At 72.5% G+C, this 56,414-nt stretch carries 51 protein-coding genes (2 of these 51 cut by a window edge); 35 read left to right on the forward strand and 16 right to left on the reverse strand.

The genetic code is table 11. The features are described 5' to 3' along the window. From ABT354_RS09755 to ABT354_RS09805, 11 genes are all read left to right on the forward strand, one after another. On the forward strand, window positions 1–37 hold the end of the coding sequence (locus ABT354_RS09755; protein WP_351491321.1) for an ATP-binding cassette domain-containing protein. 806 nt of this gene lie to the left of the window's left edge; 37 of the gene's 843 nt are visible here — the last part of the coding sequence; its start codon lies beyond the left edge, outside the window; the stop codon is at window positions 35–37. 282 nt (window positions 38–319) lie between these two features. Beyond that, on the forward strand, window positions 320–1,480 hold the full coding sequence (locus tag ABT354_RS09760; RefSeq protein WP_351492023.1) for an ROK family glucokinase: 1,161 nt from the start codon (window positions 320–322) through the stop codon (window positions 1,478–1,480). Window positions 1,481–1,702: 222 nt separating this feature from the next. Beyond that, a complete protein-coding gene (locus ABT354_RS09765; protein WP_351491323.1) occupies window positions 1,703–2,278 on the forward strand; it encodes a hypothetical protein in 576 nt (191 codons plus the stop codon). 107 nt (window positions 2,279–2,385) lie between these two features. Beyond that, entirely contained in the window at window positions 2,386–3,669 is a 1,284-nt protein-coding gene (pcaDC, locus tag ABT354_RS09770) for a bifunctional 3-oxoadipate enol-lactonase/4-carboxymuconolactone decarboxylase PcaDC (protein WP_351491325.1), read from the forward strand. A gap of 13 nt (window positions 3,670–3,682) precedes the next feature. Beyond that, window positions 3,683–4,309, forward strand: coding sequence for an MBL fold metallo-hydrolase (locus ABT354_RS09775; protein WP_351491327.1), 627 nt, complete (start codon window positions 3,683–3,685; stop codon window positions 4,307–4,309). A 54-nt stretch (window positions 4,310–4,363) separates the two neighbouring features. Next, window positions 4,364–5,143, forward strand: coding sequence for an exodeoxyribonuclease III (locus tag ABT354_RS09780; RefSeq protein ID WP_351491330.1), 780 nt, complete (start codon window positions 4,364–4,366; stop codon window positions 5,141–5,143). A 69-nt stretch (window positions 5,144–5,212) separates the two neighbouring features. Then, complete coding sequence (locus ABT354_RS09785; protein ID WP_351491333.1) at window positions 5,213–5,659, forward strand: DUF6278 family protein; 447 nt, start codon at window positions 5,213–5,215, stop codon at window positions 5,657–5,659. A gap of 183 nt (window positions 5,660–5,842) precedes the next feature. Next, window positions 5,843–6,589 carry an amino acid ABC transporter ATP-binding protein gene (locus ABT354_RS09790; RefSeq protein ID WP_351491336.1) on the forward strand — a complete coding sequence of 249 codons (747 nt, stop codon included), beginning with the start codon at window positions 5,843–5,845 and terminating at the stop codon, window positions 6,587–6,589. Window positions 6,590–6,606: 17 nt separating this feature from the next. Next, window positions 6,607–7,530, forward strand: coding sequence for a glutamate ABC transporter substrate-binding protein (locus tag ABT354_RS09795; protein ID WP_351491338.1), 924 nt, complete (start codon window positions 6,607–6,609; stop codon window positions 7,528–7,530). An 8-nt stretch (window positions 7,531–7,538) separates the two neighbouring features. Further along, a complete protein-coding gene (locus ABT354_RS09800; RefSeq protein WP_351491341.1) occupies window positions 7,539–8,183 on the forward strand; it encodes an amino acid ABC transporter permease in 645 nt (214 codons plus the stop codon). Further along, window positions 8,180–9,055, forward strand: coding sequence for an amino acid ABC transporter permease (locus tag ABT354_RS09805; protein WP_351491343.1), 876 nt, complete (start codon window positions 8,180–8,182; stop codon window positions 9,053–9,055). Before ABT354_RS09800 ends, ABT354_RS09805 begins: the two co-directional genes overlap by 4 nt. A gap of 52 nt (window positions 9,056–9,107) precedes the next feature. Here the strand turns inward: ABT354_RS09805 and ABT354_RS09810 are convergent, their stop codons facing one another. Further along, on the reverse strand, window positions 9,108–10,700 hold the full coding sequence (locus ABT354_RS09810; protein ID WP_351491346.1) for a CocE/NonD family hydrolase: 1,593 nt from the start codon (window positions 10,698–10,700) through the stop codon (window positions 9,108–9,110). Window positions 10,701–10,947: 247 nt separating this feature from the next. Here ABT354_RS09810 and ggt point away from each other — a divergent pair, with 247 nt between their 5' ends. After that, complete coding sequence (gene ggt / locus ABT354_RS09815) at window positions 10,948–12,774, forward strand: gamma-glutamyltransferase (RefSeq protein ID WP_351491348.1); 1,827 nt, start codon at window positions 10,948–10,950, stop codon at window positions 12,772–12,774. Window positions 12,775–12,957: 183 nt separating this feature from the next. Beyond that, on the forward strand, window positions 12,958–13,692 hold the full coding sequence (locus ABT354_RS09820) for a glycoside hydrolase family 75 protein (RefSeq protein ID WP_351491350.1): 735 nt from the start codon (window positions 12,958–12,960) through the stop codon (window positions 13,690–13,692). A 70-nt stretch (window positions 13,693–13,762) separates the two neighbouring features. On the opposite strand, the gene map is transcribed toward ABT354_RS09820, so the two are convergent. Beyond that, window positions 13,763–14,530, reverse strand: a complete 768-nt coding sequence (map, locus tag ABT354_RS09825; protein WP_351491353.1) for a type I methionyl aminopeptidase — start codon at window positions 14,528–14,530, stop codon at window positions 13,763–13,765. 64 nt (window positions 14,531–14,594) lie between these two features. Here map and ABT354_RS09830 point away from each other — a divergent pair, with 64 nt between their 5' ends. From ABT354_RS09830 to ABT354_RS09855, 6 genes are all read left to right on the forward strand, one after another. After that, window positions 14,595–14,849: a helix-turn-helix domain-containing protein gene (locus ABT354_RS09830; RefSeq protein WP_351491355.1), complete on the forward strand. Its 255-nt coding sequence runs from the start codon at window positions 14,595–14,597 to the stop codon at window positions 14,847–14,849. 136 nt (window positions 14,850–14,985) lie between these two features. Next, a complete protein-coding gene (locus ABT354_RS09835; RefSeq protein WP_351491357.1) occupies window positions 14,986–15,375 on the forward strand; it encodes a PPOX class F420-dependent oxidoreductase in 390 nt (129 codons plus the stop codon). Between the two features lie 128 nt (window positions 15,376–15,503). Beyond that, a complete protein-coding gene (locus ABT354_RS09840; RefSeq protein ID WP_351491360.1) occupies window positions 15,504–16,346 on the forward strand; it encodes a nitrilase-related carbon-nitrogen hydrolase in 843 nt (280 codons plus the stop codon). After that, window positions 16,343–17,620, forward strand: a complete 1,278-nt coding sequence (locus ABT354_RS09845; RefSeq protein WP_351491363.1) for an aspartate aminotransferase family protein — start codon at window positions 16,343–16,345, stop codon at window positions 17,618–17,620. The genes ABT354_RS09840 and ABT354_RS09845 overlap by 4 nt, the downstream gene beginning before the upstream one ends. 99 nt (window positions 17,621–17,719) lie before the next feature. After that, a complete protein-coding gene (hydA, locus tag ABT354_RS09850) occupies window positions 17,720–19,129 on the forward strand; it encodes a dihydropyrimidinase (protein ID WP_351491365.1) in 1,410 nt (469 codons plus the stop codon). 22 nt (window positions 19,130–19,151) lie between these two features. Further along, a complete protein-coding gene (locus ABT354_RS09855) occupies window positions 19,152–20,150 on the forward strand; it encodes a TIGR03842 family LLM class F420-dependent oxidoreductase (protein ID WP_351491367.1) in 999 nt (332 codons plus the stop codon). Between the two features lie 75 nt (window positions 20,151–20,225). On the opposite strand, the gene lplAB is transcribed toward ABT354_RS09855, so the two are convergent. Next, window positions 20,226–21,308 (reverse strand): lipoate-protein ligase LplAB, encoded by a 1,083-nt coding sequence (gene lplAB, locus ABT354_RS09860; protein ID WP_351491369.1) that lies wholly within the window; start codon window positions 21,306–21,308, stop codon window positions 20,226–20,228. Between the two features lie 207 nt (window positions 21,309–21,515). Between lplAB and ABT354_RS09865 the strand changes: the two genes are divergently transcribed. The 5 genes from ABT354_RS09865 to ABT354_RS09885 all read left to right on the forward strand — a co-directional run bounded on the left by ABT354_RS09865 (window position 21,516) and on the right by ABT354_RS09885 (window position 26,566). Continuing rightward, complete coding sequence (locus ABT354_RS09865; protein ID WP_351491371.1) at window positions 21,516–22,340, forward strand: inositol monophosphatase family protein; 825 nt, start codon at window positions 21,516–21,518, stop codon at window positions 22,338–22,340. 156 nt (window positions 22,341–22,496) lie between these two features. Next, on the forward strand, window positions 22,497–23,921 hold the full coding sequence (locus ABT354_RS09870; RefSeq protein ID WP_351491373.1) for a phytoene desaturase family protein: 1,425 nt from the start codon (window positions 22,497–22,499) through the stop codon (window positions 23,919–23,921). Continuing rightward, complete coding sequence (locus ABT354_RS09875) at window positions 23,918–24,433, forward strand: O-acetyl-ADP-ribose deacetylase (protein ID WP_351491376.1); 516 nt, start codon at window positions 23,918–23,920, stop codon at window positions 24,431–24,433. Before ABT354_RS09870 ends, ABT354_RS09875 begins: the two co-directional genes overlap by 4 nt. Window positions 24,434–24,557: 124 nt before the next feature. Further along, window positions 24,558–26,033 carry a DNA-3-methyladenine glycosylase 2 family protein gene (locus ABT354_RS09880; RefSeq protein ID WP_351491378.1) on the forward strand — a complete coding sequence of 492 codons (1,476 nt, stop codon included), beginning with the start codon at window positions 24,558–24,560 and terminating at the stop codon, window positions 26,031–26,033. A gap of 11 nt (window positions 26,034–26,044) precedes the next feature. Then, window positions 26,045–26,566 (forward strand): methylated-DNA--[protein]-cysteine S-methyltransferase, encoded by a 522-nt coding sequence (locus tag ABT354_RS09885; protein ID WP_351491381.1) that lies wholly within the window; start codon window positions 26,045–26,047, stop codon window positions 26,564–26,566. Between the two features lie 37 nt (window positions 26,567–26,603). On the opposite strand, the gene ABT354_RS09890 is transcribed toward ABT354_RS09885, so the two are convergent. The 9 genes from ABT354_RS09890 to ABT354_RS09930 all read right to left on the reverse strand — a co-directional run bounded on the left by ABT354_RS09890 (window position 26,604) and on the right by ABT354_RS09930 (window position 38,350). Continuing rightward, entirely contained in the window at window positions 26,604–27,098 is a 495-nt protein-coding gene (locus ABT354_RS09890; protein WP_351491383.1) for an NUDIX domain-containing protein, read from the reverse strand. A 129-nt stretch (window positions 27,099–27,227) separates the two neighbouring features. Continuing rightward, window positions 27,228–28,082, reverse strand: coding sequence for a CDP-diacylglycerol--serine O-phosphatidyltransferase (gene pssA, locus ABT354_RS09895; RefSeq protein ID WP_351492026.1), 855 nt, complete (start codon window positions 28,080–28,082; stop codon window positions 27,228–27,230). Then, window positions 28,075–28,731 carry a phosphatidylserine decarboxylase gene (locus tag ABT354_RS09900; protein WP_351491386.1) on the reverse strand — a complete coding sequence of 219 codons (657 nt, stop codon included), beginning with the start codon at window positions 28,729–28,731 and terminating at the stop codon, window positions 28,075–28,077. Before ABT354_RS09900 ends, pssA begins: the two co-directional genes overlap by 8 nt. Before the next feature lie 170 nt (window positions 28,732–28,901). Then, on the reverse strand, window positions 28,902–30,107 hold the full coding sequence (locus tag ABT354_RS09905) for an acyl-CoA dehydrogenase family protein (RefSeq protein WP_351491388.1): 1,206 nt from the start codon (window positions 30,105–30,107) through the stop codon (window positions 28,902–28,904). Between the two features lie 3 nt (window positions 30,108–30,110). Continuing rightward, window positions 30,111–30,755, reverse strand: coding sequence for a MaoC family dehydratase (locus ABT354_RS09910; protein ID WP_351491390.1), 645 nt, complete (start codon window positions 30,753–30,755; stop codon window positions 30,111–30,113). Window positions 30,756–30,761: 6 nt separating this feature from the next. After that, window positions 30,762–31,760: an HpcH/HpaI aldolase/citrate lyase family protein gene (locus tag ABT354_RS09915; RefSeq protein ID WP_351491393.1), complete on the reverse strand. Its 999-nt coding sequence runs from the start codon at window positions 31,758–31,760 to the stop codon at window positions 30,762–30,764. Next, window positions 31,757–33,769 (reverse strand): methylmalonyl-CoA mutase family protein, encoded by a 2,013-nt coding sequence (locus tag ABT354_RS09920; RefSeq protein WP_351491395.1) that lies wholly within the window; start codon window positions 33,767–33,769, stop codon window positions 31,757–31,759. Before ABT354_RS09920 ends, ABT354_RS09915 begins: the two co-directional genes overlap by 4 nt. Window positions 33,770–33,778: 9 nt before the next feature. Beyond that, window positions 33,779–35,119, reverse strand: a complete 1,341-nt coding sequence (gene ccrA, locus ABT354_RS09925; RefSeq protein ID WP_351491398.1) for a crotonyl-CoA carboxylase/reductase — start codon at window positions 35,117–35,119, stop codon at window positions 33,779–33,781. Between the two features lie 468 nt (window positions 35,120–35,587). Beyond that, window positions 35,588–38,350: a glycosyl hydrolase family 95 catalytic domain-containing protein gene (locus ABT354_RS09930; protein WP_351492028.1), complete on the reverse strand. Its 2,763-nt coding sequence runs from the start codon at window positions 38,348–38,350 to the stop codon at window positions 35,588–35,590. A 431-nt stretch (window positions 38,351–38,781) separates the two neighbouring features. On the opposite strand from ABT354_RS09930, the gene ABT354_RS09935 reads away from it, so the two are divergent. Further along, the gene (locus ABT354_RS09935; RefSeq protein ID WP_351491400.1) at window positions 38,782–40,455 is read left to right on the forward strand and encodes a PLP-dependent aminotransferase family protein; all 1,674 of its coding nucleotides are present in this window, start codon (window positions 38,782–38,784) and stop codon (window positions 40,453–40,455) included. Window positions 40,456–40,479: 24 nt separating this feature from the next. Here the strand turns inward: ABT354_RS09935 and ABT354_RS09940 are convergent, their stop codons facing one another. Together ABT354_RS09940 and ABT354_RS09945 are read right to left on the reverse strand one after the other, a co-directional pair. Then, window positions 40,480–41,406: a TetR family transcriptional regulator gene (locus tag ABT354_RS09940; RefSeq protein WP_351491402.1), complete on the reverse strand. Its 927-nt coding sequence runs from the start codon at window positions 41,404–41,406 to the stop codon at window positions 40,480–40,482. 251 nt (window positions 41,407–41,657) lie between these two features. Beyond that, window positions 41,658–43,439 carry a 3-hydroxyacyl-CoA dehydrogenase family protein gene (locus tag ABT354_RS09945; RefSeq protein ID WP_351491404.1) on the reverse strand — a complete coding sequence of 594 codons (1,782 nt, stop codon included), beginning with the start codon at window positions 43,437–43,439 and terminating at the stop codon, window positions 41,658–41,660. 491 nt (window positions 43,440–43,930) lie between these two features. On the opposite strand from ABT354_RS09945, the gene ABT354_RS09950 reads away from it, so the two are divergent. Continuing rightward, window positions 43,931–44,497 carry an adenylosuccinate lyase gene (locus tag ABT354_RS09950; RefSeq protein WP_351491407.1) on the forward strand — a complete coding sequence of 189 codons (567 nt, stop codon included), beginning with the start codon at window positions 43,931–43,933 and terminating at the stop codon, window positions 44,495–44,497. 35 nt (window positions 44,498–44,532) lie between these two features. Here the strand turns inward: ABT354_RS09950 and ABT354_RS09955 are convergent, their stop codons facing one another. Continuing rightward, window positions 44,533–45,135 carry a hypothetical protein gene (locus tag ABT354_RS09955; protein ID WP_351491410.1) on the reverse strand — a complete coding sequence of 201 codons (603 nt, stop codon included), beginning with the start codon at window positions 45,133–45,135 and terminating at the stop codon, window positions 44,533–44,535. 180 nt (window positions 45,136–45,315) lie between these two features. Here ABT354_RS09955 and ABT354_RS09960 point away from each other — a divergent pair, with 180 nt between their 5' ends. Next, window positions 45,316–46,911, forward strand: coding sequence for a transcriptional regulator (locus ABT354_RS09960; protein WP_351491412.1), 1,596 nt, complete (start codon window positions 45,316–45,318; stop codon window positions 46,909–46,911). 22 nt (window positions 46,912–46,933) lie between these two features. Here the strand turns inward: ABT354_RS09960 and ABT354_RS09965 are convergent, their stop codons facing one another. Then, on the reverse strand, window positions 46,934–48,001 hold the full coding sequence (locus ABT354_RS09965) for an Rv2578c family radical SAM protein (protein WP_351491414.1): 1,068 nt from the start codon (window positions 47,999–48,001) through the stop codon (window positions 46,934–46,936). Window positions 48,002–48,227: 226 nt separating this feature from the next. On the opposite strand from ABT354_RS09965, the gene ABT354_RS09970 reads away from it, so the two are divergent. From ABT354_RS09970 to ABT354_RS10005, 8 genes are all read left to right on the forward strand, one after another. Continuing rightward, window positions 48,228–48,683, forward strand: coding sequence for an SRPBCC family protein (locus tag ABT354_RS09970; RefSeq protein ID WP_351491417.1), 456 nt, complete (start codon window positions 48,228–48,230; stop codon window positions 48,681–48,683). Window positions 48,684–48,837: 154 nt separating this feature from the next. Further along, window positions 48,838–49,578 (forward strand): nitrogen regulation protein NR(II), encoded by a 741-nt coding sequence (locus tag ABT354_RS09975; RefSeq protein ID WP_351491420.1) that lies wholly within the window; start codon window positions 48,838–48,840, stop codon window positions 49,576–49,578. 83 nt (window positions 49,579–49,661) lie between these two features. Beyond that, entirely contained in the window at window positions 49,662–50,393 is a 732-nt protein-coding gene (locus ABT354_RS09980; RefSeq protein ID WP_351491423.1) for a class I SAM-dependent methyltransferase, read from the forward strand. A gap of 239 nt (window positions 50,394–50,632) precedes the next feature. After that, window positions 50,633–50,977: a hypothetical protein gene (locus ABT354_RS09985; RefSeq protein WP_351491426.1), complete on the forward strand. Its 345-nt coding sequence runs from the start codon at window positions 50,633–50,635 to the stop codon at window positions 50,975–50,977. Further along, complete coding sequence (locus ABT354_RS09990; RefSeq protein ID WP_351491429.1) at window positions 50,970–52,076, forward strand: response regulator; 1,107 nt, start codon at window positions 50,970–50,972, stop codon at window positions 52,074–52,076. Before ABT354_RS09985 ends, ABT354_RS09990 begins: the two co-directional genes overlap by 8 nt. Before the next feature lie 107 nt (window positions 52,077–52,183). Then, window positions 52,184–53,017: a M55 family metallopeptidase gene (locus ABT354_RS09995; RefSeq protein ID WP_351491432.1), complete on the forward strand. Its 834-nt coding sequence runs from the start codon at window positions 52,184–52,186 to the stop codon at window positions 53,015–53,017. Continuing rightward, on the forward strand, window positions 53,010–54,431 hold the full coding sequence (locus tag ABT354_RS10000) for a M20/M25/M40 family metallo-hydrolase (RefSeq protein WP_351491435.1): 1,422 nt from the start codon (window positions 53,010–53,012) through the stop codon (window positions 54,429–54,431). Before ABT354_RS09995 ends, ABT354_RS10000 begins: the two co-directional genes overlap by 8 nt. A gap of 13 nt (window positions 54,432–54,444) precedes the next feature. Continuing rightward, window positions 54,445–56,414 carry the 5' portion of a S9 family peptidase gene (locus tag ABT354_RS10005; protein WP_351491437.1) on the forward strand. The gene runs 58 nt beyond the window's last position, so the window shows 1,970 of its 2,028 coding nt (coding positions 1–1,970); it begins with the start codon at window positions 54,445–54,447; its stop codon lies off the right edge, out of view.

A 56,414-nucleotide genomic window follows, 5' to 3' on the forward strand; every position in this document is an offset into this window, starting at 1 on the left:
GCTGGAGCGCGCCACCCCCGAGCCGCCCGCCGGCTGAGCCGCCCCGGCGCGCCTCCTCGCCGCGCCCCGGCGCGTGTCCGCCCGTACCCCGGCGTGGGTCCGATGCCGTCACACCGCACCGGACCCGCGCCGGGGCCCGTACCGCCGCCCACGCCCGCCGGGTGCGCAAGTGGCAGAATCGTCCGCGGCGGGCGCCGCCCGCCGCCGGACCCCGTACGGAAAGCCGCCGCACGGCCCCGGCCCCGACGACACCAGGGACGACGCGACCCGTGCGAGCAGCACCCGCCCTCCTCACCTCCGCAGCCCGGGACCTCACCCGGTGAGCGGCTACCGCGAACTCGCCCACCGCGGCTCCGCCCGCGGCACCGTCCTGCGTACCTCCGGCCCCCGGGAGCGCCGCTCCCATCTGACCGCGCCCCGCGTCCCCACCGTGGGCATCGACATCGGCGGCACCAAGGTGATGGCGGGCGTGGTCGACGCCGACGGCGTCATCCTGGAGAAGGTCCGTACCGAGACCCCCGACAAGTCCAAGAGCCCCAAGGTCGTCGAGGACACCATCTGCGAGCTGGTCCTCGACCTCTCCGACCGGCACGATGTGCACGCGGTGGGCATCGGGGCGGCGGGCTGGGTGGACGCCGACCGCTCCAAGGTCCTCTTCGCCCCCCATCTGGCCTGGCGGAACGAGCCCCTGAGGGACGCCCTCTCCGCCCGGCTCGCCGTCCCGGTCCTGGTCGACAACGACGCCAACACCGCCGCCTGGGCGGAGTGGCGCTTCGGCGCCGGCCGGGGCGAGGATCATCTGGTGATGATCACCCTCGGGACCGGTATCGGTGGCGCGATCCTGGAGGACGGCCAGGTCAAGCGGGGCAAGTACGGGGTCGCCGGCGAGTTCGGCCATATGCAGGTCGTCCCCGGTGGCCATCGCTGCCCCTGTGGCAACCGGGGCTGCTGGGAGCAGTACAGCTCCGGCAACGCCCTGGTGCGGGAGGCCCGTGAGCTGGCCGCCGCCGAGTCCCCGGTCGCCCACACCCTCATCGACCGCGTCGGCGGCAATGTCGGGGACATCACCGGACCGCTCATCACCGAGCTGGCCCGTGAGGGCGACCCGATGTGTGTGGAGCTGCTCCAGGACATCGGCCAGTGGCTCGGGGTCGGCATCGCCAATCTCGCCGCCGCGCTCGACCCCTCCTGCTTTGTCATCGGCGGCGGGGTCAGCGCCGCCGACGATCTGCTCATCGGCCCGGCCCGGGACGCCTTCCGGCGCCATCTCACCGGCCGCGGCTACCGCCCGGAGGCCCGGATCGCCCGCGCCGAGCTGGGCCCCGAGGCGGGCATGGTCGGCGCCGCGGACCTCGCCCGGCTGGTCGCCCGCCGCTTCCGCCGGGCCAACCGCCGCCGGGTGGAGCGCCATGAGCGGTACGAGCGGTACGCGCAGGCGCTGCGGAACTCCACCTCCGTCCGCTCCGCCCCGGAGCAGTAACCGTCCCGGAGCAGTAACCGTCCCGGAGCGGTAACCGGCCCGGAGCGGCAGCCGCCCCCGAGCGGGAGCCACCCCGGAACAGGAGTCGACCGGGGGCGGGCCGGTACGGGGGCAAGCGTCCCCGTCCGCCGGATTCCTCCCCCACTGTCCGGGACCCGTAGACTTCACAGCCTGTCCGCACCACCCCAGGAACTTTCGCGAGCCTTCAGGAACCTCCCCCTCATGACCGTCCCGCGCCAGCCCACCTCCCCGGACGACAGCCCCCGGCCCCCCGAGGGGCGGCGGCGGATGATCCTCCGCCGCTGGTTCACGGCGATCACCATCGTCCTGCTCATCGGCATTCCCGCCGGATATCTGGTGATCTCCGCCCAGCAGAGCCGTGAGAGCGGCCGGGACAAAGCGACCGAATCATCCGCCAGCGGACTGCGCGAGAGCTGGCCCTCGCAGATGAAGCGGCGGATCTTCGAGGTGCCCATCCCGGCCAAATCCACCGAAGTCGCCTACTTCGAGACCAGCAACTGGCGCACCAGCCGCCTGTATGTCCAGTTCACCACCACCCCGTCCGGACTGGACCGCTTCCTCACCAAAACGGGCACCCCCCGCGACACCCTCCGCGAGGGCGGTGTCACCATCGGCGACCGCGACGCGGACACCGCCGGCTGGGACTTCACCACCGACCGGGAGTGGTACGGCACCGAACGCGACGGCAAGCGGCCCCGCCCCGACCGGGACATCGTCGTGGACCTGACCGATTCCACCCGGCCCACGGTGTATGTCGTCTCCACGGCGACCCCCTGAGAGGCACCTGAAGGTGTGAGCCGAGGGGTCCGCGCCCCCCGCTGACCCCGGAGTCACTACGGTGGGGCGGGTGAGTGAGACGCAGATGCCCCCCCCACGCGCCGACGATGCCCCACCGGACCCTCCAGTACCGCATCGACGGCCCCGACGACGCACCCGTCCTCATCCTCGGCCCCTCTCTCGGGACGACCTGGCACATGTGGGACCGGCAGATCGCGGAGGTGTCCCAGGAGTGGCGGGTCCTCCGCTACGACCTGCCGGGCCACGGCGGTGCCCCCGCCCACCCCGCGCACTCCGTCGGCGAACTCGCCGACCGGCTGCTGGCCACCCTCGACGAGCTGGGCATCCACCGCTTCGGTTACGCGGGCTGCGCCATCGCCGGGGCCATCGGCATCGATCTGGCGCTGCGCCACCCCCAGCGGCTGGCCTCGCTGGCGCTGGTCTCCGCCTCGCCCCGGTTCGGTACCGCCGACGAGTTCCGCCGCCGGGGCGTCGTGGTGCGGACCAATGGCCTCGACCCGATGGCGCGCAGCGCCCCCGAGAGCTGGTTCACCCAGAACTTCGCCGCCGCCCAGCCCGCGATCGTGGAGTGGGCCGTGACCATGGTCCGCACCACCGACCCCGGCTGCTACATCGCCGCCTGCGAGGCGCTGGCCGCCTTCGACGCCCGTGCCGAGCTGGGCAGGGTCGGGGTGCCCACACTGGTCCTGGTGGGCTCCGAGGACCAGATCACCGGCCCCGCCGAGGCCCGCACCCTGGTCGCCGGGATACCCGACGCCCGGCTCGCCCTGGTGCCCGGGGCCTCCCATCTCGCCCCCGTGGAGCAGCCCGCCGCCGTCACCGATCTGCTGCTGCGCCACTTCGCCGGGGTCGCCCAGGACACCCACTCCGGCATCCCCGTGCCGACCGGTGTCCCGGCGCAGCCCGTGCCCGCCGGGTCCGTTCCGGTCGCCCCCATCGCCGAGATCGCCCCCGCGGCACCCCCGCCGCCCCCCGAGACCCCCGCCGACCCCCTCGGCCCGGGGACCAGGATCCGCCGGGAGGTGCTGGGCGACGCCCATGTCGACCGGGTCACCGCCGAGGCCGGCACGGACGGCTTCACGGCCGACTTCCAGTCCCTGGTCACCCGGTACGCCTGGGGCGAGGTCTGGGCCCGGGACGGCCTGGACCGGCGCACCCGCAGCGCCGTGACGCTCGCCGCCCTGGTCGCGGGCGGCCACCGGCGGGAGCTGGCCGTGCACACCCGGGCCGCGCTGCGCAACGGCCTCACCCCGGACGAGATCCGGGAGATCCTGCTGCACACCGCCGTCTACTGCGGCATCCCCGCCGCGAACGCCGCCTTCGCGGTCGCCGGTGAGGTGATCCGGGAGGAGACCGCGCCCAGCCCGTAGCAGGATGGGAGCCATGAGGCTCACCAAGCAGAGGCATTCCTGTGTCCGGCTGGAGAAGGACGGCGCGACCCTGGTGATCGATCCCGGGGCCTTCAGCGAGGAGGACGCCGCCCGGGGCGCCGACGCCGTACTGATCACCCATGAGCACCCGGACCACTTCGACGAGGGACGGGTGCGCGCGGCGCTGGAGTCCGGGGCCGAGGTGTGGACGCTCGGGAGTGTCGCCGGGCGGCTGGCGGCGGCGTTCCCCGGCCGGGTGCACACCGTGGGCCACGGCGACACCGTCACCGCCGCCGGATTCGATGTCCGGGTCCACGGCGAGCTGCATGCCGTGATCCACCCGGATCTGCCGAGGATCACCAATGTGGGGTTTCTGGTCGAGGGGACGCTCTTCCACCCCGGTGACGCGCTCACCGTGCCCGACACCCCGGTCGACCTGCTGATGCTGCCGGTCCACGCCCCCTGGAACAAGATCTCCGAAGTGATCGACTACGTCCGCGAGGTCCGCCCCCGGCTCGCCGTCGACATCCATGACGCCCTGCTGACCGAGATCGCACGGCCGATCTACGACAACCAGATCGCCCTGCTGGGCGGCGCGGAGCACACCCGTCTCACCCCCGGGGAGAGCATCGACCTGTGACGACCGGTCCGTCACGGTACGTGACTGTCGTACCCCGGCGTTAGGCTTCCCTCCATGCGCATCGCCACCTGGAACGTCAACTCGGTCACCGCCCGGCTCCCCCGGCTGCTCGCCTGGCTGGAGAGCAGCGGCACGGATGTCCTGTGCATACAGGAGACCAAGTGCACCGAGGAGCAGTTCCCCGCCGAGCAGCTCCGGGAGATCGGCTATGAGTCCGCCGTCCACGCCGACGGCCGGTGGAACGGCGTCGCCCTGGTCTCCCGTGTGGGCCTCGCCGATGTCGTCCGGGGGCTGCCCGGCGGCCCCGAGTACGGTGGCGTGGCCGAGCCCCGGGCGGTCTCCGCGACCTGCGGCCCGGTCCGGGTCTGGTCGGTCTATGTGCCCAACGGCCGGGAGGTCGCGCACGATCACTACACCTACAAGCTGGCCTGGCTCGCCGCGCTGAAGGAGGCGGTCGCCGCCGACGCCGCGGGCCCCCGCCCCTTCGCCGTCCTCGGCGACTACAACATCGCCCCCACCGACGACGATGTGTGGGACCGCGCGGCCTTCGAGGGCGCCACCCATGTCACCGAGCCGGAGCGGGCCGCCCTGGCGGAGCTGCGCTCGACCGGTCTCGCCGATGTGCTGCCCCGCCCGCTCAAGTACGACCACCCCTTCACCTACTGGGACTACCGCCAGCTCGGCTTCCCCAAGAACCGCGGTATGCGCATCGACCTGGTCTACGGGAACACCCCCTTCGCGGACGCCGTCAAGGACTCCTATGTCGACCGTGAGGAGCGCAAGGGCAAGGGCGCGTCCGACCACGCACCCGTCGTGGTCGACCTGGAGGTCTGAGCCCGATCCGGGGGCCGTACCGTGCGCGCCTGTGGTGCGCACGGCCCCGGGGATGCGACGCTGAGTGGTATGAACATCCCTTTCTTGGACAACTGGCTCAAGAAGCAGGGCGCGCGGCCCTCACCCGGGGATTCCACCGACGAGAGCGACCCGGAGCGCGCCGAGGGCATCGCCGAGCTGCTGTCCGAGTGCGAACTGCTGCGGGTCCGGGCGGAGGAGCGCGGACTCGCCCTGGACGACACCCCGGCCTCGCTCACCGCCCTCGACCAGCTCCCGCCGCGCTGGCGCGACGACCCGGAGGAGCTGCCCTGGGTCGGCAATGACGCCGGGCTCTACCTCGGTACGGTCATCGTGCGCACGGTCCCGGGCGCGCGCTGGCACATCTGGCCCGGCGGCCACCCGGTGGTCCGGCTCGCCTCCGGACGGGAGATCGGTGTGGTGGAGGCCGGGCTCGACTGGGCCCTCACCGGGGCGCCCCAGCTCGCCCAGGTCTATGCCGAGGCCGCCGAGGCATGACCGCCGGTACCGGCCGCAGCCCACGGCCGGGGCGGGTCACCTCAGCGGCGAAGGGGCGGGGCGCCTCGGTGGTAAAGCGGTAAATACGGCTTATGCCCGCCCATGCGTGTCGGGCGCGAACTCCCCGACCGGCCTGGATAGTTTGCGCTGACCCGAGAACCGATGAGTGGGGCAGGGCAGCGTATGGCCGTCGTCGATCCGTTGATCGAACTGCGGGGCGTCAACAAGCACTACGGACAGTTGCACGTACTCCAGGACATCGACCTCGCCGTCGGGCGCGGTGAGGTGGTCGTGGTCATCGGACCGTCCGGCTCCGGCAAGTCGACCCTCTGCCGCACCATGAACCGGCTGGAGGCCGTCGAGTCCGGGGACATCCTGATCGACGGGAAACCCCTCCCCGACGAGGGCAAGGGGCTCGCCGCCCTCCGTGCCGACGTGGGCATGGTCTTCCAGTCCTTCAACCTCTTCGCCCACCGCACCGTCCTCGACAATGTCTCGCTCGCCCCCATCAAGGTCCGGGGCCGGAAGAAGGACGAGGCCACCCGGCGCTCCCGGGAACTCCTCGACCGTGTCGGACTCCTCTCCCAGGCGGAGAAGTACCCCGCCCAGCTCTCCGGCGGCCAGCAGCAGCGGGTGGCCATCGCCCGCGCGCTCGCCATGGACCCCAAGGTCATGCTCTTCGACGAGCCCACCTCCGCCCTCGACCCCGAGATGATCAACGAGGTCCTGGAGGTGATGCTGCAACTCGCCCGGGACGGCATGACGATGGTCGTCGTCACCCATGAGATGGGCTTCGCCCGCTCCGCCGCCAACCGGGTCGTCTTCATGGCCGACGGCAGGATCATCGAGGACCGCTCCCCGGAGGACTTCTTCACCCACCCGGAGACCGACCGGGCCCGGGACTTCCTCTCCAAGATCCTCAAGCACTGACCGGGGGCGCAGGCACGATGGCACGTACCCGACACGCCCCCGCGGCGCTGCTGCTCGCCCTGCTGCTCGTCCCGCTCCTGGCGGTCGCCGGCTGCGGCAAGGAGGGCAGCCCCCCGGTGAAGGGCCCCCAGCCCGAGGCGCTGCCCCAGTACCGGGTGAACACCTCGTTCCGGCTCGACTCCTCCCCGACCTGGCGCCGCGCCGAGAAGCGGGGGCACTTCACCGTCGGCGTCAAGGAGGACCAGCCCTACCTCGGCGAGAAGGACCCGGCGACCGGCCTCTACTCCGGCTTCGACATCGAGATCGCCCGGATGGTCTCCGCGTCGCTCGGCCTCGACCCGGCCCGTATCCGCTTTGTCACCATCGCATCCGCCAACCGCGAGACCGCCCTCCAGAACGGGCAGATCGACTACTACGTCGGCACCTACACCATCAATGACAACCGCAAGAAGCTCGTCGGCTTCGCCGGGCCCTACTACATGGCCGGCCAGGATCTGCTGGTCCGTGCGGACGAGACCGATATCCACGGCCCCCAGGACCTGGCCGGCAAACGCGTCTGCTCGGCCACCGGCTCCACCCCGTACCAGCGCATCAAGGAGGACTACCCGAAGGCCGACCTGGTCGCCTACGACACCTACTCCATCTGTGTCGACAATCTGCTGACCTACCAGGTCGACGCCGTCACCACCGACAACGCCATCCTCACCGGCTATGCCGCCAAGGCCCCCGACGAACTCCGCGTCGTCGGCGCCCCCTTCTCCCAGGAGCCCTACGGCATCGGCGTACCCCGCTCCGACAACGCCCTCCGCTTCGCCATCGACGACGCCCTCGCCGAGAACGAGGCCAACGGCAACTGGGAGAAGGCGTACGACGCCACCCTCGGCCTCTCCGGAGTCCCCGCCCCGAAGCCGCCCCCGATCGACCGCTACCCGGCGGGCTGAGGTGAGCCATGGACGTACTGACCGACAACTTCTCCGTCTATGCCGAGGGCTTCCTCGGCACCGTCGAACTGACCTTCTTCGCCTCGCTCCTCGCCCTCGCCCTCGGCTTTCTGATGGCCGCCTTCCGGGTGGCACCCGTCGGCGCGCTGCGGGCCATCGGCACCACCTGGGTGACCGTGCTCCGCAACACCCCGCTCACCCTGCTCTTCTTCGCGGTGCTCCTCGGACTGCCCCGCTTCGGCCTGGTGCTGCCGTTCACCGTCTTCGCCGTCCTGGCACTCGGCTGCTACACCTCCGCCTTCATCTGCGAGGCGCTGCGCGCCGGTATCAACACCGTGCCCCGGGGCCAGGGGGAGGCCGCCCGCAGCCTGGGAATGAGCTTCGGCCAGACCCTGACCCTGGTGGTGCTGCCCCAGGCGTTCCGTACCGTCATCCCCCCGGTGGGCTCCACCCTGATCGCCCTGGCCAAGAACTCCGCCATCGCCGGGGCCTTCAGCGTCACCGAGCTGCTCAGCACCTACAAGACCCTCAGCGAGCTGGGCTACAACATCGTCTGGACCTTCGTCTGGATCGCCGTCGGCTATCTGATCATCACCCTCACCATCAGTGCGCTGTTCAACGTGCTGGAGAAGCGCTATGGGGTTGCCCGATGACCGATTCCACCGCTCTCTACGACATCCCCGGGCCCCGGACCCGCCGCCGCCACCGGCTCTACGGCGTCCTCACCACCGCGGCCATCGTGGCGCTGCTCGGCTGGATCCTCTACCTCCTCTTCGACACCGGGCAGTTCACGGCGGCCAAGTGGGCCCCCTTCGAGTACAAGGGCATCCAGGAGCTGCTGCTGCGGGGGCTCGGCAACACCCTCAAGGCCTTCGCCTACGCCTCCGTGCTCTCCCTGGTGCTCGGCGGGATCCTCGCCTGCGGCCGGCTCTCCGACCACGCCCCGGTGCGCTGGGTCGCCACCCTGCTGGTGGAGTTCTTCCGCGCCATGCCGGTCCTGGTGATGATCTTCTTCATCTTTGTGGCGCTCAAGGTCCAGCCGCTGCCCGCGCTGGTCGCCGGGCTCACCCTCTACAACGGATCGGTCCTCGCCGAGGTGTTCCGCGCGGGTGTCCACTCGGTGGACCGAGGGCAGCGGGAGGCCGCATACGCCCTCGGTCTGCGCAAGACCCAGGTCATGACCTATGTCCTGGTGCCACAGGCGGTACGGGCGATGCTGCCCGCCATCATCAGCCAGCTGGTGGTGGCGCTGAAGGACACCTCCCTGGGCTACCTGATCACCTATGAGGAGTTCCTGCACGCGGGCAAGCTCATCGCGTCGAACCTCGACTACGATCTGCCGTTCATCCCCGTGGTGATGGTGATCTCCCCGATCTACATCGGGCTCTGCATGCTGCTCTCCTGGTTCGCCACCTGGGTGGCCAGACGGCAGCGCCGCAACCCGAAGACGGAGGCCGTGGACATCGCCCCGGCCGAACCAGGGACACTGCTGCCCGGGGATCCCACGGCCACCGGGAGGATGTAGGACCGGACAGCAGTGCAGGGCATCAACCGGGCCCGAAGGCGGCAGCCGGTGATCACTCCTCGCGCAGCGGCACCGACAGGCGGGACGGGTCGCCGGTCGGCGAGGAGAAGGTCAGCTGCGCCCCGGCCGGGTTGTGCTCGTTGTAGAGCGGGTCCACGGTGTCGACGACCACGGCGAGACGGTGGCCTGCCGGAACGTCATAGGCGGTGGAGAACAGCTCCAGGTCGACGGCGAACGGCGAGCCGGGTGTCCGGCCGTGGAAGGTGTACGGGGCACTGGTGACCAGCCTGCCGAGGCCGAGCGGCCCCACGTCGTAGAGATAGGCGACGAGGGTGCCGCTCGACCTGGTGGCGGTGACCGTGGTGTGCAGCCGGGCCGTGCCGCGGATCCGCTGCGGCGAGGCGTACCGCTCGGTCTGCCACACCGCCGCGAACGCGCGGGGCAGCAGCGGGAGGGAGGCGACCGGGGGCACCCGGAGGAACTGGTCCAGCATCCCGGAGAGGAAGACGGTGCCGCCGTTGGCGCCGGAGTCGACACCGGTGGCGATCCGCTGGGTGCCGTCCAGGGGCACCACCCGCTCGGCGCGCCCCACCGAGGCCCAGTCGCGGTACCCCTCGTACCCGCCGTCGGAGCGGGACTTCAGCCGGACCGGCGGTTCCCGGTCGACCCCGTTGTCCACGCCCCGCAGATGGTGGTCGAGCCAGCGGCGGGCGCTGGTCCAGGTGTCGTTGGGCAGCCCGAAGAGCCCGGTGGCCTCCGCCGTGGCATGGTCGCCGGGGCGGAACTCCAGCCGCTTGGGCCCCTTGAGCCGCTCGTAGAAGGCGGCGTACTGGTTGGGCGGGAAGATCGAGTCGCCCCAGGCGTTGCCGAGCATCACGGCCGTGCCATGGGCGTTGATCCGTGCCACCCGTTCGGCGGGGGAGCGCTTCTTCCCCCACGCGATCATGGATTCCTCGCGGTCCAGCCGGGAGCCCAGGAAGTCCGCCATGACCTGGCGGAGTTCGGCGCTGGGGCGCCCGGTGAGAAAGCCCGCGCCGGTGAGCAGCGCGGCCGCCTGGCGGTGCTGGGTGCGTCCGCTGTAGATGGCGTCGATGAGATCGGCCCAGCCGCTGAGCGCCACCACGGCCCTGATCCTTGGGTCCTCGGCCGCCGCCAGCAGACTGATCCCGGCGCCGTAGGAGACCCCGGCCATGCCGATCCGCCCGGGGTCGGCGGGGGTGTGGGCGAGGGCCCAGTCGATGACCCGGGAGGCGTCGGCGATGTCCGGGGCCCCGGCGACCTCGATCTCGCCGCCGGACTGCCAGAAGCCGCGGGAGTTGTACCCGATGACCACATAGCCGGCGGCGGCGAGCTGCTTGGCCTGGGCGAGATACTCGATCTGCGGCATCGCCCAGCTGGTGGGCAGGACGACCAGGGGGTACGGGCCGCCGCGCGCGGCTCCCGCGGGGGTGACCACATTCGCCTTGAGCACGGTGCCGCCGTCGCCGGGGATGTCGACGAAGCGGACCGAGGGGGCCGGGGTCGCCGACTCCGCGCCGGCGGTCGTGACGGTGGCGGGCGCGGCGGCGGCCACCGGCCCGGTGAGCAGAGCGATGGAGACGGCGCCGGTCGCGGCGGTGCGCAGGGCCTGTCGGGTACGTCCCACGGGTCCCTCCTCGGGGGAGTGCGGTGGGTGCGGGGGGTCTGGGCCGACCGTAACCGGAACGGCTTACCATCGGTAACTCCCCGGTAAGTTACGCGGCGGTAACGATTACTCGCCCCCGTCGCCCCAAGCGTCGTACCGTCAACTTCGGCCAACCACGCTGTGTTCTGCGCCTCCTCGCGGTCGAAATCCGGACGGAGCACGGGAGGTGGGGCTACAGTGCGCGCACAGCTGTGGACCGGAGGTAGGAATGACTCGCTCAGCCGGGCGGAACGCGGCGGTGTTCACCGCCGTCGCGGCCCTGATGTCCTCGGTGGCCGCGGTGGCCCCCGCCGCGTCCGGGGCGGCGCCGCAGGAGCGGTCCCGGACCCCGGTGAAGGTCCCGGTCGCCGTCGGCCACGGCGGCGCCGTCGCCAGTGTGGACGCCGACGCCTCCGCCGCCGGGATCGAGGTGCTGCGGCGCGGCGGCAACGCGGTGGACGCCGCCGTCGCGACCTCCGCCGCGCTCGGGGTCACCGAGCCGTACTCCGGGGGCATCGGCGGCGGTGGCTACTTCGTGGTGTACGAGGCGGCCACCGGCAAGGTGCGCACCGTCGACGGCCGGGAGACGGCACCGCGTTCGGCCGACTCCTCGCTCTTCCTGGAGAACGGCAGGCCGATCCCGTTCGAGGAGGGCCAGACCAGCGGCCTGGGGGTCGGGGTCCCCGGCGTCCCGGCGACCTGGGACACCGCGCTGGCCGCCTGGGGCACCCGCCCCCTGGCCGAACTGCTGAAGCCCGCCGAGCGGCTGGCCCGCGACGGCTTCCGGGTCGACGCCACCTTCCGCGCCCAGACCCAGGCCAACCAGGCCCGGTTCGCGGACTTCCCCGACACGGCGAAGCTCTTCCTGCCGGACGGCCGGCTGCCGGTCGTCGGCTCGGTCCTCAAGAACCCCGATCTGGCCCGCACCTACCGGGAGATCGGCCGGGAGGGCACCCGCGCGCTGTACCGGGGGGACATCGCCCGGGACATCGTCCGTACGGTGCGCACCCCCCCGGTCGACCCCAAGGCCACCCGCACGGTGCGGCCCGGCGGTCTGACCGCCCGGGATCTGCGGGAGTACGAGACGATCCGCCGCGCGCCCACCCGGATCTCCTACCGGGGGCTGGACGTCTACGGCATGGCGCCGTCCTCCTCCGGCGGCACCACGGTCGGCGAGGCGCTGAACATCCTGGAGCGCACCGATCTGTCGAAGGCGACCAAGAGCCGCTATCTGCACCGCCTCATCGAGGCCAGCCGGATCGCCTTCGCCGACCGGGGCCGCTGGGTGGGCGACCCCGCCTTCGAGAAGGTGCCCGTGGAGGGGCTGCTCTCGCAGAAATTCGCCGACGCCCGGGGCTGTCTGATCCGGAACGACGCCGTGCTCACCAGCCCGCTGGCCCCCGGTGACCCGCGTTCGCCCAAGCGCTGCAAACTGGCGGGCAAGCCGGTGCCCCTCGTCCATGAGGGCGACAACACCACCCATCTCACCGTCGCCGACAAGTGGGGCAATGTCGTCGCGTACACCCTGACCATCGAGTCGACCGGCGGCAGCGGCATCACCGTGCCGGGCCGGGGCTTCCTGCTCAACAACGAGCTGACGGACTTCTCCTTCGCCCCGGCCAACCCGGCGGTGCACGACCCCAATCTGCCGGGGCCCGGCAAGCGCCCGCGCTCCTCGATCTCCCCGACGATCGTGCTGGACGACGGTGAGCCGCTGCTCGCGGTGGGCACACCGGGCGGCTCGACCATCATCACCACCGTCCTCCAGACGCTGACCAACCGCCTGGACCGGGGGATGCCGCTGGTGGAGGCCATCGCGGCGCCCCGGGCCAGCCAGCGCAACCAGAGCCTGACCGATATCGAGCCCGCGCTCTGGGAGGGCTCCCTGCGGCCCGGACTCGAACGGATCGGCCATCGCTTCCGGCTGACCCAGGAGATCGGCGCGGCGACCGGGGTGGAGCGGCTGCCCGACGGGCGCTGGCTGGCCGCCGCCGAGAAGGTCCGCCGGGGCGGCGGTTCGGCGATGGTCGTCGAGCCGGACCCGGACCGCCGCTGATCCCCGTACCGCCCGTCGCTCTCCCTGCCACACAGGTACCGCCCGTCCGGGTCCGACACCCGGGCGGGCGGCACGCGTTCACCGCCGGGCGGGCCGACGCGGCCCCGTTAAAGCAGGGATTCGGGGTGTTATGCGGTAAAGGTTGCCTTTCCATGCATATCGCAGAGAAAGGCCCTGTGGCCCATGCTCGTCCAGGCGTTCGCCCTCTCCACCGCGCTCGGTGTCGCCCTGCTGCCCGTGCCCGCCCAACCGGCCCCGGAGGGCGGGCCCGAGCGGATCGCCGCCGTCCCGGGGGCGGGCGGCGGCGCGCGGGCGGGCGGTGGTGCGGCGGAGCCGGTCACGGCGGCGGCGCTGCTGGCGCGGGTGGCGGGGTGCGCCCAGATCTCCCGCGGCCTCTACCGCACCGATCTCGCGTCGGCGGCCACGGTCCCGGTCTGTGACGCCGGGGACGCGGTGTTCTGGAAGGCGGATCTCGACATCGACTGCGACGGCCGCCCCACCGCCCGCTGCAACTCCGCGACCGATCCGTACTTTCTGCCGCACACCGCGTTCGGCGGCTCCGACGGGCAGCCGCTGAACGCGGAGACCCTGCCGTTCGTGGTGGTGCCCGCGCCCAGCCCGCTCTGGCGCTTCCCCGAGTGGGGGATCGGCGGCGGATCGGTGGTCGCGGTCGTCCACGGCGACATCGTGCGCTTCGGTGTGGTGGGGGACACCGGGCCCGCGCGGACCATCGGCGAGGCGTCCTATGCGATGGCCGAGGCGCTGGGTATCGACTCCGACCCGCGGACCGGAGGGGCCGACGCGGGGGTGACCTACATCCTCTTCAAGAACGCCCGGGTCGCCCCGATCGACAGCCATGCCGCCGCCGTGGCCCGGGGGGAGGAGCTGGCGCGGAGCTTTCTGACGGCCCGGGGCTGAGCGGGGGAGCGGGCGGCGGGGCCGGGACCGGCCTCAGGGGACGCGGAGGCCTTGAGGAGAATCGGTGGCCTCAGAGGACCGTGAGCAGCCGGGGGCCGTCGTCGGTGATCGCCACCGTGTGCTCCGCGTGCGCGGCGCGGCTGCCGTCGAGGCTGCGGATGGTCCAGCCGTCCCGGTCCGTCCAGTGCCGGTCGCCGCCGCCCGCGATCACCATGGGCTCGATCGCCAGCACCATGCCATGGCGCAGCGGCACCCCGCGCCCGGGGCGGCCCTCATTGGGGACGGAGGGGTCCTCGTGCATGCTCCGGCCGATCCCATGGCCGCCGAGGCCCTCGGGGATCCCCACACCCGCCCGCCGGCACACCTGGCCGACGGCGTGGGCGATGTCCCCGATCCGGTTGCCGACGACCGCCGCCTCGATCCCCGCGCGCAGGGCGTCCTCGGCGACGGCGATGAGCGCGGTGTCCTCGGGGCGGGCCCGGCCCACGGTGAAGCTGAGGGCGGCGTCCCCGGCCCAGCCGTCGAGGACGGCCCCGCAGTCCACGCTCACCAGGTCGCCGTCGCGCAGCCGGTAGTCATGGGGCACGCCATGGACGACGGCGTCGTTCACGGAGACACAGAGGACGGCGGGGAAGGGGGTGGGGGCCCAGGCGGGGTGGTAGCCGAGGAAGGGGGAGGTGGCCCCGGCCTCCGCCAGCACCGCGCGGGCCGCACGGTCCAGGTCCAGCAGGGAGGTGCCGACGGCGGCGGCCTCCCGGGCGGCGGTGAGGGCACGTGCCACGATCCGTCCGGACGCGCGCATCGCCTCGATGGAGGGGTCGCTCTTGAGCTGCATCATGCCAATTACTATACCGGTCCGACCGTTATTCTCATACCGGTCCCACCGGCATTAGAATAACGGCATGGTGCGTACACCCCTCACCCCCGAAGAGCGCGAACGCGGCGAGCGGCTCGGCCGGCTGCTGCGGAGCGCGCGCGGCGACCGCAGCATGGTGGAGATCGCGGCGGGTGCCGGTGTCTCCGCCGAGACCCTGCGCAAGATCGAGACCGGCCGGGCGCCGACCCCCGCCTTCTTCACGGTCGCGGCCCTCGCGGCGGAGCTGGGCCTCTCCATGGACGATCTGATGTCCCGCTGCGCCCTGAGTCCGGCGGCCTGACACCCCCGGAGTCCCTGACACCCCCGGGGCCCGCGAGCCCGGCGGCCCGACACTCCCGGAACCGCGAGCCCGAGGGGGCCGGTTCGACGGGGTTCCCGGGGTCGCCCGGACCCCCGCCGGGGCGTACGCTCGCCGGGTGACCGCCGACGATCTGGCCAAAGCCCGGTACATCAGTGTGACCACCTACCGCAGGGACGGCACAGGGGTCGCCACCCCCGTCTGGTTCGCCCTGGACGGCGGACAGCTCCATGTCTGGACCAACAGCGAATCCTGGAAGGTCAAGCGGCTGCGCCGCGACCCCCGGGTCACCGTCGCCGTCTGCGATGTGCGCGGCCGGATCGCCGACGGCACCCCGCACCGCACCGGCACCGCCGAACTGCTGGACAACCCCTCCGCCATCCGTACCCTGGTGGCCCGCAAATACGGCTGGCAGTTCTGGCTGATCGACCGGCCCGCCGCCCTGTTCCGCCGGGGCGTCCGGCCGCACACCGGGATCACGATCACCCTGGATCCCCCGTCCGGGTGAATCCCGATCCGGTGCTCCGGGGGGTGGCGATGGTCTTGCCCCAGCCTGTGGCGGGGCTTACGTTCTCCCTCTACGCACCGCGTCTACGTGCGTAGAAGCTCTCTGACGCCCGGCCGAAGGAGCAGCTCGTGACCCATGTCGTACGCGCCGCGCTGGTCCAGGCGACCTGGACCGGCGACACCGAGTCGATGATCGCCAAACATGAGGAACACGCCCGTGAGGCCGCCCGCCGGGGTGCCCGGGTCATCGGCTTCCAGGAAGTCTTCAACGCCCCCTACTTCTGTCAGGTGCAGGACCCCGAGCACTACCGCTGGGCCGAGCCCGTCCCCGACGGGCCCACCGTCCGGCGGATGCGGGAACTCGCCCGGGAGACCGGCATGGTGGTCGTCGCCCCCGTCTTCGAGATCGAGGACTCCGGCTTCTACTACAACACCGCCGCCGTGATCGACGCCGACGGCACCTTCCTCGGCGCCTATCGCAAGCACCACATCCCGCAGGTCGAGGGGTTCTGGGAGAAGTTCTACTTCCGCCCGGGGAACAAGGGCTGGCCCGTCTTCGAGACCGCCGCCGGCCGGATCGGCGTCTACATCTGCTACGACCGCCACTTCCCCGAGGGCTGGCGGCAACTCGGCCTGGAGGGCGCCCAGCTGGTCTACAACCCGTCCGCCACCTCACGCGGTCTCTCGGCCCACCTCTGGCAGCTGGAGCAGCCCGCCGCCGCCGTCGCCAACGAGTACTTCATCGCCGCGATCAACCGGGTCGGCCGGGAGGAGTACGGGGACAACGACTTCTACGGCACCAGCTACTTCGTGGACCCGCGCGGACAGTTCGTGGGCGAGGTCGCCAGTGACACCACCGAGGAACTCGTCGTCCGGGACCTCGACTTCGACCTGATCGACACCGTGCGCCGGCAGTGGGCCTTCTACCGAGACCGGAGGCCCGACGCCTACGAGGGGCTGGTGCGTCCATGAGCCTGCTGGACCGGCACCGCGCCGTCCTCCCCGACTGGGTGGCCCTCTACTACCGTGACCCCATCGAGCTGGTCCGGGGCGAGGGGCGCCATGTCTGGGACGCCGGCGGACGCCGCTATCTGGACTTCTTCGGCGGCATCCTCACCACGATGACCGCCCACGCCCTGCCCGAGGTCACCAAGGCGGTGAGCGAGCAGGCCGCGCGGATCGTCCACTCCTCCACCCTCTATCTCAACCGCCCCATGGTGGAGCTGGCCGAGCGGATCGCCGCCCTCTCCGGCATCCCCGACGCCCGGGTCTTCTTCACCACCTCCGGCACCGAGGCCAATGACACCGCCCTGCTGCTGGCCACCGCCCACCGGGGCGGCAACCAGATCCTGGCGATGCGCAACAGCTACCACGGCCGTTCCTTCTCCGCCGTCTCCCTCACCGGGAACCGCGCCTGGTCGCCGACGTCGCTCTCCCCGCTCCAGACGCTCTATGTCCACGGCGGTGTCCGCACCCGGGGCCCGTACGCGCAGCTGACCGACGCCGGGTTCATCGCCGCCTGCGTCGCCGACCTGGAGGATCTCCTCGGTCACACCCGGGCACCGGCCGCCCTGATCGCCGAGCCCATCCAGGGCGTCGGCGGCTTCACCTCACCCCCCGACGGGCTGTACGCGGCCTTCCGGGAGGTCCTGAACCGCCATGGCGTCCTGTGGATCTCCGACGAGGTGCAGACAGGCTGGGGCCGCACCGGGGACCACTTCTGGGGCTGGCAGGCCCATGCCGCCGCCGGCCCGCCCGATCTGCTGACCTTCGCCAAGGGCATCGGCAACGGCATGTCCATCGGCGGGGTCGTCGGCCCCGCCCGGATCATGAACTCCCTGGACGCCCACTCCATCTCCACCTTCGGCGGTTCCCCCGTCACCATGGCGGCCGGGCTCGCCAACCTCACCCACCTCCTGGAGAACGACCTCCCGGGCAACGCCCGCCGGGTCGGCGGTCTGCTGATCGAGCGGCTGCGGGCCATCGCCGGTGGAGTGCCCGCCGTCCGGGAGGTACGCGGCCGGGGGCTGATGATCGGGATCGAACTGGTGCGGCCCGGCACCGACGAGGCCGACCCCGAGGCGACCGCCACCGTCCTGGAGGCCGCCCGGGAGGGCGGTCTGCTGATCGGCCGGGGCGGCGGCCACAACACCAGCGTGCTGCGGATCGCCCCGCCGCTGAGCCTCACGATCGCCGAGGCCGAGGAAGGCGCCGGCGTACTCGAACAGGCCCTGCGGACCCTGTGACCCCGCCCGGGGGCCCGGGAGGAGCCGGGCAGGACCGGACCCGCACCGCCCGGCTCCTCCCGGGCCCCGTCACCCGTATCCGATGGGAGCGCACCCGCAATGAGCAGTGCCACCCGCACCGTGATCCGCGGCGGACTGGTCGTCACCGCGGCCGATGAGATCCATGCCGATGTCCTGATCGAGCAGGGCCGGGTCGTCGCCCTCGCCGCCCATGGCTCCACCGTCGCCGAGTCCTGGACCGCCGACCGGACCGTCGACGCCACGGACCGCTATGTCATCCCGGGCGGTGTCGACGCCCACACCCATATGGAGCTGCCCTTCGGCGGCACCTTCGCCTCCGACACCTTCGAGACCGGCACCCGCGCCGCCGCCTGGGGCGGCACCACCACCATCGTGGACTTCGCGGTCCAGACCATCGGGACGAGCCCCCGCGCCGGGCTGGACGCCTGGTACGCCAAGGCCGACGGCGTCTGCGCCATCGACTACGCCTTCCATATGATCCTCTCCGATGTCGACGAGCGGTCCCTCAAGGAGATGGACCATCTCGTCCAGGAGGGCGTCACCAGCTTCAAGCTCTTCATGGCGTACCCGGGTGTCTTCTACAGCGACGACGGGAAGATCCTCCGCGCGATGCAGCGCGCCTCCGCCGACGGCGGGCTGATCATGATGCACGCCGAGAACGGCATCGCCATCGACGTCCTGGTGGAACAGGCGCTCGCCGAGGGCCGTACCGACCCCCGCTACCACGGTGAGGTCCGCCGGGTCCTGCTGGAGGCCGAGGCCACCCACCGGGCCATCCAGCTCGCCCGGGTCGCGGGCAGCCCGCTCTATGTCGTCCATGTCTCCGCCGAGGAGGCCCTCGCCGAGATCGCCGCCGCCCGGGACAAGGGGCTGCCGGTCTTCGGCGAGACCTGCCCCCAGTACCTCTTCCTCTCCACCGACAACCTCGCCGAGCCGGATTTCGAGGGGGCCAAGTATGTGTGCAGCACCCCGCTGCGGCCCCGGGAGCACCAGGCGGCCCTCTGGCGCGGGCTGCGCACCGACGACCTCCAGGTGGTCTCCACCGACCACTGCCCCTTCTGCTTCAGCGGCCAGAAGGAGCTGGGCCGCGGCGACTTCTCCCGTATCCCCAATGGACTCCCGGGCGTGGAGAACCGGATGGACCTGCTCCACCAGGCCGTTCTCGACGGACACCTCACCCGCCGCCGCTGGATCGACATCGCCTGCGCCGCCCCGGCGCGGATGTTCGGCCTCTATCCCAAGAAGGGCACCATCGCGCCCGGTTCCGACGCCGACATCGTCGTCTACGACCCGCACACCGAGCAGACCCTGTCGGTGCGCACCCACCACATGAACGTCGACTACAACGCCTACGAGGGCAGGCGGATCACCGGCCGGGTGGAGACGGTCCTCTCGCGCGGCGAGGTCGTCCTCGACCGGCGGACCTGGACCGGCCGTGCCGGACACGGCCGGTACACCCCGCGCGGAATCTGTCAGTACCTCGGCTGAACAGAAGGAGTGAGCCAGGCCCATGGATTTCGGAATCGTCCTCCAGACCGACCCGCCGGCCTCCGCCGTCGTCTCGCTGATGCGGCGAGCGGAGCGTCAGGGCTTCCGCTACGGCTGGACCTTCGACTCGGCGGTGCTCTGGCAGGAACCCTTCGTCATCCACAGCCGGATCCTGGACCACACCGAGCGTCTGATCGTCGGCCCCATGGTGACCAACCCGGGGACCAGGACCTGGGAGGTCACCGCCTCCACCTTCGCCACCCTCAACGAGATGTACGGCAACCGCACGGTCTGCGGCATCGGGCGCGGTGACTCGGCGATGCGGGTCGCCGGGCGCCGCCCCACCACCCTGGCCCACCTGGGGGAGGCGATCGAGGTCATCCGGGATCTCGCCGAGGGGCGGGAGGCCCTGGTGGGCGGGGTGCCGCTGCGGCTGCCCTGGGTGCGGGACGGACGGCTGCCGGTGTGGATGGCGGCGTACGGGCCGAAGGCGCTGGCCCTGGCCGGGCGGATCGCCGACGGGCTCATCCTCCAGCTCGCCGACCCCTATCTCACCGGGACCATGGTCGCGGCGGTCCGTACCGCCGCGTCCGACGCCGGACGGGACCCCGACGCGATCACCATCTGTGTGGCCGCCCCCGCCTATGTGGGCGACGACCTCGACCACGCCCGGGAGCAGTGCCGCTGGTTCGGCGGGATGGTCGGCAACCATGTCGCCGATCTGGTCGCCCGCTACGGCGAGCACTCCGATGCCGTCCCCGAGGCGCTGACCTCGTACATCACGGCACGGAACGGGTACGACTACAGCCACCACGGCCGGGCCGGGAATCCGTCGGCGGACTTCGTCCCGGACGACATCGTGGACCGCTTCTGTGTGCTTGGCCCGGCCGAGGCGCAGGTGGAGAAGGTACGGGCGCTGCGCGATCTGGGTGTCGACCAGTTCGCCCTCTACGCCATGCACGACGCCAAGGAGGAGACCGTGGACGCCTATGGGGCCTCGGTCATCCCCGCGCTGGGCTGAACCACCCCGCGCCGGGACCCTCGTGCGGGCACCCGTGCCGGTCCCGGTGGCGGGGCCGGCACGGATGCCAGGGGCCTACGGCACCCGGGCGATCCACTCCGGGGTGGAGAACTTCTCCGTCACCAGCTCCCGGGCGCGCGCCAGTTCCTCGTCGGTGACCCGGGAGTCGGTCAGCCCGTACCGCCCCCGGAAGGAGTCGATCATCCGCTCGATGACGGCCTCCCGGGGCAGCCCGGTCTGCCGGCGCAGCGGGTCGACCCGCTTCTTGGCGCTGGTGGTGCCCTTGTCGGAGAGCTTCTCCCGGCCGATACGGAGCACTTCGAGCATCTTGTCGGCGTCGATGTCGTACGCCATGGTCACATGGTGGAGCACGGCCCCCTGGCCGGTGCGGGTGCCGCCGCCCGCGACGCTGCCCACGACCCGCTTCTGGGCCGCGCCCGCGATCTTGCCCGCCTCGGTGGCGATGTCGTTGAGCGGCTGGTACCAGGCCTTGACGCCCATGTCGCCGAGGGCGCCGAGGACCCAGTCGTCCAGATAGGCGTAGCTGTCGGCGAAGGAGAGCCCGGAGACCAGCGCCTCGGGGACGGAGAGCGAGTAGGTGATGGTGTTGCCCGGCTCGATGAACATCGCGCCGCCGCCGCTGATCCGGCGGACCACCTCGATGCCGTGCCGCCGCGCGGCCTCCGCGTCGACCTCGTTGCGCAGGGACTGGAAGCTGCCGATGACCACGGCGGGCGCTCCCCACTCCCACACCCGCAGCGTCGGCGGGCGCCGCCCGGCCGCGACCTCGGCGGTGATGACCTCGTCCAGCGCCATATGGAGCGCGGGGGACTGCGGGGCGTCGTGGATCAGCTGCCAGTCGTAGTCGGTCCAGTCGGTGGCATGGGCCAGCGCCCGCCGCACGGCCACCCCGATGCCCTCGGAGGTCAGCCCGAACATCTCGGTACCGGGCGGCAGCGCCGCGTCGATCCTGGCGGCGAGCCCCGAGGCGTCGGTGTCCACCGGGGCGCCCTCCAGCGCCCGGTCGATGGCGAGGATCGCCTCGTCGGGCTCCAGGAAGAAGTCCCCCGCCACCCGGACGTCGCGCAGGACGCCGTCCGCCGCCTCCAGGTCGACGACCACGAGCTTGCCGCCCGGGACCTTGTACTCGCCGTGCATGCCGGAGCCTTTCGCCGCTGTGTGCTTCCGTCCGCGGCGCCGGTCACCCGGACGCGTACCGCCGGGTCATCGGGACCCGTACCGCCGGTCGCCGGGACCCATACCGATGGACACACCACTGGTCGTGCCACGGACATCAGCAGCCTACTCCCGGGGCGGCGGCGGGCCCGTCCCCGGAGCCCGCCGCGGCCGTGCTTAGCTGGACATATGATCGATGATTTTCTTGCCGGTAATCAGACCGCCGTCGAGGAGGCGATCCGCAAGGCCGCCGCCGCCGAGATCCTGCCCCGCCACCGCCGTCTCGCCGACGCCGACATCGTCTCCAAGAGCGGTCCGCACGATCTGGTCACCACCGCCGACCGGCTCGCCGAGGAACACCTCACCGCCTCCCTGACCGCCCTGCTGCCGGGCTCCGTCGTGGTGGGGGAGGAGGCGGTCCACGCCGACCCGGAGCTGTACGGGGCCCTGCGCGAGGAGCGGCCCGTGTGGATCGTCGATCCGGTCGACGGGACCCGCCAGTTCGTCCGCGGCGAGGACGGCTTCTGCACCCTGGTCGCCCTCGCCGTCCGGGGCGAGACCCTGGCCTCCTGGACCTACGCCCCCGCACTCGGCCTGATGGCGACCGCCGTCCGCGGCGGCGGGGCCTTCCTCGACGGCGAGCGGCTGCACGCCGGGGAACCCGCCCCGGACGCCGTCCTCGATGTGGCCACCTCCCACCCCGACTACACCACCGACGCGCAGAAGCGGGCCCTGCTCGGGCTGCGCACCGAGGGCGTACGGCCCAGGCCGTGCGGCTCCGCCGGGCTGGAGTACCTGGCCGTCGCCCGGGGCGAGCTGGACGCCGTCGCCTTCAGCTGGGAGCTGGCCTGGGACCACGCTGCCGGGCTGCTGCTGGTGACCGAGGCCGGCGGGGACCACCGGACCCTCACCGGGGAGCCCTTCCGGATCGGCGGCGACAACACCCTGCCCTTCACCGCCGCCCGCTCGGCGGGCACCGCCGAGCGGATCCGGGAGCTGCTCGCCGCCCAGTAGCGGCCCGGCGCGCGGGGGTGGGCCCCGACACCCCCGCGCGCACCCCACCGGGCCCCGGGCCCGCACCGGCCACGCCCCGGGTCCGGCCACCCGCCGGGCGGGAATATCCTGGGACCCGGTCCCTCGGGACGTCATCGGATGCAAAGGAGTCCGGGTGTGACACCGATGCTGGACGCCGTCGTGGTGGGGGCGGGCCCCAACGGCCTGACGGCCGCGGTCGAACTGGCCCGCAGAGGGCACTCGGTCGCGGTCTTCGAGGCCCGGGAGACCGTCGGCGGCGGCGCGCGCACCGAGGAGCTGACCCTGCCGGGCTTCCGGCACGACCCCTGCTCCGCCGTCCACCCGCTGGGCATCGGCTCCCCGGCCTTCGCCGGGATGCCGCTGGACCGGTACGGCCTGGAGTGGCTCCACCCCGAGCTGCCGATGGCCCACCCCTTCGACGACGGCACCGCCGCCGTGCTCGCCCACTCCGTCGCCCGTACCGCCGCCTCCTTCGGCCCCCGGGACGCGGGCGCCTACCGCCGGCTGATCACCCCCTTCCTCGGCCGCTGGGACACCCTGGTACGGGACTTCATGTCCCTGCCGCTGACCGCCCTGCCCCGCGACCCGGTCGGTCTGGCCCGCTTCGGCGCGGTCGGACTCCTCCCGTACACCGCGCTGATGCGGCGCTTCCACGACGACCGGGCCCGCGCCCTGCTCGCCGGACTGGTCGCCCATGTCATCGCGCCCCTGAGCGGCCCCGGCACCAGCGGGGTCGGGCTGCTCTTCGCGCTCGCCGCGCACGAGAAGGGCTGGCCGCTGCCGCGCGGCGGCTCCCAGTCCATCTCCGACGCCCTCACCGCCTATCTGCGCGACCTCGGCGGCGAGGTGACCACCGGTTACGAGGTCAAGCGGCTGGACGAGCTGCCCCCGGCCCGCGCCTATCTCTTCGACACCTCGCCCACCGCCCTCGCCCGGATCGCGGGCCTCGGCCGGGCGTACGAGCGCTACCGGTACGGCGCCGCCGCCTTCAAGATCGACTACGCCCTGGACGGACCGGTGCCCTGGACCGCGCCCGAACCCCGGGTGGCCGGTACGGTCCAGATCGGCCCCGGCAGCCGGGACATCGCCACCGCGCTGCGGGCGGCCACCGGCGGATCGGCCCCCGAGACCCCCTTCCTGATCACCGCCCAGCCCAGCCTGGTCGACCCCGGCCGCGCCCCGGCGGGCCGCCATGTCTTCTGGGCGTACGGGCATGTCCCCCACGGCTGGCGCGGCGACCTCACCGACGCCGTCGAACGGCAGATCGAGCGCTTCGCCCCCGGCTTCCGCGACCGGGTGCTCGCCCGCGCCACGGCCGGACCCCCGCAGCTCGCCGCGGGCAACGCCAACTATGTCGGCGGCGACATCGCCTGCGGCGCCGCCAGCGGGCTCCAGCTGCTCCTGAGACCCCGGCCCACGCTCTTCCCGTACGCCACCCGCCACCCCGCCGTCTTCCTCTGCTCCGCCGCCGCCTGGCCGGGACCCGGGGTGCACGGCATGTCCGGGCACAACGCCGCCAAGGCCGTCTGGCGCGCCCTGCGGAAGGGCGACCGGCGATGACCGAGATCCGCCTCCACCAGGGCGACATCACCCTGATGAGCGTCGACGCCATCGTCAACGCCGCCAACTCCTCGCTGCTCGGCGGGGGCGGCGTCGACGGCGCCATCCACCGCCGGGGCGGCCCCGAGATCCTGGCCGCCTGCCGGGCGCTGCGCGCCTCCCACTACGGCCGGGGCCTGGCCACCGGGCAGGCGGTCGCCACCACCGCCGGGCGGCTGAAGGCCGGCCATGTCATCCACACCGTGGGCCCGGTCTGGTACCCCGAGGAGGACCGGAGCGAGCTGCTGGCCTCCTGCCACCGGGAGTCCCTGCGGGTGGCGGCGGAGCTGGGCGCGCGGACCGTCGCCTTTCCGGCGATCTCCACCGGGGTCTACGGCTGGCCCCTGGACGACGCCGCCCGGATCGCGCTGCGCACCGTGACCGAGCACGCCGGGCCGCCCCTGGAGACGGTCTGGTTCGTCCTCTTCGACGCGTATGCCTACGCCGAGTTCGCCGCCGTCCACCGGAAGTGATGGACACGGTCGACCGGGAAACCGCTCAGACGAATCATGAAGTCGGCGGACGGGCACCAGGCAGGGGCAGGGTGATGTCGTTTTTCCGCCAGCAGACCCGTGCGCGGTACCGGATCCTGGAGTCATGCACACCGAGACCGAGCGCTGTGTCCGCGCCGTCCAGTCCAAGGACGCCCGCTTCGACGGCTGGTTCTTCACCGCCGTCCTGACCACCGGTATCTACTGCCGTCCCAGCTGTCCGGTGGTGCCCCCCAAGCCCGAGAACATGACCTTCTACCCGAGCGCCGCCGCCTGCCAGCAGGCCGGGTTCCGCGCCTGCAAGCGCTGCCGGCCCGACACCAGCCCCGGCTCCCCCGAGTGGAACGCGCGCGCCGACACCGTCGCCCGGGCCATGCGCCTGATCGGGGACGGTGTGGTGGACCGGGAGGGCGTCCCCGGGCTCGCCGCCCGGCTCGGCTACTCCACCCGGCAGATCGAGCGGCAGCTCGGCGCCGAGGTGGGCGCGGGCCCGCTCGCCCTCGCCCGTGCCCAGCGCGCGCAGACCGCCCGGCTGCTCATCGAGACCACCGCCCTGCCGTTCGCGGAGGTCGCCTTCGCGGCGGGCTTCTCCTCCGTCCGCACCTTCAACGAGACCGTCCGCGAGGTCTTCGCCCTCGCCCCCGGCGAGCTGCGCGCCCGGGCGGCCCGCTCCACCACCCCGGGCCCGCCCGCACCCGGGGTGATCACCCTGCGGCTGCCCTACCGGGAACCCCTCGAACCGAGCAATCTGTTCGGCCATCTCGCCGCGACCGCCGTCCCCGGGGTCGAGGAGTGGCGGGACGGCGCCTACCGGCGCACCCTGCGGCTGCCCCATGGCCATGGCACCGTCTCGCTCACCCCCCGGCCCGGCCATATCGCCTGTCGGCTCGCCCTCACCGACCCGCGCGACCTCACCCTCGCCATCAACCGCTGCCGCCGGCTGCTCGACCTCGACGCCGACCCGGTGGCGGTGGACGGCCGGCTGCGCCGGGACCCGCTGCTGGCGCCGCTGGTCGACGCGGCCCCCGGCCGCCGGGTGCCGAGGACGGTGGACGCGGCCGAGTTCGCCGTACGGGCCGTCCTCGGTCAGCAGGTCTCCACCGCCGCCGCCCGTACCCACGCCGCCCGGCTGGTCCGGGCCCACGGCGAGCGGATCACGGACCCCGGCGGCGGGCTCACCCATCTCTTCCCCTCGCCCGGGGCGCTGGCCGGTCTCGACCCCGAGACCCTGGCCCTGCCGCGCAGCCGCCGTACCACCCTGACCACCCTGGTGGCGGCGCTCGCCGACGGCTCGCTGAGCCTCGGCGTCGACACCGACTGGGACGAGGCCCGCGCCGCCCTGGGCGCCCTGCCCGGCTTCGGCCCCTGGACCGTCGAGGTGATCGCCATGCGCGCCCTCGGCGACCCCGATGCCTTCCTCCCCGGCGACCTCGGCATGCGCCGGGCCGCCACCGCCCTCGGGCTGCCCGGCACCCCCGCCGCCCTCACCGCCCACGCGGCGGCCTGGCGGCCCTGGCGGGCCTATGCCGTCCAGTACCTCTGGGCCACCGACGACCATCCCATCAACCATCTCCCGAGCTGAGGACGTCCGCCATGACCAGGCAGCACACCGTTGTCGACAGCCCCTACGGCGAGCTGACCCTCGTCGCCACCGACGGGACGCTGAGCGGGCTCTACATGACCGACCAGCGCCACCGCCCCGACGAGGCCACCTTCGGCGAGCGGGACGCGGCCCCCTTCACCGAGGCCCTCCGCCAGCTGGAGGCGTACTTCGCCCGGGAGCTGACCGATTTCGATCTTCCGCTCGCCTTCGCGGGCACCGACTTCCAGCGCCGGGTCTGGGAGCGGCTGCTGGCCATCCCGTACGGGGAGACCCGGACCTACGGCGAGCTGGCCGAGGAGCTGGGCAACCCGGCCGCCTCCCGTGCCGTGGGGCTCGCCAACGGCAAGAACCCCGTCTCCATCATCGTCCCCTGCCACCGGGTCATCGGCTCCGGCGGCAGCCTGATCGGCTACGGCGGCGGACTGCCCCGCAAGCGCAGGCTGCTCGCCTTCGAGGCGGGCGGTACGGATGGGAGCGCCGCGCCCGGCGGTGACACCCTGGCGCTCTTCTGACCGGGCCCGTTCCCGGCGGGGCCCGGGGCCGGGGAGCCTATGGGACGGTCACCGGGCTGCTGTCCACCAGCTCCACCGGGCCCCGCCCCGCCGCCAGCGCCCCCAGTGCGGAGGCCACCCGCTCCGCCAGCCGCTCCGGCAGGAACCCGGGCAGCTCGGCGGGGGCCACCAGCCGCCAGGAGAGCAGCTCCGACTCCTGGAGCCTGATCGCCGAGAACCGCTCCGGGTCCAGGACGCCCCCGTCGTAGACATAGGCCGCGATCGGCGGCCGGAGCGGGCCGCGCGACCAGTCGACGGCGAGCAGCGGGCCGGGCTCGATGTCCAGCCCGACCTCCTCCAGGGTCTCCCGGCGGGCGGCGTCCCGCGGGGACTCCCCGGCGTCGGACTCGACCGTGCCGCCGGGCAGGGTCCACCCCTCGCGGTAGTTCGGCTCCACGATCAGACAGCGGCCCCCGGGGTCGCGGACCAGCAGGGAGGCGGCGGCGAGGATCCGGGGAAGGGATGCGATATAGGTGGCGTACTCCGTGGTCATGGGAGCCACCCTAGGGTCTTTCATCGGGATCGGGCTGGACTGCGGGCCCTGGGGCGGGGGCCCGCGGGGACGCCGAAGGGCCCGGACACCTGGGGTGTCCGGGCCCTTCGGGCGTTGTCGCCGGGGGCGTCAGGAGTGGTGCGCCGTCCGTGCCTCACGGCGGTTGTAGCGGAAGGTGTTCACCCGCCGCGCCGTCGCGAAGAGCGGGATCACCGCGCCCAGGACCACCTGGAGCGCACAGCCCGTCTGGAGCAGCATCTGACCGCCGGGCGCGTCGAAGGCCCAGGCCGCCAGCAGCCCCATCGCGGAGACGATCCAGCCGAGCATCGCCACCGCGAGGACCCCGCGCGGCTTCGGGTACTCCACCCGGCTCACCATCAGCCAGGCCGTGCCCACGATCGCCAGCAGCGTCGGGATGAACGGCAGCTCCAGCAGGACGATGGAGACGATGGTGAGCGCGCCGAACGGGCTCGGCATGCCCTGGAACATGCCGTCCTTCATCGTCACACAGGAGAATCTGGCCAGCCGTAGCACCACCGCGAGGAGCACCACGATCGCCGCCACCGCGGAGACGTTCTGATACGCCCGGTCGTCGACCATGCCCCAGACCAGGACGAAGTAGGCCGGTGCGAGTCCGAAGCTGATCAGATCGGAGAGGTTGTCCAGCTCCGCGCCCATCGGGGAGCTGCGCAGCTTGCGGGCCACCAATCCGTCGAACAGGTCGAACACCGCCGCCGCCAGCATCAGGATCACGGCGGTGGCGGCGCTGTGGCGCGCCATCCCCGTCTCCTGGCTGCCGGTGATGTGCGGGATGAGGATTCCGGTGGTGGTGAAGTACACCGCCATGAATCCACAGGTGGCGTTACCGAGCGTGAGGGCGTCCGCTATCGAGAGACGGAGCGAGAGAGGCATCTCCTCGGCTTCGTCCTCGGCGTCCGCCTCCGCTTCGGCGACCCACCCGGCCTGTGTATCAGGATCAATCACGGTCAATGCGAGTCACCCCCGCGGTCGTGGTCTGACCGACCTCGACCGCGACCTCGACACCCTCGGGAAGATAGATGTCGACGCGCGAGCCGAAGCGGATCAGGCCGATGCGATCCCCCTGCTCGACCTTGGTGCCCTGGGGCAGGTACGGCACGATGCGCCGGGCGACCGCTCCGGCGATCTGCACCATCTCGATGTCGCCCAGCTCGGTGTCGAAGTGCCAGACCACCCGCTCGTTGTTCTCGCTCTCCTTGTTGAAGGCGGGAACGAAGCCACCGGGAACATGCTCGACCGAGGTCACCGTGCCGGCCAGCGGGGCGCGATTGACATGGACATTCAGCGGGCTCATGAAGATCGCGACGCGGGTGCGTCCGTCCTTCCACGGCATGATGCTCTGCACCACGCCGTCGGCGGGGGAGATGACCCTGCCCGGGGCGATCTCGCGCTCGGGGTCGCGGAAGAACCACAGCATGCCCGCCGCGAGCGCGGTGGCGGGTACGGCGATGGCCGCGGCACGCCGGGAGCGGCGCGCACGGGCCAGGCTGAGCGCTGCCGTGGCGACGGTCGGCAGAAGCCACGGCGATGCTCCGCGTGCGATGCGTACGCCGGCAAGGCTGTCGCGGTGTGCAGAGGTTTGGCTGTGGGGCATGGATGACCTTCGTAGCGGACGATGCCGCACTGGTTGACGGGCGATGGCGGCTTTCCGTCGATGCTATCGGGTGCAAGCGGTAACTGGGAAAGCCAGAAGCCGAGTCGGCGGCCGGAAGCTGATGACGGGGTGTGATCTTCTTCGCTGATAAACCGCCTCAAACCCGACAATCAACCCTGGATGCGGTACTCCTCCAGCAGTCTCCGACCGATGATCATTTTCTGGATCTCGGCGGTGCCCTCACCGATCAGCAGCATCGGTGCCTCCCGGTAGAGCCGCTCGATCTCGTACTCCTTCGAGAAGCCGTAGCCGCCGTGGATCCGGAAGGAATCCTCGACGACCTCCTTGCAGTACTCCGCGGCGAGGTACTTCGCCATCCCCGCCTCCAGGTCGTTTCGCTCCCCGGAGTCCTTTTTGCGTGCCGCATTCACCATCATCGCATGAGCGGCCTCCACCTTGGTGGCCATTTCGGCGAGCCGGAACTGGACGGCCTGGTGCCCCGCGATGGCCCGGCCGAAGGCATGGCGCTGCTGGGCATAGGAGACGCCCAGCTCAAAGGCGCGCTGGGCGACACCGCAGCCGCGCGCGGCCACATTGACCCGGCCGACCTCGACGCCGTCCATCATCTGGTAAAAACCGCGGCCGGTCGCCCCGCCGAGCACCCGGTCCGCGGGTATCCGCAGGCCGTCCATGATCATCTCGGTGGTGTCGACCCCCTTGTACCCCATCTTCTCGATCTTCCCCGGGATGGTCAGACCCGGCCTGACCTCGCCGAAGCCGGGCTCCTTCTCGATCAGGAAGGTGGTCATCGACCGATGCGGGGGCGTCCCCTCGGGGTGTCCTTCGTCACTGCGCACCAGGACCGCCACCAGCGAGGAGGTGCCGCCGTTGGTCAGCCACATCTTCTGGCCGCTCAGTATGAAGTCGTCGCCGTCCCGGACCGCCCGGGAGGTGATCGCCGACACATCGGAGCCGAGGCCCGGCTCGGACATCGAGAAGGCCCCCCGCACCTCGCCCAGTGCCATCCGCGGCAGGAAGGTGTCCTTCTGCTCCTGGGTGCCGTGCTGCTGGAGCATGTACGCGACGATGAAGTGGGTGTTGATGATCCCCGAGACCGACATCCACCCCCGGGCGATCTCCTCCACGCACAGCGCGTAGGTGAGCAGCGACTCACCGAGACCGCCGTACTCCTCCGGGATCATCAGCCCGAAGATCCCCAGCTCCTTCAGCCCGTCGACGATGTCCTGGGGGTACTCGTCGCGGTGCTCCAGCGCGGTGGCGACCGGGAGGATCTCCTTGTCGACGAAGTCCCGGACGGTCGCCAGGATCTCCCGCTGGACGTCGGTCAGGCCAGGTGTCTGGGCGAGTCGTGCCATGGGTCACCGCTCCGTGGTCGTGGCGTGCGTGGGGGTCGTGGCGGCTGTGGCGGGCTCCGGTGCGGGTGCGGGTGCGGGTGCGGGTGCGGGTGCGGGCGCCGGGCTCGGCGCAGAAGGAGCGGGAGGTGCGGGAGGTGCGGGAGGCCAGGCGGCGGGCACCGGCCGCCCCGGCTGCTCCCCGCCGCGCTCCGTCACATACGCCTCGGTCGGCACCATCACCGCCCGCCGGAAGACGCACACCACCGTCCCGTCCTGCTTGTACCCCCGGGTCTCCACCCGCACGATCCCCCGGTCCGGCTTCGACCGGGACGGCGTCTTCTCCAGCACGGTGGACTCGCCGTACACGGTGTCGCCGTGGAAGGTCGGCGCCACATGCCGCAGCGACTCGACCTCCAGATTGGCGATGGCCTTCCCCGACACATCCGGGACCGACATCCCCAGCAGCAGCGAGTACACATAGTTGCCCACGACCACGTTCCGGCCGAAGTCGGTGGTGTGCTCCGCGTAGTGCGCGTCCAGATGGAGCGGATGGTGGTTCATGGTGAGCAGACAGAAGAGATGGTCGTCGTACTCGGTGACGGTCTTGCCGGGCCAGTGCCGGTAGACGTCCCCGACGGTGAACTCCTCATAGGTGCGGCCGAACTGCATGGGGGATCAGACCTCCGGGGGCTGGAAGACGGATGTACGGGTCATACCGGCCGCGCGGCCCTTTCCGGAGACGACGAGCGCCATCTTCCGGCTGGCCTCGTCGATCATCTCGTCGCCGAGCATCGCCGACCCCTTCCGCCCGCCGGCCTCGGAGGTGTACCAGTCGTAGGCGTCCAGGATCAGTTCGGCGCGGTCGAAGTCCTCCTGTGCGGGCGAGTAGACCTCGTTGGCGGCCTCGACCTGGCCCGGGTGGAGCACCCACTTGCCGTCGAAGCCCAGGGCGGCGGAGCGGCCCGCGACCTCGCGGAAGCCGTCCACGTTCCGGATCTGGAGATAGGGTCCGTCGATCGCCTGGAGGTTGTGCATCCGGGCGGCCATCAGCAGCCGCATGAGGATGTAGTGGTAGGCGTCGGCCGGATACCCCGGCGGCTGCTCGCCGACGACCAGGGTCTTCATATTGATCGAGGCCATGAAGTCGGCCGGGCCGAAGATGATGGTCTCGATCCGGGGCGAGGCGGCGGCGATGGCGTCCACGTTCACCAGCCCGGCGGCGTTCTCGATCTGCGCCTCGATGCCGATCCGGCCCACCTCGAAGCCCATCGTCCGCTCGATCTGGGTGAGCAGCAGATCCAGCGCCACGATCTGCTGGGCGTCCTGCACCTTCGGCAGCATCACACAGTCGAGGTTCTGCCCGGCGCCCTCGACCACGGTGACCACATCGCGGTAGGTCCACTGGGTGGTCCAGTCGTTGACCCGGACCACCCGGGTCTTCCCGGTCCAGTCGCCCTCGTTGAGGAACTTCACGATGGTGTGCCGGGCCTCCGGCTTGGCCAGCGGGGCGCAGGCGTCCTCCAGATCCAGGAAGACCTGGTCCGCGGGGAGCTGCTGGGCCTTCTCCAGGAAGCGGGGGCTGGAGCCGGGCACCGCCAGACAGGAGCGGCGGGGCCGCAGACGGTTCACGGACGGGGCGGACACGGCCTGCGGGGACGCGGGCGGGCGGATCATACGGGGACCTCCAGAGGGTCGAGCCTGTTCGCGGTACGGATCTCGTCGACGATACGGCCGATGATCTCCGTGATGCCGAAGTCCTTCGGGGTGAAGACGGCGGCCACCCCCGCGGCCCGGAGCGCGGCGGCGTCGGCGGCGGGGATGATGCCCCCCACGATCACCGGCAGCTCCGCCGCCCCGGCGGCCCGCAGCCGCGCCAGCACATCCGGGACGAGTTCCCCGTGCGAGCCGGAGAGGATGGAGAGCCCCACACAGTGGACGTCCTCGGCGAGCGCGGCCGAGACGATCTGCTGGGGGGTCAGCCGGATGCCCTGGTAGACCACCTCGAACCCGGCGTCCCTGGCCCGTACGGCGATCTGCTCGGCGCCGTTGGAGTGGCCGTCGAGCCCCGGCTTGCCCACCAGCAGCCGCAGCCGGCCGCACCCCAGCTCCTCGGCGGTCCGGCTCACCTTGGCCCGGACCGAGGCCAGCGGGGTGCCCGGCCCGGCGACGCCGGTCAGCGGCGCCGAGGAGACCCCGGTGGGTGCCCGGAACTCGCCGAAGACATCGCGCAGCGCCCAGGCCCACTCCCCGGTGGTGACCCCGGCGCGGGCGCACTCCAGGGTGACGGGCATCAGGGCGGTGGTCCCGGCCGCCGCCTTCCGCAGCGCGGTGAGCGCCTCGGTGGCGCGTACCTCGTCGCGCTCCTCGCGCCAGGCGTGCAGCGCGGCGACGACCCGGGCCTCATTGGCGGGGTCCACCGTCATGATGGCGGTGTCCAGGTCGGCGGTGAGCGGGCTCGGCTCGGTCGCCTCGAAGACATTGACCCCGATGATCTTCTCCTCGCCGGACTCGATCCGGGCCCGCCGCTCGGCGTGCGAGGTGACCAGCCGGGACTTGAGATAGCCGGATTCCACGGCGGCCATCACCCCGCCCATCTCCTCGATCCGCGCCATCTCCGTACGGCACTCGTCCATCAGGGCGGTCACCTCGGCCTCGATGACATGGGAGCCCGCGAAGATGTCCTCGTACTCCAGCAGATCGGACTCATGGGCCAGTACCTGCTGGATCCGGAGCGACCACTGCTGGTCCCAGGGGCGCGGCAGCCCCAGCGCCTCGTTCCAGGCGGGCAGCTGGACGGCGCGGGCGCGGGCGTCCTTGGAGAGGGTGACGGCCAGCATCTCCAGCACGATCCGCTGGACGTTGTTCTCCGGCTGGGCCTCGGTCAGCCCCAGGGAGTTGACCTGGACGCCGTAGCGGAAGCGCCGCTGCCGGGCGTCCTCGATGCCGTACCGCTCCCGGGTGACCTCGTCCCAGAGCCGGGAGAAGGCCCGCATCTTGCACATCTCCTCGATGAAGCGGACGCCCGCGTTCACAAAGAAGGAGATCCGGCCCACCACCTCGCCCCGGCGCTCGGGGGGCACCTGTCCGGAGGCGAAGACCGCGTCCAGCACGGCGACGGCGGTGGAGAGGGCGTACGAGATCTCCTGGACGGGGGTGGCCCCGGCCTCCTGGAGGTGGTAGCTACAGATGTTGATCGGGTTCCACCTGGGGAGATGGTGGACCGTATAGGCGATCATGTCGGTGGTCAGCCGGAGCGAGGGGCCCGGCGGGAAGACATGGGTGCCCCGGGAGAGGTACTCCTTGACGATGTCGTTCTGGGTGGTCCCCTGGAGGGCGCCGGGATCCGCGCCCTGTTCCTCGGCGACGACCTGGTAGAGCGCCAGCAGCCACATGGCGGTGGCGTTGATGGTCATCGAGGTGTTCATCCGCTCCAGCGGGATGTCCCGGAAGAGCTTCCGCATATCGCCGAGATGGGCGACGGGGACCCCGACCCGGCCGACCTCGCCCCGGGCGAGGACATGGTCGGGGTCGTATCCGGTCTGGGTGGGCAGATCGAAGGCGACCGACAGACCGGTCTGGCCCTTCGCGAGATTGCGGCGGTACAGCTCATTGGAGGCCTCGGCGGTGGAGTGCCCCGCGTAGGTGCGCATGAGCCACGGCCGGTCCTTGGGTCGAGACGGCATGACGGGGCCTCAGCTGCTGCGGAAGAGGTTGATGGCGTCGAGATGGCGGGCGCGGAGTCCGTGGTCGCGGACCCCGAGCCCTTCGCGGGGGGCCAGACACAGCACACCGACCTTGCCCTGGTGGACATTGCGGTGGACGTCATGGGCGGCCTGCCCGGTCTCCGCCAGGGAATAGACCTTCGACAGCGTCGGGTGGATCCTCCCCTTGGCGATCAGCCGGTTGGCCTCCCAGGCCTCGCGGTAGTTGGCGAAGTGGGAGCCGATGATCCGCTTCAGCGACATCCAGAGATAGCGGTTGTCGTACTCATGGGTGTAGCCGGAGGTGGAGGCGCAGGTGACGATGGTGCCGCCCTTGCGGGTCACATAGACCGAGGCGCCGAAGGTCTCCCGGCCGGGGTGCTCGAAGACGATGTCGACGTCCTCGCCGCCGGTCAGCTCGCGGATGCGCTTGCCGAAACGTTTCCACTCGCGCGGGTCCTGCCGCAGGCCGTCCTCCTCCCAGAACCGGTACCCCTCGGCGTTCCGGTCGATGATCGCCTCGGCGCCCATCGCCCGGCAGATTTCGGCCTTCTGGGGCGAGGACACCACACAGATCGGGTTGGCGCCCCCGGCCAGCGCGAACTGGGTGGCGTAGGAGCCCAGTCCACCGCTGGCACCCCAGATCAGGACGTTGTCGCCCTGCTTCATCCCGGCGCCGTTGCGGGAGACCAGCTGCCGGTAGGCGGTCGAGTTGACCAGCCCGGGGGCCGCCGCCTCCTCCCAGGTCAGATGGGCGGGCTTGGGCATCAGCTGGTTCGACTTGACCAGCGCGATCTCGGCCAGCCCGCCGAAGTTGGTCTCGAAGCCCCAGATCCGCTGCTCGGGGTCGAGCATGGTGTCGTTGTGGCCGTCGCTGGACTCCAGCTCGACGGAGAGGCAGTGCGCGACGACCTCGTCGCCGGGCTGCCAGGAGTTGACCCCCGGTCCGGTCCGCAGCACGACGCCCGCGAGGTCGGAGCCGATGACGTGGTACGGGAGGTCGTGCCGCCGGGTCAGCTCGGAGCGGCGTCCGTAGCGCTCCAGGAAACCGAAGGTCGACAAGGGTTCGAAGATCGAGGTCCAGACCGTGTTGTAGTTCACGGAGCTGGCCATCACGGCCACCAGGGCCTCGCCGGGGCCGAGTTCCGGCACCGGCACCTCCTCGATGTGCAGCGATGCGCGCGGATCCTTCTCCCGGGTGGTCAGCCCGGCGAACATCTCGGCCTCGTCCTTGTGCACCGTCACGGCACGGTAGGACTCGGGGACCGGCAGCGCGGCGAAGTCGTCGGGCGTGCTGTCCGCCGACTGGATCGCGTCCAGGATTTCCTTCACGGTGGTGCCTCCGGCGAAGCGGTCGGGGGATCCCGGAGGATCCCCCGCTCAGGAGTGAGGGTCGATGAGCGCTGTGCTGTGAAGGTGTGCCGTCGGTTCGGCGGGTGCTGCGAAGCGGTGCGCGGTGGCGCGGATACGGTCGCTGGGTGGTGCGGGAGCCTGTGACGCAGGCGGCCGGGCGCACGGACCGCGAGGGCCCGTGGGGACAGCCGGCGCGCAGCGGATCCGTGTCGCGCCGGCCACCCGGACAAGCTCAACGTATGGCACTGCGTGTCAGCTGACAAGACACTCCGTGCCAGAAAATTCCCTCATCCGTTCCGGTCCGGTCACGCATGAGCGGAAACGGGCGGTCCTTCTGAGAGGCAGCCCGGGGGCGGCGGCCCCCTCGCGCGCGGCCGGGTACGGCGCAAGGCCGTCCCGTGGCATGCGCCTCGACGGGACGGCCTCGACCTGCGACGGCGCCGGGACTCACTCCACCGGGGCCTCCAGCGAGAGCGCGAAGACATGCCCCCGTGCCGTCCCCGACGGGCGGTTCAGCGTCACCGACACCAGCCGTCGCGCCGGATCCACCGCCACCCGCTGATGGAAGATGGCCGCCTTGGTGCCCACCGGCCCGCCCCGGGTGTGGATCTGGCCGGTCCGCACCGCCTCCGTCTCCCCGTACGCCGGACCCGACAGCCAGCCCGTCAGCCGCACCGGCACGCTCTGGACCGAACCGTCCTCGTAGGTCAGCACCGCCGGGACCGTCACATTCCCGGTGTCACCCGAACCCAGCACATGGAGCCGGGCATAGGAACCGGCCGGGACCGCGATCCGCTGCCCCCCGGCGATCACATTGTTCGCCGAACCCTCGCTCCCATTGGTGAACGAGAAGGTGATCCGGTCGTCCGTGGTCCGGCCCGTCTGGGGCAGCTGCGCCATCGGATAGGTGCGCCCGGTGCCGTCGAAGTCGCCGTCCCCGAAGAACATCTCCGTGGTGATGCCGTCGTTGTCCAGATGGCCGGTGAGATCGACCGGGGTCACCCCGCCGGTCGGCCCCAGCGGCGGCAGACCCCATGGCGGGGCGGGCCGGGTGATCCGTACCGGGGCCACCGTCGTATCGGGCCGGCCGCCCCGGGGATGGATCAGCGCCTCCGTCCGGCGCGGCAGCTCCAGCTCCACCTCGCCGCCGCCCAGATCCCGCCATTCGGGGGCGGGACCCCCGACGCCCGACACGGTCACCGGGCCCGTCAGCGAGTGCCGCACCCGGACCCGGTCCCCGTCCGCCACCCGTCGCGGCGGCGCCGCGCCCACCGCGCGTACCCGGACCCAGCGGGTGGCCCCGTCCCGGCGCACCGCGCTGACCAGGCAGGCACCCTCGGTACGGAAGTCATGCAGGGTGATGTCGGCCCACTCCGCCGGCACTCCGGGGAAGATCCGGATCACCCCGCCCCAGCTCTGGCAGACCATGTCGTGCAGGGTCATCGCCCCCGACAGCGGGGTCTCGATCACCGGACCGGCCTCGTAGTACATGGTGTTCGGCTGGATGAACCGGGCCACCAGCTCCCGCAGATGGCGCAGGGCCTCCTCGCCCCGGCCCATCTGGGTGGCGATCGACGCGGCCCCGGTGAAGCTGTAGCCGCGCAGCGCCCCCTCGAAGCCGATCCAGTGCTGGAGCGAGCGCGCGATCAGATCCCGGTGCTCCGGCTGGTCCCAGGTGACCAGGTAGAGCGGATAGACGGCGAGCAGATGGGAGTAGTGCCGGTGCGACCTGGCGAAGGGCACCCCCGCCCCCACCATGAACCCCTTGTCGTCCACCGGATAGTCGGTGAGCTTCTCCAGCACCTCGCGCCAGCGCGACTCCAGGGGGTCGGACCGCTTCAGCAGCCGGACCGTCTCCAGCAGGGTGGTGCAGCTCCAGCGGATCAGCGCCAGATCGTAATGGCAGTCCGGGGCGCTGCCGTACTCCGGCGAGAAGGTCTTCGGCAGATGCAGCCGGCCGTCCGCGCCGGTGGTGAGGAAGTGCAGATAGTAGTTGGTGGAGCGGCGCAGCAGCGGGAAGAGGACATCCTCCAGGACCCGGCGGTCCAGGGTGTGGCGGTAGGTCAGCCACACATTGTGGAGCGCCCAGGGGAGATTGCCCACCTCGGGGTCGCCGACCCCGGGCACGCCCACCGACCCCGCGTCGTCGCACTGGGCGTCCGTCGAGCGGCGCAGCCCCGCCGAGTCGTGCCGGTAGGGCGGCCGGAGCGCGCCGATCAGGATGTCGGTGTTCTCGCCGAGGGTACGGGGGATGGCGTCCAGCTCCAGATGGTTGGAGCCGTAGACGGGCCAGTACTCCAGCTGGGCGTTGAGGTTCCACCACACACTCGGCCAGGGGGTCGGCTCCAGCCAGGGCCCGGTGGTCGCCATGACCGGGGCGTGCGCCCGCGCGGCGCAGCCCAGCTTGTAGAGCTGGATCCAGTAGAAGCTCTGGAGCAGCTGGTCGGGGACGGAGAGAAAGCTCTTGCGGTAGTAGCGGTGCCACCAGTCGCGGTGGGTCCGCCGCAGCGCCCCCACCGGCAGTGCGGAGGCCCTGCGGACGGCGGCGACCACCCGGGGTTCGGCGTCCGACGCCGGGTGGGAGTGGGCCACGCCCAGCAGAAGGCTGCGCTCCCGGCCCCGGCGGCGCTCGCGGTGGGCGGTGGCGGTCTGCCCGCCCGCGTACAGCGCCTGGGTGACGACGGTCAGTCCGTCCTCCTGGCGGGTGACGGGCGGCGGGTTGGGCGGGAAGTCCTTCGGCGGGTCCTCCCGTACGATCCGGGGGCTGATGGCGGGGGAGGGCCGGAACTCCCAGCGGAAGCCCTCCTCGCCCTTGCTGGGCCGGGCGGTCACGATCAGCAGGGTGCGGTCGTTGTGCACCAGGGCGCGCAGCCGCAGGGTGCCGCGATCGGTGGTGACGATGCCGGCGACCTCGGCGTTCCACAGGTCGAGGCGGAGGTCGACCCCGGTGATGGTGCCCATGGGGGTGAGCACCAGATTGCCGACGGGGAGCCGGGCCACCCCCCATTCGTTGCCGAACTCGGGGCGGTGGTCCTGGACCTCGCTGTGGTGGACGGTGAAGCGCAGGGCGTTCTCGCCGGGTTCGGCGTAGACGATCGAGCCCAGCAGGCCGTTGCCGAGGAAGGGCCCCTCGTACCAGGTGCGCGGAAGTCTCTTCCAGATCAGGTCCTGTCCGGCGAGGAAGTGTTCCCACTCCTGGTCGGAGCGCATACCGCGCAGGGGGCCGTCGTGTGGTCCGGCGGGGGCGGCCTGGGCGGGTGTCACGGCGCCGGTCACCGCCCCGCCCGCCGTACCGGCCGCCGCTCCGGCGGCCACCTGTCCCAGAAACCCGCGCCTGCTCACGGACACGACTGATCAACTCCGTCCAAGGACGTGCACAGTGATCCGATGACTGAACGGGTTGGAGCGTAAGAAGAGAGCTTTGGTGCGTCAAGTGAAAGCAAACATCGGGGGATTGATGGCTATGGATACGGGCCACCCAATGGATCACGGGTGGCGGCGGCCGCGCCCTTCCCACCCGGGGTCATGCGAGCGGATCCTTCATTTCACCTGAAAGAGTTCAGAAGAAATAAACACATCAATTACAGCAAACGGGCGGAGGAATCTCCCTACGCTGGGGCGCGGAAAGGAGCCGGAACACCATGACCGATGTACCTGCCGCCGCCCCCTCCGAAGCCCCCGCAGAGGCGCCCCGGGTGCCGTCGGGGCCGCCGACGGACGACGACTACCGGCTGGGCCCCGAGGGATTCACCGACGAACGCCGGACGGCGGTCCTCGCCCGGCTGGAGGAGCACCTCGACCGGCACCGAGCCCGGATGCTCGGCTACCAGGTCAACCTCTCGCTCGACGGCCATGTCCCCCTCGGCCGCTTCCTCCGCCACCACATCAACAATGCCGGGGATCCGTTCGTCGACAGCCGCTTCAGCCTCCACTCACGGTGGCTGGAGCGCGCGGTGCTCGAACACTACGCCCGGCTCTGGCACGCGCCGCTGCCCGAGGACCCCACCCGCCCCCGGAACGACGACGCCTGGGGCTATGTCCTCTCCATGGGCAGCACCGAGGGCAATCTCTACGCCCTGTGGAACGCCCGCGACTACCTCGACGGCAACGCCCTGGTCCGCGACGAGATCTCCGGGGCCGCGAGCTGCCGCACCACCTATCTCCGGGCCCGGCACCCCGACGACAACCCCAACGCCTACGCCCCGGTGGCCTTCTTCTCCCAGGAGACCCACTACTCCCACATCAAGGCCATGCGGGTGCTGGACATCCCGACCTTCTACGATCTGGGCGGCAGCCGCTACCCGGGGGAGTGCCCGATCGATCTGTCCGGGACCGGCACCCGGACGTACAACGGCTGGCCCCTGGGCGGCGTCCCCACCACCGGGGGCGACGCGGGACCGGGCACCGTCGACATCGACGCCCTCGTTCCGCTGGTGGAGTTCTTCGCCGCGAAGGGCCACCCCGTCCTCGTCAACTTCAATGTCGGCAGCGTCTTCAAGGGCGCCTACGACGATGTCGCGACCGCCTGCGAGCGGCTCCGGCCGGTCTTCGCGGCCCATGGCCTGGTCGACCGCGAGGTGCGGTTCGACCCCGACGACCCGGACCGGATCAGCGTACGGAACGGGTACTGGGTGCATGTCGACGGAGCCCTCGGCGGCGCCTACGCCCCCTACTTGGAGAAGGGGCGCGACGCCGGTCTGCTGGAGAGCGCCCCGCCGGTCTTCGACTTCCGGATCCCGGAGGTCTCCTCGATCGTCACCAGCGGGCACAAGTACCCGGGGGCGCCGGTACCCACCGGGATCTTCCTCTCCCGCGCGGGGACCAAGCTGCGCCCGCCCTCCGATCCGGCGGTGGTCTCCTCGCCGGACAGCACCTTCGCGGGGTCCCGCAGCGGCTTCGCCTCGCTGGCGATGTGGAACCATCTCGCACAGTTCGGCGAGGAGGAGCAGGTGCGGCAGGCCGCCGGGACGCTGCGGGTCGCCGAGTACACGGCGGGCCGGCTCAGGGAGCTGAGCGCCGTCCTCCGGGAGCGCGGTGAGCCCTGGGCGGAGAACGGGATCGAGGTCGGGCACGGCGACCACGCCCTGAGTGTGTGGTTCCAGCAGCCCCGGGCGGAGATCACCGCGAAGTACACCCTGGCCTGTGTCCCGCTCGACCTCCAGGGCGAGCGCCATGACTACAGCCATGTCTATGTGATGCCGCATGTGACCCAGGAGCTGATCGACGAACTGGTCGACGATCTCTCCCGGCCCGGGGCCTTCGACCGCTCCGGGGAGGAGGGCGCCGTCCGGCCGCCCCTCCCCGATCCCGCCTGATACCGCGTCGTCCGGGCCCGGAGGCTAGGCGCGATGGGCCTGGAGGGCGCGTTCGATCGTCCGCATGACGTCGTCGAGCGGGGCGTCGGTACGGGCCACGGCGACCAGCACCTCGTCCGCGCCCATCGTCGCCGGTACGGCGGTGACGGCGGGCCGGGCGGGCGCCTCCTCGGTCCCGGAGCCGGTGCCGGAGCCGGGGCTCGATCCGGTGGCCGCGGGCGGTGCGGTGCCGTCGGCGGCTCCCGGTGTCCGGGGGTGGCCGGAGCCGATCCCCGTGCCGAAGGTCTCCCGTACGATCGCGAACGCGTGGTCGAGCCGGCCCTCGACATCGCCCTCGCCGCCCGCCCGCAGCCAGCGCCGCAGGACATGGTTGTGCGCCGTGACGACGGCGGACGCGGCGACCTCCGCCAGCAGCGGGTCGTCATTGCCGTCGTGGTGGTCGCGCTCGTCGAAGTGCCCCAGCAGATAGCGGGTGAAGAGCCGTTCGTAGCGGGCCACCGAGGCGATCTCCCGCTCCCGCAGGGTGGGCACCTCACGGGTCAGCCGATAGCGCTCCACCGAGACCGCGGGCGACGCGGCGTACATCCGCATCACCTCCTTGATGCCCCGGCAGACCGTGTCCAGCGGAGGCTCGTGGGCGGGTGCCGCGTTCAGCACCGCCTCCGCCCGGACGAGGGTGTCGTCGTGGTCCGGGAAGATCGCCTCCTCCTTGGAGCGGAAGTGGCGGAAGAACGTCCGCCGGGCGACCCCCGCGGTGGCGGCGATCTCGTCGACGGTGGTCGCCTCGTACCCCTTGGTCGCGAACAGCTCCATCGCCGCCGCCGCCAGTTCGCGGCGCATCTTCAGCCGCTGGGCGGCGGCACGGGTGCCCGCGGCGGTCTCGGGGGCGTCGGCGGACGACTTCGGGCGGGGGGTCCTGGCGGGCTGGGGCATGACCTGAACGTACTGCATTCGCGCAGGATCGGGGGCCTGGGGGGCACCCCGGGCCGGCCCGGTGGGGGGCCGTCCGCCGGCCGTCCCGGAGCCCTCCGCTCCGGGCCCGGCCGGATGAGCCCCGCCGGGCCCGTCGGCCCCGCGCGCCCAGGGGCCTGTCCCCTGGCCCGAACCGGAACCCGGCGTGGGGGTGGGTCCGGTGGTGGGTACGCGGTCGGGGCGCGGGCCCGGCGGGAGTCCCGGGGGCCGGACCGGAATCCGGGGGTCGGTCACCGCCCGAGGTGCTCGCGGAAGCCGCGTCCCGTCTTGCGGCCCAGACACCCCGCCGCGACCAGGCGTTCCAGCAGCGGCGCCGGGGCCAGCCCCGGCTCCCGGAACTCCTGGTGGAGGACGCGTTCGATCGCCAGCGAGACATCCAGCCCCACCGTGTCGAGGAGTTCGAACGGCCCCATCGGATAGCCGCCGCCCAGCTTCATCGCCGCGTCGATCTCGTCGAGCGAGGCGTAGTGGTTCTCCACCATCTTCACCGCGTTGTTCAGATACGGGAACAGCAGGGCGTTGACGATGAACCCGGCCCGGTCGCCGCAGTCCACGGGGTGCTTCTTCAGGGTGGCGGTCACCGCCCGCACGGTCGCATGGGTCTCGTCCGAGGTGAGCACCGTACGGACGACCTCCACCAGCCGCATCGCCGGAGCCGGGTTGAAGAAGTGCATCCCGATCACATCCTCGGGACGGGTGGTGGCCCGGGCGCAGACCACCACCGGCAGGGAGGAGGTCGTCGTCGCCAGCACCGCCCCCGGCCGGCACACCTTGTCCAGGGTGGCGAAGAGCGCCCGCTTGACCTCCAGCACCTCGGCCACCGCCTCCAGCACCAGATCGGCCTCGCCGAAGGCGTCGAGGGAGCCGGCTGTCCGGATCCGCTCCAGGGTCCCCTCCGCCGCCTCGGCACCGATCCGGCCCTTGGCCACCGAGCGGGCGAGGGAGGCGGCGATCCGCTCCCGGGCCCCGGTCGCCTTCCGCTCGGAACGGGCGGCCAGCACCACCCCGTAGCCGGAGCGGGCGAAGACCTCGGCGATCCCGGCCGCCATGGTGCCCGAGCCGGCGATGCCCACCGACCGCACCTCGCGGCCCGCCGCCAGGGTGGCGGACGGCCCCGGGGTGAGCCGGTCGGGCAGCACCTCACCGGTGCCCGGGGCGGCATAGGTGTAGAAGCCGCGCCCCGCCTTGCGCCCGGTCAGCCCGGCGTCGCTGAGCTGCCGCAGCACCGGTGCCGGGGCGTGCGACCGGTCGCCGGAGGCGGAGTGCAGCGCCTCCAGGACGGTACGGGCGGTGTCGATCCCGATCAGATCGAGCAGGGCGAGCGGCCCCATCGGCAGACCGCAGCCGAGGCGCATGGCCGCGTCGATGTCCTCCCGGGAGGCGTACCGCGACTCGTACATCGCCGCCGCCTGGTTGAGATAGCCGAAGAGCAGCCCGTCGGCGACGAATCCGGGGCGGTCCCCGGCGGCGACCGGCTCCTTGCCCAGCTCCCGGGCGAGCGCGGTGACCGCCTCGACCGCCCAGGGGGCGGTGAGCACCGAGGAGACGATCTCCACCAGTTTCATCGCCGGGGCGGGATTGAAGAAGTGCATCCCCAGCACCCGTTCGGGGTACGCGGAGTCGGCGGCCAGCCGGGTCACCGAGAGGGCGTTGGTACCGGTGGCCACGATGGTCCCGGGCCGGACGACACCGTCCAGTTCACGCAGTACCCCGCGCTTGACCTCGTAGTCCTCACTGACCACCTCGATCACCAGATCGGCGTCGGCGACGGCGGAGAGATCGTGGTGGGCGCGGAAGCGGTCGAGGACCCGCTCGCGCTCCCGCTCGGTGATCCGGCCCCGGGTCACCGAGCGGGCGGTGGCGGCCGCGAGCACGGCGGTGGCGGAGCGGACGGCGTCGGCGCTGATGTCGACGCCGACGACCGTCCGGCCGGAGCGGGCGAGGACCTCGGCGATACCGGTACCCATGGTGCCGAGACCGACCACGGCGACGGTGGGGAGAGGAGTGTCCATCGGAGGACTCCAGGGTGAGTGACGACTGAGAGAGGGTGCGGTGCCTCGCCCGCGGACGGCATACGGCATGCGGCATACGGAGGGCGTACCGGGGCGTACAGGCGGAAGGCATGCCTGTGGCGAGGCGCGTGCGGTGGCGTGCGTACAGCGGCGTGCGTGCGCGGATCCGCGATGCGCGATGCGGATGCCGCGTGCGGAGGTGGGAGGGGTGAAGGCGCGTCGAGCGGGCACAGGCGGCCCACCGGGCGTGGTACGGGCGGCGGGCCCTGTCCCGGAGCCGCGCCTGGCCCGGTCCGCGAGGCGACCCGGACCGGGATGGTGCTCGAACCGACGGCACTCGGGGCGGCTGCGTCACCAGGCCGCCCGAGCTGTCGCGGGGTTGACCCGCTCACATGAGGTTAACTGGCGGGTAACGAGCGCGCCATACCCCTGTGGGTGTGATGTGGGTCGCGCACCCGGCTCCCCGCCCCCGCCGGGCTACGCTGATCGTCATGGACGAGGAATTACGCTCGCTGGCCGAGCGGTTGCGGGCCGAGTCCGGCGGACCGGCGGAGTACGAGCGGCTGTTGGCGACGGCCGACCTCGACGAGCTGGCCACCGCCCTCACCGCGCCGGACCGGCCCCTCTGGGCACGGGAGACGGCGGCCTTCCGGCTCGGCTGCGCGGGGGACCGCAGAGCCTTCGAGTCCCTGGTGCTGCTGCTCAACCACCGCGATCCGGAGCGCTGTGTCTCCGCCGCGCACGCCCTCTTCGTCCTGGGCGACCCCCGCACCGCCCGCGCAGCGGCCGCGCTCGCCACCAATGAACTGCGCGTTGCCTACGCCCTGGTCCCCGTCCGGCTGCTCACCCGGCTGCGTGCCCCCGAGTCCGTACCCGCCCTCATCACCGCCCTCCGGCGGCGGCTCGCCCCCGGCGATCCCCATGGGCGGGTGGCGCTCGCCTGTGTGGAGGGGCTGGGAGCCCTCGGCGACCCCCGGGCCGCGCCCGTGCTGAGCGCCGCCCGTGCCCACCCCCGGCTGGCGGCGGCGGCACAGGCGGCGCTGGCCCGCATCGGCTGAGGGCCCCGCCGTCCCCGGCGGAGCCCGGTGCCCCGTCAGTACAGCTTGGCGACCGAGGTGCGCGCGGTCTTCTGGAAGCCCTTCAGCGGGGCGTCCGCCAGATCGCCGAGCTGGCCCCAGTGGACGACGGTGACCGTACGGCCGTCACGGCCCACCGAGTAGAGGTGGATATCGGTCGCCCCGTGCGCGGTGGCGGTGTCCAGGCTGTAGACATGGGCGCCCTCCTCGACGGCGATCCGCCCGTGGTACTTCTCCTTGCCGGTCAGCCCCGGGTCCTCGGCCCGCAGCTCCTCCAGGCAGCCCTCGACGGCGGCGCGGACCTTGGTGACCAGCTTCTTGGCCTCGGTGGCGGAGGCGGCGACGGTCACCGTCTGTACGGCGGAGGTGTCCAGCTCGGTCCGGAACTCCCGGTGCGAGCTGCCCTTCTTCGGCAGCGCCTTGGCGTAGCAGAAGTCGTCCGCCTTGCCCTGCGCCACCGGGTCCGCCGTCCACGCGGTGAGCGAGGCGGGCAGCTCCTTCGCCGCGAGGAAGGCCGGCTTGGGTGCCGCCTGGACGGGAGCGGCGGTGGCGAAGGCGAGCGAGGCGGCGCCGAGCGCGGTGACGACGGCGCTGACGGTGGCGGTACGGAACGTGTTCATGGTGGTGCGATCCCCCTGGTCGGGCTGGTCGTGTTGACGTCCACCAGCTTTGGGACCGGGGCGGGGGTGGGACAAGCGTCCGGGACCACCCCGCCGGGGTGGAACCGTTCCACCCTTGCTGACGTGGGAATACGCGAGGGGGTGGAATGCCGCTCCGGAGTGTGTGAGGGGCTGGAACGGGTGGGGACGCAAGCACAGGGGCCGGGGACGGAGGCGTTCGCGCGGCGGCTGCGGGAGATTCGGGAGGCATCGGGCCGCAGTTATGGCGCGCTCGCCCGCCGGGTCGGGGTCAGCGGCTCGACGCTGCACCGCTACTGCTCGGGTCATACGGTGCCGATGGAGTTCGGTCCGGTGGAGCGCTTCGCCCGGCTGTGCGGGTGCCAGGGTGACGAGCTGGTGGCGCTGCACCGCCTCTGGCTGGCGGCGGACACCGAGCGGACCCTCCGTCAGGAGGCTGCCGGAACCCTCCCGAAGCCGACCCCGGGTGCTCCGGGTGCTCCGGAAGCCCCGGATGTGCCGAACACCCCGGGTGCTCCGGAAGCCCAGGACGCCCCGGGTGCCCCGGAGGCCGGGCCCGGGCCGGTTGCCGCCGGGGGCGTGCCCGGGGCGGGGGCCGCCGTGCCGGGGCGTTCCGGTGCCGAGGCCCCGGGCGCGGAGAGTGCCGGCCGCCCGGACGTGGTGGCCGCCCCCGTGGTGGCGGCCCCCGAGGTGACCGTGGTGCTCGGGGCGCCCTCGCGCAGGGCCCGGATCGGGCGGCTGCTGCCCCGTCCCGTGGCCGTCGCCGCCCTGGTCACCGCCGTCGCCGTACTGATCGGCCTGCTGGTCTTCGACGGGCTCCCGTTCCTGGGGTCCGAACGGGAGCCCACCGCCCGGCTGGTGCCCGACGGCAAGGGAGTGATCGCTTCCGGGTCGCCCGACAGCCGGCCGGCCCCCCGGAGGTCTCCCACCGGCTCCCCCTCGGCCACCGGCTCGCTCCCGCCCGTCCCCTCGGCCACCGGTGGGGCACCCCGGACCGCCGCCACCCGGGGCGCGACCGGTCCCGCGAAGGGTCCCGCCCGCTCCGGCCGGCCCTCGGCCCAGGCCTCCGGACGCGCCCCGGCCGCCGGGCCGCCGTTCGCGGTCCGGACCGACCAGCACGCCTGGAAGGCGGGGTGCGACCACACCTATCTGGTGGACCGGGCCCCCGGTGCCGTACCGCCACCTCCGATGGCGGCCGACGCGCGCCCCTGGGCGGACGCCCTCGGCGCGGTGCACGGCGGTGAGACCCTCGTCCGCTTCACCGTGCAGGGTCTGAGCGAGGAGGCCGTCGTCCTCCAGGCGCTGCGGGTCCGGATCGTCGCCCGGCGCGACCCGCTGCCCCGCAACGCCTTCCGGATGGACTCCGGCTGCGGCGGCTCGATCACCGAGCGGACCTTCGCCGTCGACCTCGACCGGCCCCGGCCCGTCGTCCGCCCGGTCCCCGGCGGCGACGAGAACGGGACGATCCCGGCGGTCGCCTTCCCGTACCGCGTCTCGGCGAAGGACCCGGAGACCTTCCTGGCGACCGCGAGCACGGCGGGGTGCGACTGCGACTGGTATCTGGAGCTGGAGTGGAGCAGCGGCGACCGCTCGGGCACGGCCCGGATCGACGCGGGCGGACGCCCCTTCCGCACCAGCGGGTCGCGCGGTCGGCCCACCTATCTCTACGAGTACGGGGAGCGCCGCTGGATCCCGTCGGGCCGCACCGGCGAGTCCGCCCTGAGGGAGCCCGTCCCGGCGGCCACGCCGTCCGCGTGAGCCGCCGGCCGCGCCGAGCGGGTCACAACAGGGTGAGCTGGGTCGGCTCGCCGCCCGGGTCGGGGCCGGGCTCCGCCGGGGCGTCGGGGGCGTCCGGGGACCCGGGCCGGTGTCCCCGGCGGTGGGGCAGACCCGGTCCGGTGGGACCGATCCCGTACTCCGTCGCCAGTTCGTGCACCTGCCGGGTGATCCGCCGCTGGTACCAGGTGGGTGCGTACGCCCCGGCCGCGTAGAGCCGTTCGTACCGCCGCACGAGCTGCGGGTGGTGCCGGCCGAGCCAGTCCAGGAACCACTCCCGGGCGCCCGGCCGCAGATGCAGGACGAGCGGGGTCACCGAGGTCGCCCCCGCCGCCGCGATGGCGCGCACGGTCGCCCGCAGCTGGTCGGGGTGGTCGCCGAGGAAGGGGATCACGGGGGCCATCAGCACCCCGCAGCCGATCCCCCGGTCGCCCAGCGCGCGCACCACATCGAGCCGGCGCGCGGGCGACGGCGTGCCCGGTTCGACCGAGCGCCACAGCGCGTCGTCCAGGAAGCCGACCGAGACGGAGACACCGACCTCGGTCACCCGGGCCGCCTGGGTCAGCAGTTCCAGATCGCGCAGGATCAGCGTGCCCTTGGTGAGGATCGAGAACGGGTTCGCCCGGTCGCGCAGCGCCTCCAGGATGCCGGGCATGAGCCGGTAGCGGCCCTCCGCCCGCTGGTAGCAGTCCACATTGGTGCCCATCGCCACATGTGCGCCCTGCCAGCTGCGGGAGCCCAGCTCGCGGCGGAGCACCTCGGGGGCGTTGACCTTGACCACGATCTGGGAGTCGAAGCCATGTCCGGTGTCGAGGTCGAGATAGCTGTGTGTCTTGCGCGCGAAACAGTAGACACAAGCGTGTGAGCAGCCACGATACGGGTTCACCGTCCATTCGAACGGCATCCGGGAGGCCCCCGGAACCCGGTTCAGCACCGAGCGCGCCCGTACCTCGTGGAAGGTCATCCCCCGGAACTCCGGGGTGTCGAAGGTTCTGGTGGTGACCGTGGAGGTGCCGAAGAGGGCGCCGTCCCCGGCCCGGGTGGGTTTCTCGGCCAGATGGTCCCAGCGCATGGTCGCCTCCTCGCTCGTACGGCGCCCACAGAATAGAACAAGTGTTCCCATGATCGCAGGGCGCGTGTTCCCGGTACGCTCCGGGCGCGGCCCATCGGGGGCCCTCGGGAGCCCTCGGTACGGGCCGGGACGGGGCCCCGGATTTGGGCGGCGGGGGGTGGGATGGTTGGCTAAGCCGGGCCCACACGGCACCCCCACATCACAGCCGACTGCTGGAGGAAGAGTCATGGCGCAGGTCGAGGCCACGACGGAGCGGATCATCGCGGCAGACGCGGAGACCGTGATCGACACACTGGCCGACTACACGAACACCCGCGCGAACCTCCTTCCGGAGCAGTTCAGCGAGTACGAGGTCCGGGAGGGCGGCGACGGCGACGGCACGCTCGTCCACTGGAAGCTCCAGGCCACCAAGAAGCGGGTACGGGACTGTCTCCTGGAGGTCACCGAGCCCACCGACGGCGAGATCGTCGAGAAGGACCGCAACTCGTCCATGGTCACCACCTGGACCGTCACCCCGGCGGGGGAGAAGCGGAGCAAGGTCGTCGTCACCTCCGTCTGGACCGGCGCGACCGGGATCGGCGGCTTCTTCGAGCGCACCTTCGCGCCCAAGGGACTCGCCCGCATCTATGACCAGGTGCTCGACCGGCTGGCGGCCGAGATCGCGCGGACCGGCGGGAAGTAGCGGAGAACGAGCGGGCGCCCGCCCCTGCCGCGCGGGCGCACAACCTCTTCGGGCGTTGGCGCGCCAACGGACCCCCCGGACCCGTACCGTGGTCCCAGCCGTCCCCCGGGCAGCCGGGGTAGGTCGGGACACGGCGGGAAGGAGCCTGGCGCCCATGGACAGCGTGGCCGGCCCGATTCCGCTGGCCGTCGCCGTGGTCGACGCCGAAGGGCTGGTCTCCCACTGGTCCCCGGGGGCGGACACGCTCTTCGGGGCCCCTCCCGGGGGTGCCGTGGGCCGTCCCGCCGGCGATCTGCTGCCGGTCGCCGGCGCGCTGGCGCCGGCGGGCGAGTACGCGGCGTACGGGCTGGACGCCGCCCCGGCCCCCGCCGCCGGCGCCCCGCCCGACAGCCGCCCGGCGCCGATGGCGGGCCGGGCCCGGCTCCAGGACGCGGGCCGGGAACCGCTCGACGTGGTGTGGTGGGGCTATCCGCTGATCGGTCGGGCGGGGGACCGGCTCCTGGTGCTGGCCGCGGCGACCGCCTCCTTCTGCGGAACGGACGGCCCGGAGCGCACGGACCGCCCGGGGCAACCGGAGCACCGGGGGCACAGGGACCGCCCGGAACACCCACCCGGCCCGCACCGAGCCCAGGGCACGGACGGCCCGCGCGGTACGGAGGGGGTCCGCCGGATCGCCCCCGGCTTCGCCCTCGCCGCCGACCACCCCGGGGCCGATCTGCTCGCCCGCTGGCTGGCCGGATCCCTCCCCGCCGCGAGCGCTCCCGAGACCGCCCGGACCGTCGCCCGGATCCTCGATCTCGGCTGTCCGGTGGTGGAGCTGAGCCGGTACGAACGGATCCCCGTGACGCCCGGCGGGGGAGCGCGCGCCCGGCGCTTTCCGGCAGGCGCGGTCTGAACCGCCCGGGGCCCGCTTGTGATGACGGGCATCACGCGATAGACCGCTTCTTGACGCGAAGTCAAACTACTCGGGAGCCGGTCATGAGTGTCACTGACGGATATATGGATGCCTGGGAGGGTTTCTGGGGCGAGGTTTCCGGGGGCCGGGGCGAGGTCTTCTGGGACACCGAACCCGAGTTGACCGTCGCCCTGCATCTGGCCCTCTTCGAGCCGCATGTGGACGACCACCGGCTGACCCTGGTCGACATCGGCTGCGGCAACGGCACCCAGACCCTCTTTCTCGCCGACCGCTTTCCCGGTGTCCTCGGCGTCGATCTCTCCGCCGCCGCCATCGCGCTGGCGACCCGGCGCAAGGCCGACCCCCTGGGCGAGGTCCGTTTCCGGCAGCTCGACGCCGTCGACCCGGACGGGGTGGCCCGGCTGCGGGCGGAGACGGGCGACTGCAATGTCTATGTGCGCGGGGTGCTGCACCAGGCCGAGCCGCAGGACCGGCAGGCGCTCGCCGACGCGATAGCGCTGCTGGCCGGGGCGCGCGGCCGGGCCTTTGTGGTGGAGCCCGCCGAGGCGGCCGGACGGCGCCTCGCCGAGCTGGCCGCCGCGCCCGCCGGGCCGCCGCCCAAGCTCCAGCCGGTGCTGCGGCACGGGGTCGCCTCCCGCGCCATGCCCGACGGCGAACTCGCCGAACTGTTCACCGCCGCCGGACTCCCGGTGATCGCCGCCGGGGAACTGCCGCTGACCACCACCGAGTACGAGCCCGACGGCTCCCGGATAGCGCTGCCGTCGTCCTGGCTGGTCCTGGGCCGGGCCGCCTGACCGGGCCGTCCGACCGGGCCGTGCGCCCGGCCGGCGGCGGGGACCACGCCGCGCGCGGGCGCGTACCAGGAGGTGTTGCGCGCGCTGGTGCCGCGCCGCCAACGCCTGTCAACGTTGCCGTTGTGACGGTTGTCCGGTGCAACACCCGTACCGCGCTCCATGCTGGTCCGCACCGGTCGGCGGGGCCGCCCCCAGGGGTGGGCCGGGCCCGTGCGCGGCCGGACGAGGAAAGGGGCGGGATGGAATCTTCACTGCTCTCACTGAGGTCGGCCCTGGTGCTGTCGCTCGCCGTGCTCACGGGGATCGGGGCGGGGGTGCTCGCCGCGCTGGCCGGGGACGGGGCGGCCCGCGGCGCGCTCTGCGGTCTCGCGGCGGGCGGCCTCGCGGTGCCGTTCTTCGACCGGCTGGTGGGACCCGGGCCCGGGACACCACCGGGACCGTTACCGCCCGTGCCGTTACCACCCGCGGGGGCCCCGTCCGCCGGTACGCCGGCCGGGGGGCCGGTCGGGGGGCCGGTCGGGGGGTCGGCCGGCGGCGCGGCGCCCGGCGGGGCCCTGGCCACCGGGGACGACGGCCGTGCCTGAGCTGCGCCCCCTGGCGGGGGACCTCAGGGAGCCGTCCCGGGCGCTCGCCCAGGCGCTGCGGGAGCTGTTCACCGGCCTGGAGGTGTCGGTACGCCGCTACGCCGCCCGCCGTGCCCGGGACGCGGGCACCTTCTCCCGCTACCTCAGCGGCACCCGCGTACCGCCGTGGGAGGTGGTGATGGACCTCTTCACCGATCTCGCCGAGTACCGGGGCACCTCCGCGACGCCCGAGGCCATCGAGCTGATACGCGGGCTGCACCGCGCCGCCGTGGAGGCCGGCACCTCCCCGCAGCACGCCGTGGAGGTGCTGGAACAGCAGCTCGCCGACGCCGACCGGATCTCCCGCCGCTCCACCGTGCGCGGCGACGTCCTGGGTGAGGCGCTGCTCGACCGACAGCACCAGATCGCCGATCTGGAGGTGCGGCTGAGCCAGCTGGAGGCCGAGTGGAACGCCGAGCGCGAGCGCGCCGACCGGCTCGCCGAGGCCTCCCCGGACCTCACCGATCTGCTGTGCGAGCGCGACACCCTGCGGGGCGAGGTCGCCCGGCTCACCGCCGATCTGGAGGTCACCCGGCACCACCGGGAGCGGGCCGAGGAGCGGTGCCGGCTCCTGGAACGCCAGCTGGAGTCCGTCGAACGCGCCCAGCGGGCCGCCGGTCTCCCGGCGGTGGTGCCCGCCCCGGACCCGTACTCCGCTCCGCTGCCCAAGGTGCTGATCGTCGACGACCAGCCGGACAATCTGCTCGCCATGACCGCCGTGCTCGCCGCCCTCGACCAGGAGCTGGTGGCCGTCTCCTCGGGCCGTGAGGCGCTGAAGGCGCTCCTCGACCACGACGACTTCGCGGTGATCCTGATGGATGTGCAGATGCCCCAGATGGACGGCTATGAGACCGCCGCCCACATCAAGCGCCGCCGCCGCAACCGGGATGTGCCCATCATCTTCCTCACCGCCATGGGCGACGACCCCGCGCACTCCGCGCGCGGCTACGCGGCCGGGGCCGTGGACTACATCGGCAAACCCTTCGACCCCTGGGTGCTGCGGGCCAAGGTCGCCGTCTTCACCGGGATCCATCTGGAACGCCGCTGTGCGGCACGGTGATTGCCGGGTACGGCTCCGGGTGCTCGGGAGGGTGTGCGGGAGGGGTGCGCGGGAGGGGTTGTCCACAGCCCCTCGGGGAGTCCGGCGAGGAGGGTTACAGTGACCGGATGAAGATCCTGATCAGCGCCGATATGGAAGGCGCCACCGGAGTCACCTGGCCGGCGGACGTACTGCCGGGCCATTCCCAGTGGGAGCGCTGCCGCCCGATGTTCACCTCGGATGTGAATGCCGCGGCGCTGGGTTTCTTCGACGGCGGCGCCGACGCCGTGCTGGTGAACGAGGCCCACTGGTCCATGCGCAATCTCCTGCTCGAACAGCTGGACGAGCGGGTCGAGATGCTGACCGGGCGCCATAAGTCGCTCTCCATGGTGGAGGGGGTGCAGCACGGCGATGTCGACGGCATCGCCTTCATCGGGTACCACACGGGCGCGGGCACCGAGGGCGTGCTCGCCCACACCTATCTCGCCAACCAGCTCACCGGTGTCTGGCTCAATGGCGTCCGCGCCAGCGAGGGCCTGCTCAACGCCCATGTGGTGGCCGAGTACGGCGTCCCCGTGGTGCTGATCACCGGCGACGACCTGACCTGCGCCGACGCCCAGGGGTACGCGCCGGAGGCGAAGGCGGTCGCGGTCAAGGACCATGTCTCGCGGTATGCGGCGGTCTGCCGCACCCCCGCCCGTACCGCCGCCGACATCCGCGCCGCCGCCCGGGAGGCGGCGGCCCTCGCCGTCCGGCACCAGCCGGTCGCCGCCGGACCCCACACCCTGGAGATGGAGTTCGACGCGGAGCACCTGGCCGCCGCCGCGACGGTGGTGCCCGGGGTCGCACGCTCCGGCGAGCGCAAGGTTTCCTACACCAGTTCGACCATGTACGAGACGATCCGGACCTTCAAGGCCGTCACCACCATCGTCTCCGCGGCCGTGGAGGAGCAGTATGGCTGAGCAGCGCATGTCCGGAAGCACCCAGGGCCCGCAGGGCACCCAGGAGCTGAGCGGTACCCAGGATCCGCGGGGTCTTCAGGACTCCGGCGGCGGGGGGCCCGTCGACGCGACGGCCCTGGACGAGGTGGTCACCTTCACCTCCGAGCTGATCCGCATCGACACCACCAACCGCGGCGGCGGCGACTGCCGGGAGCGCCCCGCCGCCGAGTATGTCGCCGAGCGACTGGCCGCCGCCGGGCTCGACCCCGTCCTGCTGGAGCGCGTCCCGGGGCGGACCAATGTGGTCGCCCGGATCGAGGGCACCGACCCCACGGCCGACGCCCTGCTGGTCCACGGCCATCTCGACGTGGTCCCCGCCGAGCCCGCCGACTGGACCGTCCACCCCTTCTCCGGCGAGGTCCGGGACGGTGTGGTCTGGGGCCGCGGCGCCGTCGACATGAAGAACATGGACGCGATGATCCTCTCCGTCGTCCGGGCCTGGGCCCGCGCCGGAGTCCGCCCCCGGCGCTCCCTCGTCATCGCCTACACCGCCGACGAGGAGGCCAGCGCCGAGGACGGCTCCGGCTTCCTCGTCGACCGCCACCCCGAGCTGTTCGAGGGCTGCACCGAGGGCATCAGCGAGTCCGGCGCCTACTCCTTCCACGCCGGGGGAGGGATGACCCTCTACCCCATCGGCGCGGGCGAGCGCGGCACCGCCTGGCTGCGGCTCACCGCCGAGGGCCGGGCCGGCCACGGCTCCCGGGTCAACCGGGAGAACGCGGTCTCCCGGCTCGCCGCCGCCGTCGCCCGGATCGGCGAGCACAGCTGGCCGGTCCATCTGACCCCCACCGTCCGTGCCGCCCTCACCGAGATCGCCGCCCTGCACGGCATCGAGGTGGACACCACCGCCGACGACTTCGACGCCGACGCCCTCATCACCAAGCTGGGCCCGGCCGCCGCCCTGGTCGAGGCGACCGTGCGCAACAGCGCCAACCCGACCATGCTGGCGGCCGGGTACAAGGTCAATGTCATCCCCGGCCAGGCCACCGCCTATGTCGACGGCCGGATGCTGCCCGGCGCCGAGGAGCAGTTCGAGCGGACCCTGGACCTGCTCACCGGGGACGGGGTGGAGTGGGAGTTCCACCACCGGGAGATCCCCCTCCAGGCCCCCGTCGACTCACCCACCTTCGCCAAGCTGCGCGCCGCCATCGAGCGGTTCGACCCCGACGGCCATGTGGTGCCCTTCTGCATGGCGGGCGGCACCGACGCCAAGCAGTTCTCCCGGCTCGGCATCACCGGCTACGGCTTCTCCCCGCTGAAGCTGCCCGCCGGATACGACTACTCCGCGATGTTCCACGGCGTCGACGAACGGGTACCGGTCGACGCCCTGCACTTTGGTGTCCATGTGCTCGACCACTATCTGCGCTCTGCCTGAGGGGGATCCGTACATGGTGAACGACACGGTCACAACGGCGGCCCACGGCACCTGGCCGTCGCCCGTCGACGCCGCCACCGCCGCCTCCCACGACGGCCGGCCGGAGTTCCCCGGCGTCGTCGGCGAGGAGGTCTGGTGGACCGCGCCCCGCCCCACCGAGGGCGGCCGGCGGACCCTGGTGCGCTGCCGCGCCGACGGCACCGAGGAGAGCGTGCTGCCCGCGCCGTGGAATGTCCGCAGCCGGGTCATCGAGTACGGGGGCCACCCCTGGGCGGGCACCCTCCGGCCCGACGGCACCCCCTCGGTGGTCTTTGTCCACTTCCCCGACCAGCGGCTGTACGGGTACGAGCCGGACACCCCCGGCGCCCGTCCGTACCCGCTCACCCCCGTCGGGGCCACCGGGGACGGGCTGCGCTGGGCCGATCTGCGGATCCACCCCGACCGGGACGAGGTCTGGGGGGTGCTGGAGGAGTTCACCGGCCCCGCGCCCACCGATGTCCGCCGGGTGATCGCCGCCGTACCGCTCGACGGATCCGCCGCCGACGACCGCTCCGCCGTACGGGAGCTGGCCAACACCGACAGCGGCCATCGCTTCCTCACCGGCCCCCGGCTCTCCCCGGACGGCCGGCGGGCCGCCTGGATCGCCTGGGACCACCCCCGGATGCCCTGGGAGGGCACCGAGGTGGTCCTCGCCGACATCCCCGAGGGCACCGGCCCCTTCACCGGGGCGCGCACCGTCCTCGGCGGCCCCGGGGAGTCCATCTGCCAGGTCGAATGGGCCCCCGACGGCTCCCTGCTCCATATCGGCGACGCCACCGGCTGGTGGGCGCCCTACCGCAGCCGTCCCGACGAGCTGGACGGCCCGGCCCCGCTGCCCCGCGCCCCGCTCGCCCCGGGGCGCTCCGAGGAGTTCGGCGGCGCGCTCTGGAAGATCGGCCTCCAGTGGTGCCATCCCCTGGCGGACGGGCTGCTCGCCGTGATCCACGGCAAGGGCACCACCGCGCTGGGCATCCTCGACCCGGAGACCGGCGAGCTGGTCGACGCCGCCGGGCCGTGGACCGAGTGGGCGGCGGGCCTCGCCGTCCACGGCGACCGGGTCATCGGGATCGCCGCCTCCCCCCGCAGCGGCTACGAGGTGGTGGAGCTGGACACCCGTACCGGCCACACCCGGGTCATCGGCGCCCGCCACCGGGACCCCGTCGACCCGGCGTACTACCCCGAGCCCCGGGAGCGGGTCTTCACCGGCCCCGGCGGCCGGGAGATCCACGCCACCGTCTATCCGCCGCACCACCCCGGCCACCGGGCCCCCGAGGGCACCCGGGCGCCCTATGTCATCTGGGCCCATGGCGGACCCACCGGCCATGCCCCGCTCGTCCTCGACCTGGAGATCGCCTACTTCACCTCCCGGGGCATCGGCGTCGCCGAGGTCAACTACGGCGGATCCACCGGCTACGGCCGTGCATACCGCGACCGGCTGCGGGAGCGCTGGGGCGAGGTCGATGTCGAGGACTGCGCGGCGGTCGCCCGCGCCCTCGCCGACGAGGGCACCGCCGACCCCGCCCGGCTCGCCGTCCGGGGCGGCAGCGCCGGCGGCTGGACCGCCGCCGCCTCCCTCGCGGGGACCGATGTCTACGCCTGCGGCACCATCATCTTCCCCGTCCTGGACCTGCTGGGCTGGGCCACCGGCGAGACCCACGATTTTGAATCGCGGTATCTGCACTCGCTGATCGGCCCGCTGGAGGAGGTGCCCGAGCGCTACCGCGACCGTTCGCCGCTGGCCCGTGCCGACCGGATCACGGCGCCGTTCCTGCTGCTCCAGGGGTTGGACGATGTCATCTGCCCGCCCGCCCAGAGCGAGCGGTTCCTCGCCGAGATGGCGGGGCGCGGAGTGCCGCACCGCTATATCGCCTTCGAGGGCGAGGGCCATGGCTTCCGGATGGCCGAGACCATGATCCGCGCGCTGGAGGCGGAGCTGGCCCTCTA

This window comes from Streptomyces sp. NPDC000594, from assembly GCF_040299965.1.
Lineage (GTDB): Bacteria > Actinomycetota > Actinomycetes > Streptomycetales > Streptomycetaceae > Streptomyces.

What these genes read in the sequence shown, in the direction of transcription:
- ABT354_RS09765 (WP_351491323.1), top strand. Translation starts at nt 1,703, where the DNA reads ATGACCGTCCCGCGCCAGCCCACCTCCCCGGACGACAGCCCCCGGCCC.
- pcaDC (WP_351491325.1), top strand. Translation starts at nt 2,386, where the DNA reads ATGCCCCACCGGACCCTCCAGTACCGCATCGACGGCCCCGACGACGCA.
- ABT354_RS09775 (WP_351491327.1), top strand. Translation starts at nt 3,683, where the DNA reads ATGAGGCTCACCAAGCAGAGGCATTCCTGTGTCCGGCTGGAGAAGGAC.
- ABT354_RS09780 (WP_351491330.1), top strand. Translation starts at nt 4,364, where the DNA reads ATGCGCATCGCCACCTGGAACGTCAACTCGGTCACCGCCCGGCTCCCC.
- ABT354_RS09785 (WP_351491333.1), top strand. Translation starts at nt 5,213, where the DNA reads ATGAACATCCCTTTCTTGGACAACTGGCTCAAGAAGCAGGGCGCGCGG.
- ABT354_RS09790 (WP_351491336.1), top strand. Translation starts at nt 5,843, where the DNA reads ATGGCCGTCGTCGATCCGTTGATCGAACTGCGGGGCGTCAACAAGCAC.
- ABT354_RS09795 (WP_351491338.1), top strand. Translation starts at nt 6,607, where the DNA reads ATGGCACGTACCCGACACGCCCCCGCGGCGCTGCTGCTCGCCCTGCTG.
- ABT354_RS09800 (WP_351491341.1), top strand. Translation starts at nt 7,539, where the DNA reads ATGGACGTACTGACCGACAACTTCTCCGTCTATGCCGAGGGCTTCCTC.
- ABT354_RS09805 (WP_351491343.1), top strand. Translation starts at nt 8,180, where the DNA reads ATGACCGATTCCACCGCTCTCTACGACATCCCCGGGCCCCGGACCCGC.
- ggt (WP_351491348.1), top strand. Translation starts at nt 10,948, where the DNA reads ATGACTCGCTCAGCCGGGCGGAACGCGGCGGTGTTCACCGCCGTCGCG.
- ABT354_RS09820 (WP_351491350.1), top strand. Translation starts at nt 12,958, where the DNA reads ATGCTCGTCCAGGCGTTCGCCCTCTCCACCGCGCTCGGTGTCGCCCTG.
- map (WP_351491353.1), bottom strand. Translation starts at nt 14,530, where the DNA reads ATGATGCAGCTCAAGAGCGACCCCTCCATCGAGGCGATGCGCGCGTCC.
- ABT354_RS09830 (WP_351491355.1), top strand. Translation starts at nt 14,595, where the DNA reads ATGGTGCGTACACCCCTCACCCCCGAAGAGCGCGAACGCGGCGAGCGG.
- ABT354_RS09845 (WP_351491363.1), top strand. Translation starts at nt 16,343, where the DNA reads ATGAGCCTGCTGGACCGGCACCGCGCCGTCCTCCCCGACTGGGTGGCC.
- hydA (WP_351491365.1), top strand. Translation starts at nt 17,720, where the DNA reads ATGAGCAGTGCCACCCGCACCGTGATCCGCGGCGGACTGGTCGTCACC.
- ABT354_RS09855 (WP_351491367.1), top strand. Translation starts at nt 19,152, where the DNA reads ATGGATTTCGGAATCGTCCTCCAGACCGACCCGCCGGCCTCCGCCGTC.
- lplAB (WP_351491369.1), bottom strand. Translation starts at nt 21,308, where the DNA reads ATGCACGGCGAGTACAAGGTCCCGGGCGGCAAGCTCGTGGTCGTCGAC.
- ABT354_RS09865 (WP_351491371.1), top strand. Translation starts at nt 21,516, where the DNA reads ATGATCGATGATTTTCTTGCCGGTAATCAGACCGCCGTCGAGGAGGCG.
- ABT354_RS09875 (WP_351491376.1), top strand. Translation starts at nt 23,918, where the DNA reads ATGACCGAGATCCGCCTCCACCAGGGCGACATCACCCTGATGAGCGTC.
- ABT354_RS09880 (WP_351491378.1), top strand. Translation starts at nt 24,558, where the DNA reads ATGCACACCGAGACCGAGCGCTGTGTCCGCGCCGTCCAGTCCAAGGAC.
- ABT354_RS09885 (WP_351491381.1), top strand. Translation starts at nt 26,045, where the DNA reads ATGACCAGGCAGCACACCGTTGTCGACAGCCCCTACGGCGAGCTGACC.
- ABT354_RS09890 (WP_351491383.1), bottom strand. Translation starts at nt 27,098, where the DNA reads ATGACCACGGAGTACGCCACCTATATCGCATCCCTTCCCCGGATCCTC.
- ABT354_RS09900 (WP_351491386.1), bottom strand. Translation starts at nt 28,731, where the DNA reads ATGCCCCACAGCCAAACCTCTGCACACCGCGACAGCCTTGCCGGCGTA.
- ABT354_RS09905 (WP_351491388.1), bottom strand. Translation starts at nt 30,107, where the DNA reads ATGGCACGACTCGCCCAGACACCTGGCCTGACCGACGTCCAGCGGGAG.
- ABT354_RS09910 (WP_351491390.1), bottom strand. Translation starts at nt 30,755, where the DNA reads ATGCAGTTCGGCCGCACCTATGAGGAGTTCACCGTCGGGGACGTCTAC.
- ABT354_RS09915 (WP_351491393.1), bottom strand. Translation starts at nt 31,760, where the DNA reads ATGATCCGCCCGCCCGCGTCCCCGCAGGCCGTGTCCGCCCCGTCCGTG.
- ABT354_RS09920 (WP_351491395.1), bottom strand. Translation starts at nt 33,769, where the DNA reads ATGCCGTCTCGACCCAAGGACCGGCCGTGGCTCATGCGCACCTACGCG.
- ABT354_RS09930 (WP_351492028.1), bottom strand. Translation starts at nt 38,350, where the DNA reads ATGCGCTCCGACCAGGAGTGGGAACACTTCCTCGCCGGACAGGACCTG.
- ABT354_RS09935 (WP_351491400.1), top strand. Translation starts at nt 38,782, where the DNA reads ATGACCGATGTACCTGCCGCCGCCCCCTCCGAAGCCCCCGCAGAGGCG.
- ABT354_RS09940 (WP_351491402.1), bottom strand. Translation starts at nt 41,406, where the DNA reads ATGCAGTACGTTCAGGTCATGCCCCAGCCCGCCAGGACCCCCCGCCCG.
- ABT354_RS09945 (WP_351491404.1), bottom strand. Translation starts at nt 43,439, where the DNA reads ATGGACACTCCTCTCCCCACCGTCGCCGTGGTCGGTCTCGGCACCATG.
- ABT354_RS09950 (WP_351491407.1), top strand. Translation starts at nt 43,931, where the DNA reads ATGGACGAGGAATTACGCTCGCTGGCCGAGCGGTTGCGGGCCGAGTCC.
- ABT354_RS09955 (WP_351491410.1), bottom strand. Translation starts at nt 45,135, where the DNA reads ATGAACACGTTCCGTACCGCCACCGTCAGCGCCGTCGTCACCGCGCTC.
- ABT354_RS09965 (WP_351491414.1), bottom strand. Translation starts at nt 48,001, where the DNA reads ATGCGCTGGGACCATCTGGCCGAGAAACCCACCCGGGCCGGGGACGGC.
- ABT354_RS09970 (WP_351491417.1), top strand. Translation starts at nt 48,228, where the DNA reads ATGGCGCAGGTCGAGGCCACGACGGAGCGGATCATCGCGGCAGACGCG.
- ABT354_RS09975 (WP_351491420.1), top strand. Translation starts at nt 48,838, where the DNA reads ATGGACAGCGTGGCCGGCCCGATTCCGCTGGCCGTCGCCGTGGTCGAC.
- ABT354_RS09980 (WP_351491423.1), top strand. Translation starts at nt 49,662, where the DNA reads ATGAGTGTCACTGACGGATATATGGATGCCTGGGAGGGTTTCTGGGGC.
- ABT354_RS09985 (WP_351491426.1), top strand. Translation starts at nt 50,633, where the DNA reads ATGGAATCTTCACTGCTCTCACTGAGGTCGGCCCTGGTGCTGTCGCTC.
- ABT354_RS09995 (WP_351491432.1), top strand. Translation starts at nt 52,184, where the DNA reads ATGAAGATCCTGATCAGCGCCGATATGGAAGGCGCCACCGGAGTCACC.
- ABT354_RS10000 (WP_351491435.1), top strand. Translation starts at nt 53,010, where the DNA reads ATGGCTGAGCAGCGCATGTCCGGAAGCACCCAGGGCCCGCAGGGCACC.